This is a genomic window from Halorubrum sp. (genome assembly GCF_046498025.1).
Classification (GTDB): domain Archaea; phylum Halobacteriota; class Halobacteria; order Halobacteriales; family Haloferacaceae; genus Halorubrum.
This window is the reverse complement of the sequence record NZ_JAWOBM010000077.1, coordinates 1-42,567: the sequence shown is the minus strand read 5'-3', so window position 1 is coordinate 42,567 and position 42,567 is coordinate 1. Positions and strand designations below refer to the sequence as shown.

37 protein-coding genes and 1 rRNA gene are annotated in these 42,567 nt (G+C 64.7%); 20 read left to right on the top strand and 18 right to left on the bottom strand.

What is annotated here, in order from left to right:
- Positions 1–169: 169 nt before the first annotated feature.
- A 5S ribosomal RNA gene (gene rrf / locus R6U01_RS14040) occupies positions 170–291 on the top strand.
- Between the two features lie 249 nt (positions 292–540).
- On the top strand, positions 541–1,431 hold the full coding sequence (locus R6U01_RS14035) for a hypothetical protein (RefSeq protein WP_410287071.1): 891 nt from the start codon (positions 541–543) through the stop codon (positions 1,429–1,431).
- Positions 1,432–1,446: 15 nt separating this feature from the next.
- Here the strand turns inward: R6U01_RS14035 and R6U01_RS14030 are convergent, their stop codons facing one another.
- The gene (locus R6U01_RS14030; RefSeq protein WP_410287070.1) at positions 1,447–1,755 is read right to left on the bottom strand and encodes a hypothetical protein; all 309 of its coding nucleotides are present in this window, start codon (positions 1,753–1,755) and stop codon (positions 1,447–1,449) included.
- A gap of 107 nt (positions 1,756–1,862) precedes the next feature.
- Here R6U01_RS14030 and R6U01_RS14025 point away from each other — a divergent pair, with 107 nt between their 5' ends.
- On the top strand, positions 1,863–2,750 hold the full coding sequence (locus tag R6U01_RS14025) for a DMT family transporter (RefSeq protein WP_410287069.1): 888 nt from the start codon (positions 1,863–1,865) through the stop codon (positions 2,748–2,750).
- Positions 2,751–2,830: 80 nt separating this feature from the next.
- Here R6U01_RS14025 and R6U01_RS14020 read toward each other — a convergent pair whose 3' ends face one another.
- Positions 2,831–3,325 carry an SRPBCC family protein gene (locus R6U01_RS14020; RefSeq protein ID WP_410287068.1) on the bottom strand — a complete coding sequence of 165 codons (495 nt, stop codon included), beginning with the start codon at positions 3,323–3,325 and terminating at the stop codon, positions 2,831–2,833.
- 132 nt (positions 3,326–3,457) lie between these two features.
- Here R6U01_RS14020 and R6U01_RS14015 point away from each other — a divergent pair, with 132 nt between their 5' ends.
- Positions 3,458–4,384: a DNA-3-methyladenine glycosylase family protein gene (locus tag R6U01_RS14015; RefSeq protein WP_410287067.1), complete on the top strand. Its 927-nt coding sequence runs from the start codon at positions 3,458–3,460 to the stop codon at positions 4,382–4,384.
- Between the two features lie 90 nt (positions 4,385–4,474).
- Positions 4,475–4,867, top strand: a complete 393-nt coding sequence (locus tag R6U01_RS14010) for a DUF555 domain-containing protein (RefSeq protein ID WP_410287066.1) — start codon at positions 4,475–4,477, stop codon at positions 4,865–4,867.
- Positions 4,868–4,980: 113 nt separating this feature from the next.
- On the opposite strand, the gene R6U01_RS14005 is transcribed toward R6U01_RS14010, so the two are convergent.
- The 4 genes from R6U01_RS14005 to R6U01_RS13990 all read right to left on the bottom strand — a co-directional run bounded on the left by R6U01_RS14005 (position 4,981) and on the right by R6U01_RS13990 (position 8,531).
- Positions 4,981–5,214: a UPF0058 family protein gene (locus tag R6U01_RS14005; protein WP_123621853.1), complete on the bottom strand. Its 234-nt coding sequence runs from the start codon at positions 5,212–5,214 to the stop codon at positions 4,981–4,983.
- 338 nt (positions 5,215–5,552) lie between these two features.
- Positions 5,553–5,732, bottom strand: a complete 180-nt coding sequence (locus R6U01_RS14000; RefSeq protein ID WP_410287065.1) for a hypothetical protein — start codon at positions 5,730–5,732, stop codon at positions 5,553–5,555.
- Between the two features lie 146 nt (positions 5,733–5,878).
- Entirely contained in the window at positions 5,879–6,874 is a 996-nt protein-coding gene (locus tag R6U01_RS13995; protein WP_410287064.1) for a transcription initiation factor IIB, read from the bottom strand.
- Positions 6,875–7,262: 388 nt separating this feature from the next.
- A complete protein-coding gene (locus R6U01_RS13990; protein ID WP_410287063.1) occupies positions 7,263–8,531 on the bottom strand; it encodes a Zn-dependent hydrolase in 1,269 nt (422 codons plus the stop codon).
- Positions 8,532–8,646: 115 nt separating this feature from the next.
- On the opposite strand from R6U01_RS13990, the gene R6U01_RS13985 reads away from it, so the two are divergent.
- Complete coding sequence (locus R6U01_RS13985) at positions 8,647–8,859, top strand: PLDc N-terminal domain-containing protein (RefSeq protein ID WP_410287062.1); 213 nt, start codon at positions 8,647–8,649, stop codon at positions 8,857–8,859.
- Between the two features lie 6 nt (positions 8,860–8,865).
- On the opposite strand, the gene R6U01_RS13980 is transcribed toward R6U01_RS13985, so the two are convergent.
- The 4 genes from R6U01_RS13980 to malA form a co-directional block, all read right to left on the bottom strand.
- The gene (locus tag R6U01_RS13980) at positions 8,866–9,885 is read right to left on the bottom strand and encodes a sodium:calcium antiporter (protein WP_410287061.1); all 1,020 of its coding nucleotides are present in this window, start codon (positions 9,883–9,885) and stop codon (positions 8,866–8,868) included.
- A gap of 13 nt (positions 9,886–9,898) precedes the next feature.
- Positions 9,899–11,389, bottom strand: coding sequence for a 4-alpha-glucanotransferase (gene malQ / locus R6U01_RS13975; protein ID WP_410287060.1), 1,491 nt, complete (start codon positions 11,387–11,389; stop codon positions 9,899–9,901).
- Positions 11,390–11,466: 77 nt separating this feature from the next.
- The gene (gghA, locus tag R6U01_RS13970) at positions 11,467–14,145 is read right to left on the bottom strand and encodes a glucosylglycerol hydrolase (protein ID WP_410287059.1); all 2,679 of its coding nucleotides are present in this window, start codon (positions 14,143–14,145) and stop codon (positions 11,467–11,469) included.
- Complete coding sequence (malA, locus tag R6U01_RS13965) at positions 14,142–16,271, bottom strand: alpha-amylase MalA (protein ID WP_410287058.1); 2,130 nt, start codon at positions 16,269–16,271, stop codon at positions 14,142–14,144. The genes gghA and malA overlap by 4 nt, the downstream gene beginning before the upstream one ends.
- Positions 16,272–16,383: 112 nt before the next feature.
- Here malA and R6U01_RS13960 point away from each other — a divergent pair, with 112 nt between their 5' ends.
- A complete protein-coding gene (locus tag R6U01_RS13960; RefSeq protein WP_410287057.1) occupies positions 16,384–21,108 on the top strand; it encodes a glycoside hydrolase family 15 protein in 4,725 nt (1,574 codons plus the stop codon).
- A gap of 36 nt (positions 21,109–21,144) precedes the next feature.
- Here the strand turns inward: R6U01_RS13960 and R6U01_RS13955 are convergent, their stop codons facing one another.
- From R6U01_RS13955 to R6U01_RS13940, 4 genes are all read right to left on the bottom strand, one after another.
- On the bottom strand, positions 21,145–21,639 hold the full coding sequence (locus R6U01_RS13955; RefSeq protein WP_410287056.1) for a hypothetical protein: 495 nt from the start codon (positions 21,637–21,639) through the stop codon (positions 21,145–21,147).
- A complete protein-coding gene (locus R6U01_RS13950) occupies positions 21,632–23,392 on the bottom strand; it encodes a DNA mismatch repair protein (RefSeq protein ID WP_410287055.1) in 1,761 nt (586 codons plus the stop codon). The genes R6U01_RS13955 and R6U01_RS13950 overlap by 8 nt, the downstream gene beginning before the upstream one ends.
- Positions 23,393–23,460: 68 nt before the next feature.
- Entirely contained in the window at positions 23,461–23,700 is a 240-nt protein-coding gene (locus R6U01_RS13945) for a UPF0058 family protein (RefSeq protein WP_138006620.1), read from the bottom strand.
- A gap of 150 nt (positions 23,701–23,850) precedes the next feature.
- Positions 23,851–24,651: an N-acyl homoserine lactonase family protein gene (locus R6U01_RS13940; protein ID WP_410287054.1), complete on the bottom strand. Its 801-nt coding sequence runs from the start codon at positions 24,649–24,651 to the stop codon at positions 23,851–23,853.
- A 111-nt stretch (positions 24,652–24,762) separates the two neighbouring features.
- Between R6U01_RS13940 and R6U01_RS13935 the strand changes: the two genes are divergently transcribed.
- Positions 24,763–26,178, top strand: a complete 1,416-nt coding sequence (locus R6U01_RS13935; protein WP_410287053.1) for a serine/threonine protein kinase — start codon at positions 24,763–24,765, stop codon at positions 26,176–26,178.
- A 71-nt stretch (positions 26,179–26,249) separates the two neighbouring features.
- The gene (locus R6U01_RS13930) at positions 26,250–26,900 is read left to right on the top strand and encodes a hypothetical protein (RefSeq protein ID WP_410287052.1); all 651 of its coding nucleotides are present in this window, start codon (positions 26,250–26,252) and stop codon (positions 26,898–26,900) included.
- A 19-nt stretch (positions 26,901–26,919) separates the two neighbouring features.
- Here the strand turns inward: R6U01_RS13930 and R6U01_RS13925 are convergent, their stop codons facing one another.
- Entirely contained in the window at positions 26,920–28,068 is a 1,149-nt protein-coding gene (locus R6U01_RS13925) for an acyl-CoA dehydrogenase family protein (RefSeq protein ID WP_138006624.1), read from the bottom strand.
- A gap of 65 nt (positions 28,069–28,133) precedes the next feature.
- The gene (menE, locus tag R6U01_RS13920; protein WP_138006625.1) at positions 28,134–29,759 is read right to left on the bottom strand and encodes an o-succinylbenzoate--CoA ligase; all 1,626 of its coding nucleotides are present in this window, start codon (positions 29,757–29,759) and stop codon (positions 28,134–28,136) included.
- A gap of 308 nt (positions 29,760–30,067) precedes the next feature.
- Here menE and R6U01_RS13915 point away from each other — a divergent pair, with 308 nt between their 5' ends.
- The 6 genes from R6U01_RS13915 (at position 30,068) to R6U01_RS13890 (ending at position 34,973) form a co-directional block, all read left to right on the top strand.
- On the top strand, positions 30,068–31,045 hold the full coding sequence (locus tag R6U01_RS13915; protein WP_138006626.1) for a transcription initiation factor IIB: 978 nt from the start codon (positions 30,068–30,070) through the stop codon (positions 31,043–31,045).
- 67 nt (positions 31,046–31,112) lie between these two features.
- Complete coding sequence (locus R6U01_RS13910; RefSeq protein ID WP_138006627.1) at positions 31,113–31,292, top strand: hypothetical protein; 180 nt, start codon at positions 31,113–31,115, stop codon at positions 31,290–31,292.
- 133 nt (positions 31,293–31,425) lie between these two features.
- On the top strand, positions 31,426–32,052 hold the full coding sequence (locus tag R6U01_RS13905) for a hypothetical protein (protein WP_410287051.1): 627 nt from the start codon (positions 31,426–31,428) through the stop codon (positions 32,050–32,052).
- A gap of 57 nt (positions 32,053–32,109) precedes the next feature.
- Positions 32,110–32,340, top strand: coding sequence for a flagella cluster protein (locus R6U01_RS13900; RefSeq protein ID WP_138006629.1), 231 nt, complete (start codon positions 32,110–32,112; stop codon positions 32,338–32,340).
- A 111-nt stretch (positions 32,341–32,451) separates the two neighbouring features.
- Complete coding sequence (locus tag R6U01_RS13895; protein ID WP_410287050.1) at positions 32,452–33,222, top strand: DUF5821 family protein; 771 nt, start codon at positions 32,452–32,454, stop codon at positions 33,220–33,222.
- A 2-nt stretch (positions 33,223–33,224) separates the two neighbouring features.
- Positions 33,225–34,973 carry a YcaO-like family protein gene (locus tag R6U01_RS13890; RefSeq protein ID WP_410287049.1) on the top strand — a complete coding sequence of 583 codons (1,749 nt, stop codon included), beginning with the start codon at positions 33,225–33,227 and terminating at the stop codon, positions 34,971–34,973.
- Positions 34,974–35,016: 43 nt separating this feature from the next.
- Here the strand turns inward: R6U01_RS13890 and R6U01_RS13885 are convergent, their stop codons facing one another.
- Positions 35,017–36,012 carry a mechanosensitive ion channel family protein gene (locus R6U01_RS13885; protein ID WP_410287048.1) on the bottom strand — a complete coding sequence of 332 codons (996 nt, stop codon included), beginning with the start codon at positions 36,010–36,012 and terminating at the stop codon, positions 35,017–35,019.
- 122 nt (positions 36,013–36,134) lie between these two features.
- Between R6U01_RS13885 and R6U01_RS13880 the strand changes: the two genes are divergently transcribed.
- Entirely contained in the window at positions 36,135–36,878 is a 744-nt protein-coding gene (locus R6U01_RS13880) for a proteasome assembly chaperone family protein (RefSeq protein ID WP_410287047.1), read from the top strand.
- Positions 36,879–36,996: 118 nt separating this feature from the next.
- Positions 36,997–38,055, top strand: coding sequence for an HTH-type sugar sensing transcriptional regulator TrmB (gene trmB / locus R6U01_RS13875; RefSeq protein ID WP_410287046.1), 1,059 nt, complete (start codon positions 36,997–36,999; stop codon positions 38,053–38,055).
- Positions 38,056–38,073: 18 nt separating this feature from the next.
- On the opposite strand, the gene R6U01_RS13870 is transcribed toward trmB, so the two are convergent.
- Entirely contained in the window at positions 38,074–38,850 is a 777-nt protein-coding gene (locus tag R6U01_RS13870) for a hypothetical protein (RefSeq protein WP_240729997.1), read from the bottom strand.
- Positions 38,851–39,096: 246 nt separating this feature from the next.
- On the opposite strand from R6U01_RS13870, the gene R6U01_RS13865 reads away from it, so the two are divergent.
- The 3 genes from R6U01_RS13865 to R6U01_RS13855 form a co-directional block, all read left to right on the top strand.
- Complete coding sequence (locus tag R6U01_RS13865) at positions 39,097–40,590, top strand: extracellular solute-binding protein (RefSeq protein WP_138006635.1); 1,494 nt, start codon at positions 39,097–39,099, stop codon at positions 40,588–40,590.
- Positions 40,591–40,628: 38 nt separating this feature from the next.
- Positions 40,629–41,651, top strand: coding sequence for a carbohydrate ABC transporter permease (locus R6U01_RS13860; protein ID WP_138006636.1), 1,023 nt, complete (start codon positions 40,629–40,631; stop codon positions 41,649–41,651).
- On the top strand, positions 41,651–42,567 hold a 917-nt coding region (locus R6U01_RS13855; RefSeq protein WP_410287045.1), incomplete at its 3' end, for a carbohydrate ABC transporter permease. The genes R6U01_RS13860 and R6U01_RS13855, both read left to right, overlap by 1 nt.

The following is a 42,567-nucleotide window of genomic DNA, read 5'->3' as shown; positions in this document are numbered from 1 at the left end:
ACAGACCGAAGCCACAATCATACGGCACTGACACTACCACACTCGGTTGAGTTCAGGCGGTAACTGGATCGCACATATACACGGTCGGCCGATCGCGAGATCGGAACCACCGACACAGGCGTCTTCCACTACGGAGAGGAAGGCTCGGTTCGAATCCGAGCGTCGGCGTAAAGGCGGCCAGAGCGGTGGGGACACACCCGTACCCATTCCGAACACGGAAGTTAAGCCCACCAGCGTACCGGGAAGTACTGGAGTGAGCGATCCTCTGGGAACCGCGGTTCGCCGCCTGCCCATTCATCCGGGGCGATTGCCCCACACGTTTTCACCCGCAGAGCGGAGCGTCTGTGGACACGTTTACGGAGAATCGAGGAGAAAGCCTCGCGCTTCAGCGCGGGGAGGATGTCAAAGGTTTTGCGTGCAGCTTCGGCACTCCACCGCCATCCGGTCAACGTGTACGACGAGATCGATCGTAGCCAAATTTCAATATTGAGAGGTCTACCCATAAGTTTATGAATTTTGTCGCTGAAGCTAACGATATTGATGCCCGCTCCGACGGAGCCCGACCACGATGTCACGGTGCAACTGTCCGCGACGGGGCAGCCGCCGGTCCGTGACGGTGCGCCGCCGGATCGGGTGATATCCGTGCTGTTTGGAACCGGACTCGAGGAGTGGCGACGAGGCTGGCGCAGTTCGCCCGGCCCGGGGCCGTCCAGGGAAGCGATCGTCTCCGTGAGCGACACCACCCGCGGAGCGACCGCGACGACGCAGGTCGTTCCGGGACAGCGGCTCGCGTACACGATGCTCGACGCGTCCGCGACGCTCGATCAAGTAGCCGAGGCCGTTACGACGCACGTCGACGACGCTGAGGGACCAGCGCCCTCGATCATCGTCGATGATATTGCTCCGGTAGTGGCCGAGCGGGGAGTCCCCGCGACTCGGTCGTTCGTCGCAGCGCTGCGGGGCTTGGCCGAAGTCACTGACATCGTCGTCGGCTGTTCGTATCGTCCCGAGGTAGCAGCCGACGTCCGATCGCTCTTCGATCCCACGGAGGACGTCGGACGCGTCGACCACCCCGTCGCCGGTGCGTTCGACCGACTGCGACAGGACGATCCGACGACGTTCGGGTACGTCCGCCGACACTGGTCGGAGGCGCGTGACGGAGTAGAGCAGTGTACGCGGAACTATCCGCAGTCGCGACAAGTCCACGCTGCGCTTTCTGACCCGGAAACGACGCCGCGGACGCTGGGCGCGGCGCTGTCGGGGCTCGTACGGCTCGACGTGCTCGACACGTGGGGTGAGACCGTCGGCCCGACGCGGTACGATCTCACCGCGTACGATCCGGACCGGATGTGGCTGATCGGCGGCGTTCTCTCGGCGCCCGCTCCCGACGCGGACACGAACGAGCGGTCAACGGCGGACGGCGACGACTGAGGGGTCAGCGGGTTCTCACCGTCCGAATCCTTCCGTCCGATCGGCCGATTCCCCGCCCGGAGCGTCGAGCTCGTGCGACACCACCGTGCCGTCCGGCTCGAGTGTGACCGTCCCGAGTGTGACCGTCTCTCCCGTTTCGTACCGGTCGGCGACGGTCCCGAGAACCGCCTGCTGATCGAGCAGATCCCAGACGGTCTCGGCGAGGAGAGACTGAAACGCCTCGGGGTCGGTCCAGCCGGAGTCGATGTCCGATGGGACGTGGACGACGAACTCCAGTTCGTCGTCGGTGAGGTGAATGCCCACACCGAACGTGTCTGCGCACATGCGATGTCGTTCGTTCCGGTGCCGCAAATCACCGTCGGGACGGCGGCGAGTACGCCGCCCCGTCTCGAAAGCGGTAAGCGATGGGCACCGAAATCGGCGATGGAGAAATGTCGACCGAACCACGGGTTCCGCCGGCGGCTGCTCTCGCGACCGCAGTCGCAGCCGTGAGCGCCGGAGCGATTCTCGTCAGGCTCAGCGAGGCGCCGAGTTCGGTAGCCGCGTTCTACCGCGTCTTGTTCACGACGCTGCCGCTGCTTCCGGTCGCTCTCTGGCGGAATCGGGCTGAGTTCGCCCGCATCCGACACCGTGACCTCGTTTTCGCGGCGCTGTCGGGCGTCGCCCTCGCGCTTCACTTCGCCGCGTGGTTCGAGAGTCTGGAGTGGACGAGCGTCGCCGCGAGCGTCACGCTCGTCCAGGCCCAGCCGGTGTTCGTCGCACTCGGCGCGTGGCTGATCCTCCGCGAGCGTGTGACTCGTCGGATGGTCGCCGGCATCGCGATCGCCGTCACGGGGATGGTCGCGATGTCGGTCGGCGACTTCCTCGGCGGGGTGCTCGTCGGCCCCAGACCGCTCTACGGGAACGGACTGGCGCTGTTCGGCGCCGTGACGGCGGCCGGCTACGTCCTCGCCGGGCGGTCGCTCCGACAGCGCGTCTCGCTCGTCCCGTACGTGGTCGTCGTGTACGGGGTCTGTACCGCGACGCTCCTCGTCGTCGTCGTCGCGGAAGGACACGCCCTCGCCGGCTACCCGCCCCGCGAGTGGGTGCTCTTCGCGGGCCTGGCGCTCGGCCCCGGTCTGCTCGGACACACCGTGCTTAACTGGGCGCTCGCGCACGTCGAGTCGAGCGTGGCGTCCGTGTCCCTGCTGGGCGAGCCCGTCGGTGCGACGCTGCTCGCGTTGCTCTTCCTCGCGGAGGTGCCGACTCCCGTCACGCTCGTCGGCGGCGCCGTCGTCCTCGCCGGGATCGCGCTGACGGCGACGAGCTCGGCGAGCTGAGGGGTCACCGTCAGAGACGGGCGGAACCCGTCGTCCGAGTTCCGACACGCTGTCCTCACCGGGCTCCGGACCCGGACTCGCTACTCGAAGTGGGCGATCGTCCGCCGGTGTCGGTCGCGGAACATCCCCTCGAATCCCACCTTCGCGAACGGCCCGGCGAGGTCGCCGAGTGGCCCGAGCGGCAGCCGGTACGAGACGGTGTCGACCAGGAGCGTCTCCTCCCCGTCGGCGTAGAAGGCGTGGGTGTGCTCCCACCGCCGGAAGGGACCGCCGACCATGTCGTCGACGAAGCGCGCGCTCTCCTCGACCGGCGCGTCGCCGTCGGGCTCTCGCTCCACGATCCGGGAGACCCACCGCTGTCTGGGTCCGACGCCGAACGGCCGCATCGACATCCGTATTCGCGAGCCTTCGACGAGTACCTCCGGCTCCGGTGCCCCGTCAGGCCCCTCCACGCCGGCGATACGGAGGTTCATCCAGCCCGGCGTGAGCGCGCGGAGGCCGTCGATCGTGGAGTGAAACGCCCACACCTCGTCGATGGGAGCTGGCACGCGGGTCGTCCGGCGGTACGTCGACATACGTCTACTACGCGGCGACCGGGCAAAAACCCCGCTTCGCCTGCGGAGGTTGCCGGCGATCGGCCCGCCGTGTCGATCTCGCGTCGACTGGTACCGAAATCCGAATACGGCTGCGACCCCAGCTGATCGGTAATGGAACGAGGCGCGATCGATGTCGCGGATCTGGCCGGTCCGTTCGACCTACAGGCGACCGTCGAGAGCGGCCAGAGCTACCTCTGGAACCGCACCGACGGCGAGACCTACGGGAATTTACAGGCGCACGGCGGCGGCGAGTGGTACGAGACGGTCGTCGCCCCCATCCCCGGCGTCGTCGACGAGCGCGTCGCCCTCCGGGTCAGACACGAGGGCGGGGTCTACGACGGGACGCTCCACTGGGAGTCGTCGACCGACGCGGTGCCGCTCCTCGAACACCTGTTCCGGCTCGACGACGACCTCGACGCGATCCTCGATGCGACCCCGGACCTCTCCCTGCTCGAACGGGCGTACGACGCGTACGAGGGGATGCGGCTCACCCGGGATCCGGCGTTCCCCTGTCTGATTTCGTTCATCTGCTCGGCGCAGATGCGCGTCGCGCGGATCCACGGGATGCAGCGTCGCCTCCGAGAGACGTACGGCGACGTCGTCACGCTCGACGGGACGGGATACCACGCGTTCCCGACGCCCGAGCAGCTCGCCGCTCGGACGGAAGACGAACTGCGGGAGCTCTCCTTGGGGTATCGCGCGCCCTACGTCCAACGGACGGCCGAAATGGTCGCGTCGGGTGAAGCGGACCCGCTGGCGGCCGCGAAGCTCCCGTACGAAGAGGCGCGCGAGGAGCTGACGCGGTTCGTCGGCGTCGGCGACAAGGTCGCGGACTGCGTGCTCCTCTTCTCGCTCGGCTTCCTCGAGGCCGTGCCGCTCGACACGTGGATCCGGACGACGATAGAGGAGTATTACCCGGACTGCGAGCGGGGCAACTACGCCGAAACGTCCCGTGCGATCCGGGAGCGCTTCGGCGGCGAGTACGCCGGATACGCTCAGACGTACGTGTTCTACTACCTCCGTGCGGGCGGCGAGTGAGTCGCGTCGACCGCGTGCGCGGCCGTCGTTTCGACGTTTCGACCTGTCGGCCGAAGTTTCATACTGGCTCGTGTGGTACGTGTCATCGTGATGGACTGTCGAGTCGTCGTAGAGGCCGCCGTCCCCGTGTACGACGTTGGGACCGCCGACGAAGCCGTTCGCATCGCGATCTCGAAGACCGGTGAGATGCTGAATCCGGATCTCAGCTACGTCGAGATCGACACGGGAAGCCGCACCTCGCCCGCGGGCGAGGAGCTCCCACCGGCGTTCGTTGCCGCCGACGAGGCGCTCGTGGCCCTCGAGCTCCACATGGACGTGTTCAACGTCGAACGCACCGAGCATGCGACCCGGATCGCTCGAAAGGAGATCGGACAGCGCCTCCAGAACATCCCGTTGAAAGTGCTCGACGTCGAGGAGATCGAGACGGCTGACGGACGCGAGAACGACGGCGAATCCGACTCGCTACCGGACGAAGACCCGTAGCACGCCGGCGAAAACCGGGATGCCGACGAACCGCCGCGGGTGCGATCGAGACAGCGACAGGTGCGCGGTCGTCACTAGACGGGCGACGAACGGTCGGCAGCGAAAGCGAAGTTTCAGTCTGCGGTCGGGGCCAGCGGCTCCGACTCGGACTCGTCCATCGGTTCGGTGATTCCCTCAGTCAGCTTGAAAACGGCCGCTTTGTGGTCGGTTTTCGACTTGTGGATCGATGTCGGCTTGACACCCAGTTCTTCGTAGGCTTCGAGGTCGATGTCCTCGTTCCAGAACTCGCACTGTTTTCGTACCTCTGCGAGAAGGCCGTGAAGATGGATGAGCTCCTGCTTCTTCATGAGTAACAGCCCTTTGCTACCGGAGGTTTATATTATTATCTTGAGTCACGTTACCATGGGTACCCCGCGTATTCGGCGCTCTCGGGGCGCAAGCGGCCTTTCTGGGTTAACAATCGGGAAGGATCTCTCGCTCCGAGCTCGCGGAGCGACCTCCGAGACGAACTCGCACGGTGTCGCGTTCGGTGTCGCGATGCCGTTCGGTGTCGCGGCGCGCTGAGTGTCGCGCTGATTTCACCCCTCTCGAAGCCGTTTCAAACCGGACCGTCTCGGGGGCAAACGTCCACGAACGCGGCCGACCCTTCCGCAGAGACGGCCCGCATCGTCTCCGGCGACGCGACTTACTGGAACTGCTTGACGGCTTCGAGGTCGCGTTCGGTCCGCATGAACTCCGTCAGCCGGCGGGTCGCGTGACACTCGGGACAGCTGAAGTTCGAGCGGAGGTCTTGGAGGTCAGCGGGGTTGTCCTGCCACTCTTTGCTGCACTCCGGACAGACGAGTCTGACGAACGCGTCAACCATGGCCGGGGGTACACGCGGCCAACGTAAAAACGTGCGTGGCGACTCCGGAGGTCGTCGACGGAGGACGGGAACAGAAACGCGACGTGAAGAGAAGAACCAGAAGGAGGCGTTCGACTCGACGCGGGAGCTGGCGCCGATCGGCGCTCTCAGGCCGTCAGCCCTTCGCTCGCCTCGAGGAGCTCCTTGTACCGGTTCCGAATGGTGACCTCGCTGATGTCGGCGACCTCGGAGACCTGGCTCTGCGTCACCTTCTCGTTCGAGAGGAGCGCGGCCGCGTACACCGCGGACGCGGCGAGCCCGACCGGGGACTTCCCGCTCGTGATGCCGGTCTCCTTCGCGGCGTCGAGGAGCTCGCGGGCCAGCCGCTGGGTCTCCTCAGAGAGCTCCAGCCGCGAGATGAACCGCGGGACGTAGCTCTCGGGATCGGCCGGCTGGACGCGCAGGCCCAGCTCGCGGATCACGTACCGGTACGTCCGCGTGAGCTCCATCTTGTCGACGCGGGAGACGGCGGTGAACTCGTCGAGGCTCCGCGGGTTCCCGGCCTGCCGGGCGGCCGCGTACAGCGACGCGGTCGCGACGCCCTCGATGGAGCGCCCGGGCAGGAGGTTCTCGCTCAGCGCGCGGCGGTAGATGACCGACGCGGTCTCGCGGACGTTCTCCGGGAGGCCGAGCGCCGAGGCCATGCGGTCGATCTCGCCGAGCGCCTGCTTCAGGTTCCGCTCCTTGGAGTCGCGGGTGCGGAACCGCTCGTTCCAGGTGCGGAGCCGCTGCATCTTCTGGCGCTGGCGGCTCGACAGCGACTTGCCGTAGGCGTCCTTGTCCTGCCAGCCGATGTTCGTCGAGAGCCCCTTGTCGTGCATCATGTTCGTCGTCGGGGCGCCGACCCGGGACTTGCTGTCCCGCTCACCGGAGTTGAACGCGCGCCACTCCGGCCCGCGGTCGACCGAGTCCTGCTCGACGACGAGCCCGCAGTCGTCACACACCGTCTCGCCGTGCTCCGTGTCGGTGATGAGGCTACCGCCGCACTCGGGACAGGTCGTGGTCCGCTCCGCTACCGACGACTCCGACTCGGTCTCCGCCGTCTCTTTTCGGCTCGTTCGTTCTGTCTCTCCGCCGTAGTCTCGTGTGCGTGTTTCTGTCATGGGTTCTCTCCAATCGAACTCCCGGCAGAAATACTGGTGCCGCGAGCGCCGATTCGTTAACCAATAGTAAGTGTTCAGAGTATATAAATCCACCGTGTATTTAGTTACCGTGTGACTCGATAAAACCCCTCTGAAGCCGCGATAACGACCGCTTTCCACTCATTGACCCCATCGTGTGCGTTCCGTTTTTCCGACGGAGTTACGCTTCACGATATATAAATCATGTAGGAATGACACCCGCTCCCGCTCGGAGGCGACACGCTCGCCGTTGCGCTGCCGGTTCCGGTCCGTCGAGACTACCGGTTCCGGCTCCCCGGGAACGCGACCCGAACCGGTGCGCCGCGATTCCCTCGGTCCTAGTGTACGCGCGGCGCTTATTCGTCGACCGCTACTCGCCGTCGACCGCGATACGCGCCAGGGCGCCCGCCAGCACCTCGGTCGCGGCCGCGCAGTCCTCCCAGTCGGTCCACTCGCGGGGATTGTGCGAGATCCCGTCGCGCGAGGGCGCGAAGAGGAGGGACGCGTCGGTGACGCGGGCGACGCGCATCGCGTCGTGCGCCGCGCCGGAGTGGAGGTCGATCGCGGTCCGCCCGGCGTCGGTCGCGGCGGCGTGGGCGGCGTCCCGGAGGCGGTCGCTCATCGGCGTGGGCGCCACGTCGAAGGGACGCTCGAACGCCGTGTCGACGCCGCGCTCCCGCTCAAGACGGGCGAGCGACTCGCGCGCGGCCGCGACGATCGTCTCCATCGACTCGGCCTCGACGTCGCGCACGTCGACGCCGGCCTCGACGAGCCCCGGAACGACGTTCGTCGCGTTCGGCGAGACGGCGAGCGACCCGACGGTGCCGACCGCGGAGGCGCTCGACTCGTCGACGACCGCGTTCGCGGCCGCCTCCACGTCGAGGACGAACTCGCTCGCGGCCGCGAGCGCGTCGGTCCGGTCGCCCATCGCGGTCGCACCGGCGTGGTTCGCCTCCCCCTCGATCCGCGCCTCGCAGTGGGTGATCCCCGTGATAGTCGTCACCACGCCGGCGTCCGCGTCCGCGTCCTCCAAGACGGTGTCTTGCTCCACGTGGAGCTCGTAGAACGCCGCCCACGTCGCCGGGTCGATCGCGTCGTCGCCGCGGTAGCCGATCCGATCGAGCGCCTCCCCGAGCGTCTCTCCGGCGTCGTCTTCGAAGGCGAGCGCGTCCTCGGCGCTCGCCTGGCCCGTCGCCACCGACGAGCCGAGCAGGCCGTCGCCGAAGGTCCCGCCCTCCTCCTCGGTGAAGCTGACGACGCCGACCGGGCGCGCCGGCTCGACGTTCGCCTCTCGCATCGCCCGCACGCCCTCCAGGGCGGCGTACACCCCGAGCGGACCGTCGAAGATCCCACCCTCGGGGACGCTGTCGAGGTGACTCCCGCTCACGACGGGGGCGGCCGCGGGGTCCGCGGCGTCCGGGGTCCACGTCCCGAGGACGTTCCCGACCTCGTCGACGACGGCGTCGAGGCCGGCGTCTTCCAGTCGGTCCACCAGTCGGTCGCGGGCGGCCCGGTTCGCCTCGCTCCCGGTCCGGTTCGTTCGACCGCGTTTCTCCGGGTCGTCGTACTCGACTCGACCGAACGCCGCGTTCGCCTCCAGGTCCGCGCGGAGGCGGTCGGCGTCGACTCGTAGGTCCATGTCCGAACCGGAGCGCCGCCGGACCAAAACGGTTCGTGGTCGCGACTGCCTCCGACTTCGAGACCGCGAGTCGTCTCCCAAAGACACTTAGCCCGCCCGGGAGTGGACACCGCTGATGTCCCCGATACTGCTTCAGGGCGGTGCGGCCGCCGCGATCAGCCTCCTGTTCGGGCTGTTCGCCCTGATCGTTCACCTCGCCATCATCGTCTGGATCTACTCGGACGCCCAAGGGCGCAGCGACCAGCCCGCGTTCCTGTGGGCGATCGTCGCCTTCCTCGCGCCGCTGCTCGGTCTCGTGTTGTACTTCATCATCGGTCGGAACCGATAGCAGCGGTCAGACGCCTCGCAGCAGCCCCGTCGCGCCGACCGTCTCGGCGACGACCCACGCGATGAAAAGCGCGTACGCCGCGAGCAGGACGAACGACTCGCGACTCGTGAGCGACAGGTCGGTCCTGAGCACCGTGAACAGCAGGACCGTCGCCGCCGTGAGCACGCCGAACATCGGGACGGCCGTCGAGAAGTTGACTTCGACGCGCCCGACGATGAGCACCCCGAGCGGAATGGCGACGAGGAGGTCGAACGTGTTCGACCCGAGCACGTTTCCGAGGCTCGTCGCTCCGCGACCCGCCTGTGCCGTCCGGAGGCTCACCAGCGTGTCCGGGAGGCTCGTCGCCGCCGCGACGACCGTGACCCCCGCGAGGAACTCCGGGACGCCGAAGGTCGCGCCGAGCGACTCGACCGACGCGACCAGCCGCTCGACGGTCACCACGATGACGAGTAGCCCGACGGCGAGCTTCCCCCACTTCCGGCGAATGTCGACCCCCTCGCGGACCGTCTCGATGTCGGCGTCGCCGACGTCCTGGTACTGGATGAACAGGTAGAGCGCGTACAGCGCCAGCGGGATGAGCGCGAGCGGTCGGGTCAGCTCCCCCGCGATCGTCTCCGCGGGGACCGGGACGTAGATGACCGCGAGCGAGAAGGTGACGACGAGCGTCGCGACGGCGATCATGTAGAACTGCGCCTCCTTGTACACGATCGTCCGGCTGGACTCCAGGGGACCGTCGGCGCCGAAGCCCGAGACGGCGGGGACGACGAGCACGTTGAAGATTGCGGAGCCGACGAGCGCGCCAACCCCCATGTCGAACACGCCGACGACCGCGGTGACGACCACGGACACCAGTTCGGGAAAGCTCGACCCGACCGCGACGACGACCGACCCTTGGACGACCGCCGGCAGCCCGTAGTACGCGGAGAGCGTCTCCGCCGCCTCCTCGAGCCAGCCGCTCCCGATCCAGATGGCCGCGGTGGCCGCGAGGATCACGGCGACCTGGACGACCGGGGCGTCCGGAAGCATCCCGGCCTCCGACTTACCGCACGTGTCTCCCGGCGAACTCCCAGAGCCGGTCGGCGACCTCGTCGTCGAGGTCGTCCCGGGTCAGCCGCCACTCCCAGTTGCCCTCGACGGTTCCCGGTTCGTTGAACCGCGCCTCGCTGCCGAGCCCGAGCAGGTCCTGAACCGTCGTCATCGCGAGCACCGCCTCGGAGCGCCACACCTCCTCGATGATCTCCCACTCGGTGCCGCGGTCGCCCTCGGCGCCGACGTTGTACCGGAAGCAGTCGCGCTGGCGCTCGGGGAGGTCCTCGAAGTAGCCGACCCACGTGTTCGTGTCGTGGGTGGAGGTGTAGCCGACGACGCCCTCGGGGTAGTGCATCGGCTGGTACGGGTTCCCCTCCTGACACCAGTCGGCGTACTGCGGGACGCGCATGCCCGGGAACCCGAACTCGGCCATCAGACCGTCCATCGCCGGCTCCTCGAACCCGAGGTCCTCGGCGATGAACGGCGCCTGTCCCAGCTCGCGCTCCACCGTCTCGAACAGGTCGCGACCCGGCCCGTCGCGCCACTCGCCGGCGGCCGGGTCGTCGCGGTCGGCCGGGATCGCCCAGTACTTCACGAACCCGAGGAAGTGGTCGAGGCGCGCCACGTCGGCGAGGTCGAACAGCCGCCGGAACCGCGCGATCCACCAGTCGTAGTCGCGCTCGGCGAGTCGCTCCCAGTCGTAGACGGGGTTCCCCCAGCGCTGTCCGTCGTCGCCGGGGTTCGGCGGGACGCCCGCGACCGCCGAGGGGCGATTCGCCTCGTCGAGCCGGAACGCCTCCGGGTTCGCCCACACGTCGGCCGAGTCGAGCGCGACGTAGATCGGCACGTCGCCGACGATCGATATCCCCTCCTCGGCCGCGACCTCCCGGAGTTCGCGCCACTGCCTGTCGAACGTCCACTGGACGAACTCGCGGAACCGGATCTCCGTCGCGTGTCGCTCCCGCGCCTCGGCGAGCGCCTCGGGGTCGCGCGTCCGGAGCGGCTCCGGCCACTCGACCCACGTCCCCTCGGAACGGGCCTCGGAGAGCGCCCGGAACAGGGCGTACTCCGCGAGCCACGGCTCGCGCTCGCGGAACTCGTCGAGGGCTACAGCGGCCTCGTCTCCCGCTTCCTCGTCGAACCGCTCGAACGCGCGGCGCAACAGCGGGAGCTTGTACACCCGGACAGCCCCGTAGTCGACCCGGTCGTCCGGGAAGTCGGGGACGGGTCCGAGGTCCGCCTCCTCGAGCCAGCCGTCGGCGACCAGCCCGTCGAGGTCGATGAGGAGGGGGTTCCCGGCGAACGCCGACGGCGACTGGTACGGCGACTCCTTGCCGGCGTCCGTCGTCGGGCCGATCGGACAGATCTGCCAGTGGTCGACGTCGGCGTCGCCGAGGAACGAGAGGAACGCCGCGGCGCCGTCGCCGAGATCGCCGATCCCGTGTCGGCCCGGCAGCGAGGTCACGTGGCAGAACACGCCGTCGGAGCGATCGAGTCGCATAGGTCCCTCTGTGACCCCCACCGACTCAAGCGTTGTGTCCGAGCGACAGTTTCGGGCGACCCGTCCGCGGAGCCGACTCAGTCGTCGCCGGGGCTCGCCCGCCACACGATCGCGTCCGCGGTCTCGAGCGTGACCGGCTCCGCGTCGTCTCCGACATCGGAGGGCAGGTCGGGCGCCGCGAGCGCGACGGTCCAGTCGGTCGCCCCGTCGAGCTCACTACCGACGTCGCGCCCGCCGTCGACGCCGAGGTCCTCGAGGACGCCCGTCGGCGACACCTCAACCGGCGTTCCCTCCACGTTGCAGGCGACGAGGAGCGCCTCGTCGCCGTCGGGGTCGCGCCTGACCGCCTGGTACGCCACCGTCCCCTCCGTGGGGTGCCGGTAGCCGAACGCCTCGCCGCGGTCCGGGTCGACGTCGCCGCGGAGCCACGGCCGCGACTGGCGGAACTCGCGGACCCGGCGGTCGAACGCGGTCCGCGCGTCGCCCTGTTCAGCCTCCCAGCGGTCCAGGACGAGGTACTCGGCCACGTCGGCGCTCCACGCGAACGAGAACGCCTGGAGATCGGTGGCAGCGAGCTCGCCGTCGCCCGGCTCGTCGCCGTCACCGGGAGCGACCCCTCGAAACGGCGTGCCCTTGACCGACAGCAGCTCCGCGATCAGGTGGAGATCGTAGTCGGTCGCGTCGATCAGGGCCGCGAGCGTCGTGACGAACTCCTTCAGTTCGGCGCGCGTCTCGAATCCGAGCTCTTTCAGCCGCGGGAACGCGTCGCGCTCGCCGTACGCCCCCTCCGGGACGTGCCAGTCGATCCACGGCGCCTCCTCGGCGACGACCTTCACGTTCCACGAGGGGTCGGTGTCGCGGACGAACCCCCACGGCGCCCGGTAGTTGGCGTGGAGGAAGTCCATCGGGACGCCCGGCATCGCGACGTGGAACCAAACGAGCGCGGCGGGGCTGTCGTACGCCTCGCGGATGGTCTCGGGCGGCGAGTCGGCGAGGTACGGGTTGATAAGCGCGCCGCCCCAGTCGTCGGTCACCTCGACCTGCGACCCGCGCCGGAGCGTGTCGTGGTTCGCGACGCCGGTGATCCACTGGCTTCCGAACTCGGCGACCTCGCGCATCCGCCACCACTTCGTCGCCCAGAAGGTGAGCAGCGCGGGCTTGTTGTGCGCGAACGTCACGGGCGACCACTGGAACGCGTGCGGGTGCTGGTCGATCAGCGTCCGGTAGGTCGAGGCCAACTCCCAGTCCTCCCGCGGCCACGGCCGCCCGTCCTCGTAGATCATCCACGGCCGGTACTCGGTCCCCGCGACCACGTGTGTCACCCGGTCCATCTCGGCGAGGAACGCGTCGTCGTGGACCTGCTCGTCGGTCTCCTCGTCGTGGTAGGTGAAGTCCTGCGCGCCGTCGATGCGGATCCCGTCGGCGCCGAAGTTCGCCTTCCGACGCTGTAACTCGAGGACGATCGCCCGAACGACGGGCTGGCGGTAATCCAGGTGGAGCCCGTACATCCCCGGTCCCTCGAAGAAGGGGTCCGGGAGCAGCTCCGCCGCGCCCTCGTCCGCGTGCCCGAGCGCGACGTCGAAGACGACCCGAATCGGGTCGGGCATCGCGTGGCAGGCGGCGATGAACTCGACGAGCTCGTCGGGCCGCCCCGTCTCCAGTATCGCCGGGTTCGCGGCCGAGAACGCGCTCACCACGACGTCGTACCCCCAGTTGGTCTGGTCCGGGCGCTGGACGCCGACCGTCACGCGCTCCGCGTCGCGCTCTCGGTCGAACGCCGACGCGGGATCGACTGGCTCGCCGCCCCGAGAGGCGGCGTCGGCGTTCGCGCCCGCCTCCCCCGCCTCGCCCGCTTCACCGGGCTCGTGCGTTCCGCCGGGGCGCCAGTACCACTGCCGCCCGTACGCCTGCGTGAGCGGCTCGACGGGCATGAGCTGGATCGCGTCGTACCCGACGTAGTTGCGCTCGTGGGGAGCGAGCGGCTCGTCGGCGCGGAGCTTTTTTCCGATTTCCTCGAACCGATCCGCGAGGGCCGCCAGCGACCCCGCCTCGGTCGACGTCCCGGGGTGGATCTCCACCATGCTCGTCGCGGGATCGACCCGCGGGAGCCCGTCGTCCGCCGTCGTCGGCAGCGCCTCGTCGTCGGTCCCGAGCGAGGCGAAGTGGTCGCGGTCGGGCCGCGTCGCGTCCAGGCGCGGCCAGTCGTACGCCTCGGCGGGCGCGAACGCCCCGAACGGAACCGAGTACGCGAGCGGATCCCTGGCCGTCTCCCACTCGTCGTCTCCCTCTGGCGTCCGGTACGCGAGCTGGTAGAGCGCGCCGAGCCGATCCGCCGTCCCCACGGGGATCCCCTCGACGGCGACCCAGTGGAACTCGCCGTCGCGCTCGACCGAGAGCCGGTCGACGCGGAACGCGACCTCGCGGAGGTCCTCGCGGCCGGGATCGACCGACGTCTCCTCGGCCCCGTCGCCCGACGCGGGCGTGAACAGCTCGAGTCGTACGTCCTCGACGGGGACCCCGGCGTCGACGAGGTCGGGGGTCCAGAAGCCGAAGGCGACGCCTGTCGGGGAATCGATCGCCGGATCCGCACCGTCCGGTCGGATCGGGTGTGCGCCGAGACGCTCGGCGATCGACCGGGCCGCCTCGAATCGATCGTCCGCCTCGTCGCGGTCCGACCGCGCACGAGCGACGAGTGCCGCGGTCCGGTCCGGAAGGACCGCGGGTCCCGCGTCCTCGGAACCGCTCCCGTCGCTCATTCTGACGTCTCCCGGACGACCGCCACCTCGTCGACGCTGATCCGCTCGGTCCCCTCGCCGTCGACCACGACGCAGGCCTCGTCGGTGAGGAGGTCGCGCTCCGCGTGGTCCGTGGCGACCGCGACGCTCGCCGTCTCGGGAGCGAAGTTGAGGACGACGATGAGCGACTCCTCATGATTCGTCCGGCGGAACGCGACCACGTCGTCCGGATGGATGTTCCCGCTGGCGACGATGGGTCGCTCGTCGAGGTCGCCGCTGGCGACGTGGTAGCCGACGCGTTCGAGGCCGCCCTCGGGGCCGAGCGCCGGGTGGTCCGAACGGGTCGCGACCAGGCGTTCGTAGCGCTCGCGGACCGCGTCTCGCGCGTGGCCCCAGGCGATCGCGTCGCGTCGACCCCGCTGGCCGATCTCCTGGCCGGCGTACACCATCGGCACGCCGGGCAACGTGAACGTCGCGGCGCCGGCGGCGGCCGCGGCGGCGTCCCCGCACTCGACGCGGTAGCGCGTCTCGTCGTGGTTCTCGATGTACTGGAGGAAGCCCGCGTGGTCGGGGAAGCCGATCTCCGTGCGTCGGTCGATCGCGTCAAGCAGCGACGAGGCGGGCTCCGCGCCGCGCCCCACCTGGCGGAGCTGGAAGTACAGCGTCGCGTCGAAGTGGACGTCGAACATCCCCTCGTGGAACCCGGGGATGTACGGGATGGTCTCGTCCATCAGCAGGAACTCGCGGTCCTTCGCCTTCACCCGATCGCGGAGTTCGCGCCAGAACGAGTCCGGGACGGCCCACGCCATGTCGCAGCGGAACCCGTCCACGAGCGGCGCCCACTCGTCGATCACGTCGAGCAGGAACCGACGCACGTCGAGGTTCGCGTGGTTCAGATTCGCGATGAGTTCCCAGTCGAAGTACGTCCCGGGCTCGCCGGACTCCTGCCACTCGAAGCGGTCGCGGAACGGGGAGTCCGGGTTCCGGTAGGCGTCCTGGAACCACTCGTGGTCGCGCGCGGTGTGGTTCGCGACGAAGTCGAACAGCACCCGCATCCCATGGTCGTGAGCCGTCTCGACGAGCGCCTCGTAGTCGTCGCGGTCGCCGAGGTCGTCGGCCACGTCGAAGAAGTCAACGATGTTGTACCCGTGGGGCTTGCCGTCGTGCTGGAGGACGGGCGTGAGCCACAGCGTGTCGACGCCGAGCGCCGCGATCCGCGGGATCCGCTCCGCGATCGCCGAGAACGCCTCGCCCTCGTCGGCGTCGGCGAACGTCCTGACGAACACCTCGTAGACGGTCGCGTCCGTCGTCCACTCCGGCGGCTGGTTGAGCCGGATCGTCTCGAACACGGGACCGTCGGCGCCGACGGGGGCCGTCAGGTCCGGGTCGGTGGGCTCGGTCTCGTCCGCCTCCGCGATCTGGCTCCGGTCGACGCGCTCGACCGCGACCGCGTCGGCGACGCTCACCCGTTGCTCGCGGCCGGGCTCGCGGGCGATGGCGACCCCGTGGACGCGCAGTCGGTCCGGCACGGTGTCTGCCGGGATCCGGAGCGTGCGCCCGTCGTCAGTCGTCCGGAGCCCGTCCCGGGGATTCCGTCGCCCCTCCGCCACCGCCTGCTCGACGTCCCGGTCGTCGACGACGAGGGTGACCGCGAGGTCCGACGCCTCGAGCGCGGAGTCCGGGTTCGGGGACGGCGTCGCCCGGACGACGATTTCGGCGCGCTCGTCGCCGCTCGCCTCGCCCTCTTCGTCTCTCGCGGTCCGCTCGACGGACGCGTCCAGTCGAACGCGCGGGCGACCCACGCCCTCGAGGGCGCGCTCGGCGCCGTAGTCGATCGCGGCGTGATCGGTGTCGCGGTCGCGGATCGCCGTGCCGCTCCCACCGGCGACGTCGACGCCCTCGTAGCTCGCCGCGAACGCCCGGACCGTCAGCAGGTGGTCGCCGTCCGGCGCGTCGAGGCCGAGCCGGTACCGGCCGGGAACGTCCGGCGTGAACGTCGTCACGGGCTCTTCGCCGACGGTCGCTTCGCTGTCCGGCGGCGCGTCGGCGATCCGCCACTCGTACGTCGCTTCCGGGTCCGGATCCCGCGGAGCCAACTGCGTCGTCTCCCCCGTCGACAGGAATCGAGGGGGTCCAGGATGGTGCATGAGGCCCTCATCGAAGCCCGGGGTCTTTGTTATTGCTCTTCCGACGATAAGAGACGCGCCGAGCAGTCGCCTCGTTCGTCAAGGCTTTTACCCCGGCAATCACAGGGCGACTATGCGACTGCGAACCGCTCTCACGGAGCACGAACGTCGGCGCGGCGAGCGCTATCCGGCGGAGCGTCCCACGACCGCCGGAGCGTTCACGGGCGACGACGGCCGTCTGGTCCACGTCGGACCCAACGGCAGCCTCCACGACTGTTCGTACTCCCTGTCGGGAGTCGGCGGAGCCGACCGGCTCCGGATGGGCATCACCGCCGGACGCGGCGTCCGCTGGTTCGACGAGCTTACGACGACGCGCCAGCGCTACGACGACGACACCCCCCTCGTCGAGACGGAATACGACGCGGGGCGATACTCGATCCACCAGTTCGACCTGGTCGTCGGCGACACGCACCTCACGCACGTCGAGCTGCGCGGCTCGCCGCCGACGAACGCCGAATTGGTCGCCGCCTGCGCGTTCTCGCCGGACATGGTCGAGGGCCGCGTCGGCAACCTCGTCCACGAGAAGGCGGGGCCGAACGACGGGAGCGTCGTCGAGGTGTACCACCGGACCGAACACGACTTCCTCACGGCGTCGACGGGGCTCTCGGCGGCGCACGGCCAGCGGCTCCGCACGATCACGGAGCTGCTCGGCGAAGACGAGAACGGGTTCCCCCACCGCGGAGAGATCGACCAGCGCGAGGACTCGCGACTCACCCCGGACGTCGTCGTGCGGGCGCCCTTCGAGCGCGACGGGCGAACCGAGCGCGTCACGCTGGCGAGCCGGGCGATCGTCGATCGGCGGGAGACGCGCGAGACGGGCGACGACGCGAAGGACGCGATCTCCGACGGCCCTGACCGCCAACGGCGGATCGAGGAGCTCTCGCGTATCGCCACGGCGTACCCCGACGCGAGCGACCTCCGCGAGGCAGCCGCGGGCCGGGGACCGACCGTCCCCGAGGACGTTCCGCGGCGGAGCGTGATCGCGAGCGACCTCCGCGCGCTCGATCTGCTGACCGCCGAGTCCGGCGCCCGCATCGCGGCCCCCGAGTTCGACCCCTTCTACTCGACCTCCGGCGGGTACGGCTACACCTGGTTCCGCGACGAGGCGGAGACCGCGACGGCGATCTTGAGCGCGAGCGAGGAGCTCGGCCTCGAGGCCGACGAGGAGCTCCTGGCGGCCGCGTCGTTCTTCTGTCGCACGCAGGACGCGGACGGCTCGTGGCCGCACCGCGTCTGGGCCGACTCCGGAAAGGTCGCCCCGGGCTGGGCGAACGCCCGGATCGAGGGCGCGAACGGCACCGTCGGACCGAACGACCAGCTCGACCAGCCCGCCTCCGTGGTCGCGTTCCTCGCTCGGCTCCGCCGGACGACCGACCTCCCCGAGGAGTGGCGCGAGCGGATCGACGCGACGATCGCCGACGCCGTCGCCTTCCTCCGCGAGACGACCGAGGACGACGGGCTCCCCCGCCGGTGTCAGAACTGCTGGGAGAACGCGCTCGGTCGGTTCACGCACACCGGCGCGTCGTATCTCCGCGCGTTCGCCGCGGTCGCCCGCGCACCCGTAGACGACGAGACGCGCGTCGCGGCGGCCGCGGCGGCCGACGAGGCGCTCGCCGGTCTCGACGATCGGTGGGATCCCGACACCGAGCGGTTCCCGCAGCGCGCGAGCGCGGAGAGCCGCGACGAGCGCGCGGACTCCAGCACCTTCGCGCTCGCGAGCGCGGTCGTCGAGTACGCCGCGCTGCGCGACGAGCGCGCGGGGGTCGACGGCGCGGTCACGGACGGCTCCGGCGCGACGGTCGCCGCGACCGACTTCGAAGCGTTCCTCGATCACGTGCGAACCCACGTTCTGAACTCGATCGAGGCGCTCCGCCGCGAGACGGCGGACGTCGAGGGGCTCGTCAGGTTCACCGGCGACGACTGGCGCACGGCCGAGCAGGGCGCCGCGAAGGTGTGGTCCGTTTCGACGTTGTGGGGCGCGACGGCCGCCGCCTCGCTCGCCGGGCTCGTCCGCGAGCGGGACGGCGACGCGAGTCGACTGTTCGACGCCGCCCGCGAGCTGTACGCGCTCTGCGAGCCCGACGGTCCGTTCGTCAACGACGCCGGCCTCTTCGCGGAGCAGGCCTTCGACGACGGTGACCTCGACAGCGCGACGCCGCTCGGGTGGTCGCACGCGCTCCGCATCGACGCGACGGTGACGCTCGCGAAGCACGGCGCGCTCCCGGTCCCGCACGACACGCCGACCGGACCGGACGAGGCTCCCCACTGGACCACGGGCCGGAAGTTCGGCGTCGGCACCCCGGCAGACCACAAGGCCGACGACCCGGTCCCGGTCTGGTTCACGCTGACCGAGGGGGCGCTCACCGAGGCGCGGTTCCCCCGGATCGACGTGATGAACGTCCGGACCTTCGACTTCCTCGTCGCCGACCCGGAGACGGGGCACACGGTCCGGACCTTCGACGAGACGAGCCACGTGTCCACCACGGAGACCGTCGAGCGCCGCACGGAGCCGACGACCGACGACGCCCTGGCGTACACGCAGACGATCCGCGAGACCGGCGACGGCCACGGACACGAGTGGACGCTGACCGTCGAGTACGCGGTCGACACCCGGGGCGACGCGATCCTCGCGGACGTCGAGTTCGAGGGCGGACGCGAGTACGACGTGTACGCCCTCGTCGACACGACGATCACGAACGTCGGGACCAACGACCGGGGCGACCGCGTGGCGGGGTCCGACGGCTACCACCTGCTCGCGCGCAACGACGACGCGGACGAGCGGCACACGGGCAAGCTCGTCGACGACGACGGCGACTCCTTCGAGGTCGCGCTCGCGCTCGCGAGCGCGAGTCAGTTCGAGTGGGCGAGCACGCTGTTGGCCGGCGGCCACGAGGCCGAGAGCCTGTTCACCGAGGGCGAGCGCGGCCCCGGGCTGACGGAGGCCAACGGCAACGTCACCCTCGCCGGACTCGTCGGCAGCGGAACGGCGGTCTCGGAGACGCTCGCGCTCGGCTTCGCCGAGGAGGCGGACACCGAGTCTGCGCTCGCCGAGGCGACAAACGCCCTCTCTCGCGGGTTCGCGGACGTCGCCGACTCGTACGTCGAGACGTGGCGCGACTGGCTCTCGGGCCGCGAGTTCCCGGTCTCGGTGACCGGCGACGCCGACATGGAGACGCAGTACCGCTTCGCGCTGATGACGCTCGCGGCCGTCGAGGACAAGCGTCAAGACGGCGCGGGGATCGCCAGCCCGTCGGTGCCGTGGGGCGAGACGGAGTACGCCGCGGAGGACCGCGGCTACGGCTACAACTTCGTCTGGTCGCGCGACCTCTATCAGGTGTTCACCGCGCTCATCGAGGTCGGCGAGGTCGAGCGCGGCGCCGACGCGCTCGCGTACCTCTACAACACCCAGCAGGACGAGGACGGCTTCCTGCCGCAGAACACCTACATCGACGGCCGCACCCGGTGGGGCGGCGAACAGATGGACAACATCGCGTTCCCCTCGGTGATGGCGTGGCAGCTGTACGAGCACGGCGTCGTCCCCGAGGAGGCAGATTACACCTACGAACAGGTCCGTCGTTCGCTCGACTACATCGCAGCAAACGGCCCCGAGACGGCCCAGGAGCGCTGGGAAGAGGAGGCCGGCTTCTCGCCGTCGAGCATCGCCGCCGAGATCGCCGGGCTCGTCTGCGGCGCCGCGCTCGCGCTCGCGGAGGCCGATCGGCTCGCGGACCGCGGCGCGACCGGCGGCTCGAAGCGGGCCGACCCCGACGCGCTCCGTGCCGACGCGCTCGCGTGGCTCGGGCTCGCGGACGACTGGACCGCGCGCGTCGAGGAGTGGTGCGCGACGTCGACGGGGACCGATCGCCACGCCGAGACGCCGTACTACGTGCGGATCACGGCCGACGGCAACCCGGAGTCCGGCCGTCCCCGAACGATCGCCAACGACGGTCCGACCTACGACGAGCGGGAGATCGTCGACGGCGGCTTCCTGGAGCTCGTCCGGCTCGGCGTGAAGCCGGCGGACGACGAAGCGGTCCGGAACTCCGTTTCCGTCGTCGACGACTCGATCCGCGTCGACACGCCGCACGGCCCCGCGTGGTACCGCTACGTCGGCGACGCGTACGGCGAGATCGCCGCCGGCGACCCGGGCGCCCCGTGGGCCGGCACGGGCGACGGCCGCGGGCGGCTGTGGCCGATCTTCACGGGCGAGCGCGGCGAGTACGAACTCCGCGCGCGCGCCGACGGCCCCGACGGCTTCGGCGGCACCGACGAGGACGCGCTCGAACCCGACGCCTTACTGGAGACGATGGCCGGCTTCGGCAACTCCGGACGGATGCTCCCCGAGCAGGTGTGGGACCGCGAGTACCCGACCGACTACGGCTGGGAGTTCGGCGCGGGCACCGGGGGGGCGACCCCGCTCGCGTGGACGATGGCCGGCTACATCCGCCTCGCCCACGGCGTCGACGCCGGCGAACCGGTCGAGACGCCGACCGTCGTCCGGGAGCGGTACGTCGATCGTGACCGCCCCGCGGGTCCCGATCTCACCGCCGCCGTCAAGCACGCGGGCAAGGACCTCGTCGTCTCGGGCAAGACCGACGGTGACGCGGTCGCGGTGTACGCCGCGGGCGGCTCCACGCTGGTAGAGCCCGAGGACGGCGCGTACGAGGTCCGACTCGACGCCGACCGCGACGACGACACCGTCGTCGTCGCCGCGGCGACCGCCGACGGCGACGATCCGGACGCCGCTCTCGCCGGCTTCGGCGGCGCCGGCACGTCTGTCAAGCGTCTCTGGCTGTAACGAACTCGCGACCGCTTTTAAAAGGGACGGTCGGGTTCACCCGAGCGCGGTCACGTCGACCTCGTGGGTACCCCCGTTCCTCTCGTCGCCGTCGTCCTGAGCGTGCGCGTCGATCCGAACCGAGTCGACGACCGACGCCCGGACGCGCTCGCGCCACGACTCGACGGCCCGGGCGTGGAGTCCGCGGCGCGCCTCGACGTCGGCGTCGGGATGTGCCGCCGCGGTGTCGTCGACCTCCGGATAGGGCGGAATCTCCCCGACGAGGTCCCGCGGGTCGACGTGGACCGGCGCGGGGGGACCGTCGCTCTCGTCCGTGTCGCCGCCGGGCGCGTCCGCGTCGAGGGCGTGCAATCGCGCGCGCATCCGCCCGGAGTACGGCGGGGTCACCCGGAGGACGACCTCACGGTCGGTCCGGAGCGTCGCCTCCAGGGCGTTCGCGACGTCGTCGCGGTGGACCGCGATCGACCGGATCCGCTCCGGGCCGGGTCCGCGGGGGTCCGACTCGCGGTCGCCGTCCGGCTCCTCAGTCATCGTCACCCGCCCACTCCGCGTCCGAGAGGGTACGCTGGACGGCCTCCTCGCCGACGGCGCCGGCCAGGTGTTCGAAGCCGGCGCGGACCCCGCGGTCGCTCGCGTTCGCGACGAGCCGCGAGACGATGAACTCCGGCGTCGATTTGCCAATGGTCCCGAATCGTGGCTGGTAGTCGACCCGCAGTTCAAGGTCTTGGGTGAGCCCTTCCGCGAAGATCCCGTCGATTCTGGCGGTGTCCGGAAGCGGACTGAGATCTTCGGCCAGATGCGTGACGTACACGCCGAGTGCGCCCTTTTCAACAGTGAGCTCGACGAGGCCGTTGAGCAGGTCTGCGGCCCGGCCGGGTTCGGTGATCGCCTCGAACTCGTCGACGAGCATGAGCGTGTTGCCGTCAGTCGTCAGCGGTGGCACGATCGACTTCAGGGTCGACTCGAGCACGCCAGCGTTGAACGAGGCGTGTCTGCGGTGAAAGACGATCGTCTCGAAGCGGCCGATCTCCGCGGCTGCTGCAGGGACGGGAAGCCCCATCGACGCGAGCAGCGCGACCTGACACAGCGTCTCTAAGAGCGTCGTCTTCCCCCCGGAGTTCGCGCCAGTCAACACCGCAACCCGATCCCCGGACGGCGGTGTCAACGAATTGTCGTCGATCGAGTGGGTCCCGACCCCATACGTCACTGGCTGCACTGTCTCATCCAATAGCAGATTCCGAGCCTGCCGCACTGCGAGCCCGTCCTCGACGAACGTCGGCCGTGTGAGATCATATTCGACGGCGAATCGGCCCAATGAAAGCTCAAAAGCGATGTCTGACACCGCATCAATCACGACATCCACGTCGCCCGCGGCGTCATCGATCGTTGACTGAAGCTCCCCGACGACTGTCTCTCGTCGATCGGCGACAGCGTCGTCGAGTTCAGTTGTTAGCGATCGAAGTGTGGTACTCACAAAGTCTGCAGCGTCTGCGGGATCGTCCGCGGCAGCGCTGCGGATTCGTTCGCGGTCAATCCCGGTTTCGGCGGCGACGTGGCGAATGACTCCATTTTTGAACGATTCGAGGTCTCGCGCACCTTCAGATCGAACCGTCTCGATTACGTCGAACGCCGCGTTTTCAATCGACTCGGCTGCGGCGTACTGTTCGCGAAGTCGATCGAGCTCGGCATCTGCCCCCGGTTCGACGCGGACGCCCTCGTCGGTCTCTCTGAGTTTGCCCAGCGCCGCCGCGGCCGTCTCGAGTGTCTCAGTGTCGGTCGACGAGAGCACCTCGAACGTCTCTCCGGATAATCCGACAGTCACGAGCGCGATCGCGGTCTCGACGGCGGCACGGTCAGATCCCCCAGCTGCGTCGTACGCGTCGAACGCCTCGATGACCGTCGCACGATCCTTCGCGGACAGCGCCGCCCATGCGGTCTTCGCCGCGAGCACACGATCCAACCGCTGTTCGCGGGCGGTTTGCTCCGATCGGGGCGTCAGCACGCGAATACGATCTGCCGCATGCGCGGTGAGTGCGTGTTCGCTCGCAAGCGTGAGCAGATCGTCGTATACGTGTCGAGTATCCGCAGTGCCGAGCACAGCCATCCCCTCGCCACCGGTTGCTCGCCGGAGAATCCGAACTGCCCGGCCACGCGGAATCCCCGCGTCAGTAAGCGTCCGAACGGAGCCGGCCTCGATCGCCGCTATTGCCTCGGCCTCACCGATCGAGCCGCGGAGCTGTTCGGCCGTCTTCGGACCAACCCCCCAAAACTCCTGCAGTCGCATACAGGGTAGTCATCGAGGAGCTGCTTAGCGTTTTATGTCCGGAAAAGCGCTGATTCGAGCTGCTTCTGTTACTGCGCGCTAACTGTCTCGCGTTCGTCCGTCTCTTCATCGATCGCCGATACGACGAGCGATGCGAGAAGTAACACCGCCTCCTCGTGGCGATCGCGCCGGACGCGGAAGTCCACCGGCGACACCTCAAGCTCGCGATAGGCGTCGAAGTGGGAGGGATCGACCACGCCGCGATCGAGGAGGTCCTCGACGACCTGGACCAAGAGCGCGTGGACGTGCATCAGTTCGTTCTTTTTCACATAAACGTATACGCCGTGGAACGGCCTAAAACCACCGCCGAACGGATTTTCCGGCGTTCACCGCGTTTTCGCTGAACTGCCGTAGAAGAGTTCTACGACGACAACTTTGTGTCGATCCGACCTAAGACGACAATTCGGCGTCGATCCGACTTAGGACGATAACTCGGCGTCGATCGATTGGAACACAGACAGATCGTGGCCGTACAACACCATCGCGTCTGTCTGTCGATCGATCTCTCGGAGGCGCTCACGACTTGTACGCCACGCGCAGCTATCCCACAACAGCCCTGGTCCCAGCGGCACGCCGTCGGTATAGTTTGCCTCGACGTACGCCTCGTCGCCGGCGATAAGGAGCGTTTCTTCATCAGGGAGAGACACTTGTAGCCCCATCAACCCCGGCGTGTGGCCGGGGAGGTGCAACAGTCGTACAGACGGATCGAGCGTGTGGGTCTCGCCGTGGACCAATTGCCAGTTGTATCCCCCATCGAAGTCGGCGGCGAGGTAGGCGATCGATCCCTCATTGGTGTGTGCGCTCATGAATGCGAACGGCAGTTCGTCCTCGTGGACGTAGATCGGAACGTCAGTTCCCTCGAAGACCGACAGCTCGCCGGCGTGGTCCAGATGTAGATGCGTCATCACGACAGCGTCGATGTCATCGATCGCATATCCGACCGCGTCCAGATCCGACTGGAGGAATCGGTCGGCAGCGTCGTACGCCTCAAAAGCATTGTATAACGGATCGGGCCAGTACGATTCGGCGTTCGATGAAGGGCCAGTGTCAACGAGCACGGTCTGGCTGTCAGTTTCGATCACGGCGGCCCAGACGACGAAGTCGCCGATTTCGTGGTCGGGATTCGGCTCCGCTGCACCGCCCATTGTGTAGCCGCTCAGTACGTATCCCATGTCGGCGCGGACCCGGCCGCGATCGACGAGCGTGACTCTCGTGCTCATGGGGTGTGTACGCAATCGAGCGTGTTAATGACACCGCTGGGCACACAGTATCATTTGTGATTCTTTCAACCGTACGCTATTTGTGCACGCCTCCTGAAGCGTACCCAAGCGATGGATCGGAGTTCGGACACCCGGACGGCCGAGGAACTTTTGGCCGATGCGATCAATCGGCCAGAGTCGTACGGCCAACCCGAGACTCGTCGGCTGATTAGACTACTGCGAAGCCGTGATCCAAAGGCTCGTCTGAGCGCGTCGTGGGCAATCGGACTGGCTGTCGAGCATAATCCGGCCCTTGTCGATTCAAATATTCGACGGCTGGCGCGGAGTGTCGAGTCTGAAATTGCAGAAACCGACGCAATCCGAACGATCGCGTATATAGCCGAACACCGGCCAGACGTGGTGGAAAAAGTGCTGTCGCTCGCGAACGTCGATCGCGAGCAGGCTGTCGAACTTGCCCCCCAGATTGTGCGGATCTACCGCGACACCGACCGTGGTCCAGCGTCGGTCGTCGGTGACCACCAATCGCAACTTGGGCGCAAGCACATGTCACACCGCGCTGAGGAGACCGCAAACGAATCCGATGACGAGGTAGATCCAGACGACCCTGATGACCCGAAAGATCGATCGCGATCGGTGGCGGCCACCGGCGATCGACCACCGAAATCGCCACCGGAACCACCACCGCCACGATCGCTCCGCTACAGCGAGTTTGTCGTTGAGGGACCGATGCTATCACAGGGACCGATTGAGGCGATGAAAGCCAAATATCAGGCAGAGGGACGTCAGTATCCAGTCACGCTCAAACGTCTTAGAAACCGTCTGTCGCCAACTGATACCCGCCGAATTGCCGAGGAACTGTCGGACTGGGACAGCGTGGGCACTCACCCAGCAGCCGTCTCTGTTGTTGGGTGGGGGATCGCTCCCGGTGGGTGGATCGCCCACCAGTACATCGACGGCGGGACCGTTGCGGATCGTCGCGGCCCCGTTCCACCACGGGAGGCCTACTGGATAGTTGAGCGGGTTAGCGATGCCCTCCGGTACGCCCACGGCCAAGGCCTTGTCCACGGCTGTTTGTCCCCGTCCTCGGTAGGATTCGGCGTAAGCTTCGGTGTGTCCAAAACCGGAGACCCCTGGAATTACCCGTTTGTGATGGACTGGGGCTGTCTGCGACTGTACGATGTGGATGTCGCGACGGCAATTGGACATCCAGTAAAGTACGCCGCTCCCGAGCAGATCGCCCCCGATCGGTTCGGTCGCGTCGATGCACTGACCGACGTGTACCAGTTAGGTGCACTCGCCTACCGGCTATTCACCGGACGCGCCCCGTATCAGTCAACGGGCCCGACAGCCGTGACTGAGGTGATTGGCCGCCAGCCACCGCCACCGAGTGGGGTTCATCATGCGGTACCAGAAGCACTCGATCCGATTCTCCAGACCTGTTTGGCGTCGTCGAAGCTCGATCGGTACGAAACTGTCGAGGCGTTTCGCCGGGAACTCGCCGCTGTTCGCTCGGAGGTTGGCCTGTGAGTGCCGTTGCACCCGCCTCAGGGTTACTGGCCCGGTTTATTGGATGGGTCTTACTGGCTCTTTCGTGCTTTGTGACTTCCTACTACGCTTGGACAACCGCCGAACGCTTCGAGAGCGATCGGCTGGTGTGGCGATATCTCGCCGTCGCGACCGGTGTCGGGGGTGTGTTTGGGTTCGTGGCGATCGCGTCGTTGCTATCTCCACGATCGACGCTGTGGGCAGCGCTCACCGGGGCAGTGGGGCTGTTTTTTGTGATTTTGTTGTCGCTGTCAATCCGCGAACTGTACTTCGAGTCGGCGGCAGCCGATCGACACGATGAGTGGATCTCGCTTGCGACCGCCAGACGAATCGAGACCGCATTTATGCTCGTCATTCTCCTCGAACTCGCCGTGCTCGTCAGCACTGGATTCGTGTGGGTTACAGACTTCGTGCAGGTCATCGGTGCCATTGCCTTCGCCAGCTACGGCGTGTCCTTCGCCTACTATGTCCGCGTCACGACGGCCGCTCGAGGCACCGTCATGGACTCTGTGTTGACCTACGCCGTTGCCGTGCTCTTGACGATCAGTGTTGCGTTAGCAATTGAACCGACGACGCGCTTCGGTGTCTACCCAGCGCTGAGCGACAGCGTGGTCACCGTGTTGGTTGTCATGAGCGCGAGTTTTCTGATCGTGCTCATAGTTCGATTCCGCCAGACGGCCGCTGCTGGTGCGGCTGGGCGATGAATACCGCCGATGGATTTTTTTACCGACTCTGCCGGTAGATTAGGTTTCGCTGGACCTCGTTTGCGCCCTCGTAGATCACCGGGATCCGCACGTCGCGGTACACTCGTGAGATCCGGCGCTCGTTGAGGATCGATCGGCCGCCGTGCAGTTGCATCCCACGCTCGGCGCAGTCAGTTGCCACCTCGGTGGCCTTCGTCTTCGCCAGCGCGGCCCAGTAGCCGGCGTTCTCACCGTTTGCAACCTTCTCGGCCGCACGCCAGGTGAGCGCACGAGCAGATTCGAACTCCAATCGCATGTCGGCGATCGAGTGTTGCACTGCCTGGAACTCAGAGATCGATCGGCCAAACGCCTCGCGCTCGGCGACAAACGCCTCGGCCTCTTCGATCGCCGCAGCGGCGAGTCCGAGCCCGTGGCCGCCGACGATTATCCGCCCGTGGTTGAAAAAGTCCGCGAGCATGTAGAAGCCCCCACCCTCCGTGCCGACCAAGTTCTCCTCGGGGACAAAACACTCGTCTAGGACAATGTGGCCCTGTTTCGAGGCGCGCATGCCGATCTTCTCGGGGATGTGTTCGGCCTCGTATCCTTCGGAGTCGGTTTCGACAATAAACATCGAATAGTTGCTGTAGCGATCCTCGCTGTCGCCGGTCTTCGCGTAGAGGGTGAGCCAGTCGGCCTCGACCGCGTTGCCAACCCAGTACTTCTCGCCCGTAATCTCGTAGCCTCCCTCGACTTTCTCGGCGGTCGTGTCCATGCCGGCCAGGTCCGATCCAGTCTCTGGCTCTGATACCGCAAGTCCCGAGATTTGTTCGTTCTCGGCAACCGGCCGGAGGTACTGTTCTTTCTGTTCGTCGCTGCCGTACGTTTCGACCAGCTCACAGCCGAAGCTGGCGAGCTGCAGCGTCAGGGCGATCCCGGCGTCTGCGCGGTAGAACTCCTCGGCGATCGCCAAAATTTGGGTCAAATCGAGCCCTTTGCCGCCGTACTCCTCACCGATATCTTGAGCGATCAACCCGGCGTCCATCCCCGCCTCAAGCACTTCCCAGGGATACTCGCCGTTGTCGTAGTACGCTTCAGCGTTCGGGGCGATATGCTCGTTCGCGAACGTGCGTGCGTCCGCCTTGATCGCTCGTGCGTGTTCCGGGACGATGCTGTCATCAAGTAGCTCCATACCTCATTTCAGGAGGCAGGAGGCAAAACATCGATGGAATCACAAACAACCAGTTTACGATTTATTTACGACGCTTTTTTGTCATCTGGCTGAGATTGCGGATTGGTTTCCTGGTCTCTCGACTCAGGGTGTTCGTCCCCGGCAATGAGATCTTCGGGCACGAGTACGTCCTCGGTTTCGGCGTCGGGAATGCCGTGTGCCTCACGGGCACGATCGGCGAATGCTGCAAGTCGATCGCGGACCGCCTCCCGGTCGATCGTTCCTGACACGGTCCGTGGAATTTCGGTGGCAAACACCAGAAATCGCGGGATCTTGTAGCCGGCGAGCCGCTCGCGACAGTAGGAATCCACCGCTTCGGCAGTCAACGAGTCGTCGTTTCTCACAACAAGGGCGGCGACCCGTTGGCCCCACGTTTCGTCGTCGATGCCGACAACTGCTGCGTCCTCGATTTTCGGTTCAGCGCACAGTACTTCGGCTACTTCGCCGGGATCGACGTTTTCCCCGCCGGTAATGATCCGATCGTCGATCCGGTTTGAGACGAATAAGTAGCCCGTGTCATCGACGTAGCCGATATCACCAGTTCGGAGGCCATAATCGGAAAATGCTCCGGGGACAGCTTCGCCGTAGTATCCGGGCGTAACAGTCGGGCCAGAAACGTGGATTTCTCCGGGCGTTCCGGGCTCGGCGACTGTGCCATCGTCACTGACAATTGTCACGTCTGTCCACATGAGTGGTTGCCCGACAGTGTCAGGCCGCTCAAACGCCTGTTCAGGGGTTGCAGTTGCGATCTGTGAGGATGTTTCGGTCATGCCGTATGTCGGATAGACTGGAATCGAGTAGTTCCGACAGCGATCGATGAGCTTCGCCGAGGCGGGCGCACCGCCGAGTAACACCGCTCGCAGGGATTCAGAGAGCGTACCACGGCTGTCAAGCATTTCAGTCAACATCGTCGGAACAAGTGACACAACAGTGATCCCGTAGCGATCGATATCGTCGGCCGCACCACCTGGATCGAAGGACGGTCGGATAACTACCGTTGTTCCGTACAGGACCGATCTAAACAGCGGTGCGATACCACCCATGTGCGAAAGCGGGAGCGTGACGAGCCAACGGTCATCGGGATCAATGCCGAGTTTGAACCCCGAAGCTACTGCGCTGGCAAGGAGGTTTCCCATCGTGATTGGAACGAGCTTCGGCGCTCCCGTTGATCCAGATGTCGACAACAAGAGCTGGGTGTCTTTTCGGGACCACTCGTAATCGTCACCCGCTTCGGGATCGATCTCGGGCAGACATGCAACACTCTCCCACTGTGGGTCCCCGGTCGTTGTCACAGGAATGTCTCCAGCTGCTTCGATCGCCACCGATTCGGTTTCCTCACTGCAGATGAGGATCATCGCATCGCTCCGCTCGAGACGTTCGTGTAATTCACGAGGAGTAAGCCGCGTACCGAGCGGGACAACAACCGCGCCGATTCGCATACTCGCGTGAAATAATCCGACCATGGTGACCGACGGTTCGAGGAGCAACGCGACGTGATCGCCGGAACGAACGCCCAGCGCCCGGAGCCGTCCTGCAGCCTCCTCAACCGCCCGATCGAGCCCAGCGTACGTCCACGCTTTATCGCCATCTGCGGCCACGATCGCGCTCGCGTCGGGCGTCGATCGAGCGCGGTGGGTCAGCCAGTCGCGCATTGCCCGTACTTTCGTCGGAGAGTACAATTTTCTTTCCCCCGCGGCGATCGACACGACCATGGGCCCAATTTTGATCCAATAGCGCACGCAGTGTGGGTCGGTTCTAACCGTCACGTTTATTATTGAACGATGTGTCGAACGTTGCGGTTCGGTCTGGGTATCAAATTCAGCAATACCGACGACGTATGTGTGTTTTGTGATTCCTAACAGTAGGTAGATTTAAATAGTTTAGGCGCATTACTTATTGTAAGGACAAATCCCCGCGATCGTCTGTTTTCTCCTCTCCGTGGGATGTCCAAAAGACAACTATGAGCGAAAGCGAATCCACCATACGAACGTACACCCGCGAGGACGAATCGGAGACCTCGCGATCGCAACGAGAATCGAGTACCGTCTGCCCCGAATGCAGCGGCCAGCTGTTGACCGACGAAGAACACGGCGAGACCGTCTGCAGTGACTGTGGACTCGTCGTCGAAGACGACGCCGTCGATCGCGGCCCCGAGTGGCGTGCGTTCGACAGCGCCGAGCGAGACTCGAAGTCACGGGTCGGTGCACCGACGACGAAGATGATGCACGACAAGGGCCTGTCGACCAACATCGGCTGGCAGAACAAAGACGCCTACGGCAAGTCACTCTCGTCGAGACAGCGCCAGCAGATGCAGCGACTTCGCACGTGGAACGAGCGGTTCCGCACCCGCGATTCGAAAGAGCGCAACCTCAAACAGGCCCTCGGCGAGATCGATCGCATGGCCTCCGCACTGGGGCTCCCCAAGACAGTCCGTGAGACCGCGTCGGTGATCTACCGTCGCGCGCTGGGTGAGAACCTCTTGCCCGGCCGATCGATCGAGGGCGTTGCCACCGCGGCGCTGTACGCAGCAGCCCGTCAGGCAGGCAATCCGCGCAGCCTCGATGAGTTCACCGCCGTGTCGCGCGTCGACAAGATGGAACTTACTCGGACGTATCGCTACATCGTTCGAGAGCTGAAACTGGAGATTCAGCCGGCCGACCCAGAGAGCTACGTCCCACGATTCGTTTCGCGACTCGAGCTGTCCGACGAGGTCGAACGAGAAGCCCGAAAGCTCCTCCGCGGGGCAAAAGACACCGGACTCACGAGCGGGAAGTCTCCGGTTGGACTTGCGGCTGCGGCGGTCTATGCTGCAGCGCTTTTGTCTAACGAGAAGGTCACCCAAAGCCAGGTCGGCGACGTCGCCGACATCTCTGAGGTGACGATCCGGAACCGATACAAAGAACTGCTCGAGATCGATCACACCGGCGTGTTCAACTAGGACGGAAATCTGTAGTGTGTCATCACTACACAAGATTTTACTCCACGGGGGTTCTCACTCACGGCGTATGGTTGAAGCGTTTGTACGGCTGTTGTGCCCTGAATGTGGGAAAGAGTGGCAGGAAACCCCGACTGAGCTGCCAGCGGTTCGGAAGAACTTCTCCTGTCCAGCGTGTCACGCAACGCGACGATTGACAGAATTCATGCGGACTGAGCGGGATCTCGAGGCTGTAAAACAGTTCCAGTGAAGCCTTTTATTAGCGTGAACAAGAGAGACACATGAAAATCCGTGGCAAGCGCGAGTGTCAATCCTGCGGAGAGTCGTGGTCATATTACGACACCGGCAGCGTCGCCTGTCCGGGGTGTGGGAGTCTCAAAAGTGTGGGCACAGACGACACTCGAACGCTGCACACCGACACGCCTGCCACACTCGATCTGACGCCGATCGTCGCACAGCTTGCCGAGGACGATGTCCAGATTAAAGAGTGTCACGAGGAGCTGTCAGATCGCCTGCGCGAGTACACCAGAAAGCGTGGGTTCATTCGCGGCGGCGAGCTCCAAGAGCTTGACGAGCAGTACCTTGGCGCGCGAGAGCTCCTACACGCGGTCGACATCTTCACACGACAACGAGATCCATCCGACCGTGAGCGGTTGTACATTCTCGATCTACTCCGCACGGTCGCTACCGGCGACCGACTCGCCGATACAGAGCCGCCGGAGGCGCTCCTCGGAGCTCGCGGGGCAGGCGTCGCCGATGCGGTCGGCGCGTACCACCGTGACCTCCGATCGTGGTTCGACGAACATCCCTACCCCGAAGCAGAGCGCACGCTCTCGGCGCTTCGTGATCGAGTCAAGCGTGCCGAAGCACTCAACGGAGCGATCGAAAGCGACGAAGCGAAAGCACTGGTCGCTGTTGCCCGGTCGCTCGGAGCGGCCGCCCGTGAAGGACAACAGGAGAGTGACAAACGGCTCATACATGCTCGTGATCGCCTCGGCGAACTGAGCTGAGCGATCGCCTGGAGTCGCGTTTGCAACGCTTTTGTCTCCGGATTCATCAATATGTGTATGACCGACACGTTCGAGATCCACGATCACAGACACGAACTCAAACAGCTCCGCGACAGCGGCGACACAAAGCTGTTTGAAAACCGCGATGGGCTGTCCTGTCCGGTCTGTGGAACGGCGTTTCGTCGGCTCCTCATGACGGCGAACCAAGCGGTACAGTTTCCGGAAAACGACGGGTCACGGTTTTGTATCCTCCGACAGCCTACCGAAATCGTCGTGTTTCGGCATTGAGTCGTCTCCCAGACTATATTTATTGTGAGATGAGAAAAATTAAGTATACATTGTCTCTTGTTTCAACATATAATGTGTGCGAATTTACTTGACGACTCGGTTCAGGCGGTGATGCAGTCGGCACTCGCAACTGCTGAGACAGACGTGCTCGCAGTCGCGCCATCCGAACAGATGCTTCGAGCAATTGTCGATGTAGTCACAACAGCCGATCGGACCCTACCGCCGGTGGCTGTGCTCGTTTCTGAGCGAGTGCTCAAATTAGTTACCGACGACTTTCTCGCCGCGAGCCGCATGGCCGATTTGGTCGACGACGGGGCGCTCTCGCTGTCATCGCTGTCTGTGCCCGCGGACAACTCACTTCTCGTCTGGCCGGATGGCGTCTACGCGATCGTCTCGGCCGGTGATCAGGTGGCTGCGCTTGCAGCGGATGACGAATCGTTCATTAACGCGATTAATACGACCTACCGGACGACGCTGGAGGGGACTGCAGCCGTCTCACTGCGGACGCCACCCCTTTCGGCCGTCGAAGAGGCGCTCATTGAGGATATCAGCGAGCAGTGTCACGACGACTTTATTTCAATTCTCACAGCGGCCGAATCAATTGGCGCGATGGACAAGGTCGACGAGGTTGTCACGTCGCTTCTCGCCGCCGCACGAAACGACGTACTGCTGTATGACATCTCGCGGTGGGGCGAGGATGTCGGTGTTGCGAGCAAAGCGACCTTCTCGCGGGCGAAAAGCCGCCTCGAAAATGCCGAACTGATCCGCACAGAGAAAGTACCGATCGACGTTGGGCGGCCCCGACTGCGGCTCACGCTCCCGGAGGAGTATGACTCTCTCGACGACAGTGCACTCGTCACAGCGGTTGCGGAATCGTTGTGACGATGCAGATTGGGCTGATTGGGGGCGGGCCAGCGATGGCGGCAGTCGAAGCGGCGATCGGGGATCTCGACGTTTCGACCGTATCGCTGTCGTCAGAAGCTCTTACCGAGAGCACGGACGCCGCAGACGTCCCACCCGTGGGAGTCATCGTCCAGCCGGCCGGGCACCGTTCTTTTCTCGCTGGAAGCGACGCGTTCGTCCGGTGGGTCGCCGTCGAGGTTGGTGGGATCGGTGGAATCGCATTTGATGCACTCGACGCCAGCGTGAGCACATACACCGCCAAATCAGGGTGTTATCGCTGTCTGTCGGCACGAGTCGCTGCAGCCACAGAGGGTACGGTGGGATCTGGCAACGCTCGTGGGGACCGATCAGCGGTTCGGTTTGCCGGTGCGGTAGCCGGCCGAAACCTTGTGGCACTGTTGACCGGAGACCGCGACGGCGGGCGGGTCACGGAGATCGACGGTCCCGACCGATTGTTTCTCCCAGTGCCGGGGTGTGCCTGTTCGCAGTCTGACGATCGCGATCGATTTGCTCTCGATGAAGACGAAAACAGCGTGCGAACACTCGATGATTCGATTGCCCGCGCAGAACGAGCCGTCGACACACGGGTTGGGCTCCTCGGAGAGGTCGGCGAACGAGAGTCATTCCCCGTCCCGTATTATATTACGACGACGCGAGATACGACAGGCTTCAGCGACGCCCGTGCGGCCGAATACGCTGCGGGCGCAGACCTCGACTGGGATCGTGCTTACATGAAAGCCCTCGGCGAAGGGCTCGAACGATATGCCGCAGGAGTCTATCGCGAGTTGGCGTTTACACGTGCGCCGGTGTCAAACCGTTCAAATGCGGTATCGCCCGCACGGTTTGTCCGCCCAGACTCTCACGACTCGTTCGAAACGCCGAATCCAGAGACGCCGATCAGGTGGGTTCCAGGAACCGATCTTGCGAGCGGTGATCGGGTGTCGTTGCCCGCTGAATTCGTCGTGTATCCACCGCCAGAACGGCGCTACAAGCCGGCAATCACGACCGGACTCGGGCTTGGAAACACCGCAGCCGAGGCAATTTTGTCAGGGCTTTATGAAGTCATCGAACGCGATGCAACGATGATCGGCTGGTATTCGACCGCAGACCCCGTTGGGCTCGCCGTCTCGGACGACCGCTTCGCCGAGCTCCGCAAGCGGGCCCGAGCAGAATCACTCGAGGTTACCGCGCTCCTTTCGACACAGGATATCGACGTCCCCGTCGTCTCCGTCGCAGTTCACCGCGACGGTGGCGAGTGGCCAGCGTTCGCGATGGGGTCGGGCGCATCACTCGATCCGAACGAGGCGGCTGTCTCGGCGCTATCGGAAGCGCTGCAAAACTGGATGGAGCTGCGAGCGATGGGCAACGCGGAGGCAGCAAAGCAGGGCGCAGCGATCGGCGAGTACGCCTCGTTTCCACCGGCTGCCCAGCACTTTGTCGACGTCGACACCACGGTCCCCGCGGACTCGATCGGTGAGGCCTCCCTGGATGGCACGGCGGAACTTACCGCAGTCGTCGAACGGCTGGGTGCGGTCGGTCTCGACGCGTACGCTGCCCGGACGACGACCCGGGATGTCGAGGCGCTCGGATTCGAGGCAGCGAGGGCGATCGTCCCGACCGCCCAGCCGCTTTTCACCGGCGAGCCGTTCTTCGGCGATCGGGCCCGCAGCGTTCCCGAATCGATGGGATTCGAGCCGCGGCTCGACGGACCATATCACCCGTATCCGTGAACCGATCGCCGACTGGTCGAGCGGAGGTCGAAATTGTAACCAGCTACGTGTCTGTCGTCTCGTCAGTATTGGTATCAGTAATTGCCTCCGCGTGGTCTGATCGATTGGTATCGATGCAGATTTGCGCCTGACCGCTCGTGTCGTCGAAGACGTGGTGTTGATGTGGGTACGCCATCTCGACGGGGGCATCGGCGTACAGTTCGCTGATCCTGGCGCGGACGTTCGACTGGATCGTTCCAACCTTGTACGGCTGTTTGATCCAGTACCGAAGCCGAAGTAAGACTCCGTTGTCCGCGTGACTCTGGATTAGACACGACGGTCCAGCCGGATACCGAGCGGTTCCGACCCTGATGTCTGGACCGCCTTTAATTACCGGATCGATATCACGCGCGGCCCGTTCGGCGAGGCTTCTGGCAGTCTGGAGATCTGATTCGTAGGTAACGAGTACGTCGAGCGAGATTCGGGTTCGTTCATCCTCTGCGGAGAAGTTCGTCACGTCTCGCTCGCGGATGTTTCCGTTCGGGACGACGAGAAACGTGTTGTCCAGTGTGAGTATCTTTGTGTACCTGATCGTGATGTCGTCAACGAAGCCCCGAGTCCCGTCGTCGAGTTCGATCATGTCACCAATCTCGAAGGGCTGATCCGCGAGAACAAACACGCCGTTAATGACGTTCCCGACGATCGGCGCGAGAATGATACCCACGACGGCCGAAAACACCGCTAAGTTCAACAAAATATCGCCGAATCCGAGCCCAAGAATCGAACCGGCCAAAAGCACCGACAGCGCGATCGTTGCACCACGAATCCCGCCGATGATCGTCTGGGCAACACTCTGGCGGACGAACCGTTGGGCGATCGGTCGCCCCAAGAGCCGGACCAAAAGCTTCGAGATCCATACACCGAGGACAACAATTGCGATCGCAAGAAGCAGCCGGAATCCGGTGATATCAAGCAGTTCGCCAAACACCGACTCGACCGTTCGTGTTGTGGCTTCACCGGCACCAATCACGAGGACAAACCGCCAGCCGACACCAACCATACAGACCTGTCTCGGTCCCGGTGAAAAAGCGTTGCTGTCGGTGAGACCGTTCGACGCCACGGCACCTCCAACCGATCCGCAGTGGCAGTATTGCTATATATTTCGGGTGAGTAGCCAGTCGTATGTTTGGGACTCGCCTTCGACCACCGACAGATTTCACTGTCAACCACCAAGATGGCCCGAGTACTATCCTCCTTTGTGGATTCTCGGCGTACGGCCTCGCGGGATTGACAGCAGTCGACTACCTCGTCGATCATCTCGATCTCGAAGAGTACGGCTACATCCGTGCTGAGGGACTGCCGTCGATCACGCCCTTCGAGGCTGGGAAGCCGAGACATCCGATTCGATTGTTTTCTCGAAATGACCTTGATATTACTGTACTTGTTGGTGAGTTGTTCGTTCCTGTTTCACTCGGCGAACAGTTCGCGACCGATATTCTCTCGTGGACGACCGAAGAAGGGGTCAAGGAGATTGCGATCGCTGCGGGAATTCCCGTTCCACACGGCCCAGACGGCCATCAGACGTACTACGTGGCCACCGAGGATTTCCGTGAACGCCGGCTCCCAGCGGGTTCGGTCCAGCCAATGGGCAGCGGCTTCCTCGATGGAACGAACGCCGCACTGATCGAGCGGGGTATGGACACTTCACTCGGCGTCGGATTGTTCGTGACGCCAGTACACGCGATGGCCCCGGATGTCGAAGCCGCCATTCGGCTCGTCGAGACGATCACGACGGTGTACGATCTCGATGTCGATGCCACGCCGCTTCGTGCGTTTGCCGACGAGGTGACCCAGTATTACAACGAACTCGCACAACGGATCGAAGAGCGAGAAATCGACGTTCCCGAAGATCGAATGTACATGTAATCGGCTGGAGACTGTACTCGCTGAGTGAACATCTAGCCACCTTACATAACTTTATTCTATAATTTTGTGCTACTCGAGAGGTAGTAAATTTATTATCCGGGGCGATCGAACGCTCGGTATGGTAGACGAACTCCGACAGACCCTCGAACACGTCGGCGAACGGTTCAATCTTGGCGAGTACGAGATCGACGCGTATCTCGCGGTCCTCGAACATGGGGAACTGACGGCCAGCGAGATTGCGGACTCGACAGATATCCCGCAGCCTCGCGTGTACGACACAGTCCGAAGCCTCGCGGATCGCGGGTTGGTTGAGCTTCGGGAATCTCGCCCGATGAAGATCGTCGCAGTGAACCCAGAAGATTCATTTGGTGATATCCAAGCGTCATTCGCCGAGATGGTAAGCGAACTTGAAGCGCGCTATACCGCGCCAACCCGCGACACAGAGGCGGTGTCGCTCGTTAAATCCCGCTCAACAATTCTCCGGTACATTGAGGAGATTATTACGACTGCCGAGTATGAGATTGCACTCTCGTTGACCCCCGATCTCTTGCGCCGGTTCGCTCCGCAGCTCCGTGAGAAGATCGCCGATGGCGTCACGATCGAGCTATTGGTCACGCCGGCGAGTCGCGCGCCCGATCCAGCGGAGTTCGACTATCTGTCGGTCGCGACAATCGCCCGTGCACGTCGCGGTATCACGACCCCTGTGCTTGCGGTTGCCGACGGCGAGTACTCGATCTACGCAACGCAGGACGCGCTGCGAGATGATCAGGATCGATACGGCGTGATCTTCAACCGATCGGCGCTTGGCTTTCTCGTCTCCGGGTTCTTCGGAACAGTCCTCTGGACCACCGCCGAAACGCTTGCCGCAGACGGCAGAGATCGTCCGTTCCCGCGGCGATACGCGTCGATCCGGCGGGCGGTAAAAGACATCCGTGAGTTAGGCGGAGAGTTCTACGCGACCGTCGAGGGGCGTAATATCGAGACCGGCAACTCGATCGTCATTCAGGGTAAGGTCGTCGACGTGGCGTTCGAAGATACAGAGGAAGTTGCCTCGTTCACGGTGGAAACACCCGACGGTCCAGTTGAGATCGGTGGACTGGTTGCCGCCCTCGAAGACATCGAAAGCCGCGAGATACGGATCGGGCGCAACGAGCCGCCAGGACAGATCGATAACTGAGATCGACTATACCGACGATCATTCGTCGAATTCGAACAACAGCGCACCACATGCTTGACAGGCGAGAACACTCCGTTCTGGATGACCGTACACGCCTCGTGTCCCACCACAACAGTTTTGATATGTTGTCTCTGCGAGCGGGCCCGCACACGAGGGACACTGGTACAGAAAGGTTCGCAGCGGATGCGTTGCTTTTGCTGCGGTCTCCCGATCGACACCCCACTTGACGAGTGCCTCCAGCGCGGCAGTCTCGGCGATCGCCACTGGTCGTGTTAGCCACAGATCGTGTGGGCCGGCGACCAGTAGCCGATTACCCTGCACACCGCTTTCTGCGTCGAATGGAACCGCAGCCGCCGCATTGGCTGCCAACGCTGCATCGTCGAGGTCACGAAGATCGGCCATCCGATCGTTCCACGCCGTCTCGAACGCCTCGGCCAAGAAGAGATCGCCGTCCTCGACGAGTACACCCGCCTCGAACAGCGCGGTGAGTACTGCCTCGGGGTCGGTGTCGCCGCCGATCGAGTCAGATGGGTCGGCGTCGTTAGGACCGTGACCGAACGCGATTGGCAGGCGATCGGCGATCTGTGGCCCAAACTGTGGGGTGTACGGAATGACGTAGCCGCGGAGCCAGATGAGTGCTCCAGCAACTAACGCCACCGCGACTGCCCCAAAGCGAGATCGTCGAGCCACGAGGAAAGAAACAAGTGCAACGCCAACTGCGTTCACCACGGTACACGGGTAACACCGATTGTCACCTGTGTGTTCAGGGCGGACGATCGAATCGAGCACTGACATGTACCCCGCTATCATGCCGATCGGTTTGAGCCTTACCGATTGGGTACGGTCCATTCGGCAAATGTAGAACGTGAATTGATCGTCTGTCCACCATGCGTAAAGAACCCTACTCGAACATGTCGATAATCATATAACGAATATTCGTACGTTCTGTTGTCTGTCAATATCTTGCATTCAAATTAACTACAACAGGTGTAGTAAGTCATCCAAAGTTATATAGTGGTGTGAACTAACACGATAATTGTAATGGTCGATACTGACTCACCTAACAGACGGCGACGGACTGGCGTGTCCCGACGGCGATTTGTCCAAGCAGCGGGCGCATCCGGCATTACAGTCGGACTCGCCGGCTGTCTCGGGGGCAACGGAAACGGTGGCAACGGAAACGGTGGTAACGGAAATGGTGGCAACGGAAACGGTGGCGACGACGAGGCGGTTGTCATCACCGCCGATCAGAATTTCCAAGATATCGAAGACGAGATCCAAGAGGCGCTGTGGGACGCCGGGTTGGACAACGACATCGAGATAACGGTACAGGCAGGGGATTTCGAGACCGACAGCCGGCGTGACGCGTACACGTCTGCACTCGATGCGGGCCGATCGGACCCCGACATCTTCATGATGGACAGCGGCTGGACGATCCCGTTCATCGTCCAGGATCAGCTACTCAACCTCCAAGAGAACCTTTCGAGCGACGTGCTCGATCGCGTCGAAAACGACTACCTACCGTCAACGGTCGATACGGCCGTAGATCCAGATAGCGGTGACCTGTACGCACTGCCGTTTTTCCCAGACTATCCGGTCATGCAGTACCGCAAGGATCTGGTCGAAGACGCTGGCTACGATACTGAGGACTGGCAGACGACCCCAGTGTCCTGGGAAGAGTTCTCACAGATTGCCGCTGACGTCCAAGAACAGAACTCCGAGGAGATCGAGTACGCGTTCACGACGCAGGCAGCGCCATACGAGGGACTCGCGTGCTGTACGTTCAACGAGACAATGTCGAGCTTTGGCGGGGCATTCTTCGGCGGCCGGGAGAACCTCTTCGGCCCGATCGGTGATCGGCCGATTACCGTCGAAGAAGAACCAGTGATCGAGACGCTCCGCGCGATGCGGACGATGATTCACGGCCAAGACGACGAGTACGCCCTCGAAGGGTATGAGCAGATCGCACCGGAAGCGATCCTCCAGTGGACCGAAGAGGACGCCCGTGGCCCCTTTACCGATGGCAATGCGGTGTTTCACCGCAACTGGCCGTACGCGGTCATCATCAACGGCGCGGACGATGCATTCGGCGAGGACCTGGGAACGATGCCGCTGCCGTACGGCGTCGAAGAGAGCGAATCCGACTACGAGGGCCTCGGCGGCAGTCGCGCGGCCCTCGGTGGCTGGCACCTCGCAATCAACCCCAACAGCGAGGACATCGAGGATTCGGTTGCAGTGCTCGAGGCGTTCTCCGATCGGAGTGTCATGCAGCGGGTCTTCGAACTCGGCGGCAACATTCCGCCGATTCTCGACGTAATGAACGACGCCGATCGCGACGAACTCGGGACGATCGGTCGCTATATCGACTCACTACAGTACACTGGCGAGCGGACGGTTCCGCGGCCGGTCACCGAGGTGTGGCCGACCCAGGCGCCGTTCATTTACCAGGAGGTTAACGACGCGTACTCACAGACGACTGCTCCAGACGAAGCGATGTCGAACCTCGCCAACCAGCTCGAGCAGTCCGAACAGTAAAGTAATAAAAAAATCATTATCTTTTGGTACACGTAGACATGGCAACAGATCAAGACACTGCTGCGGTCGACAGCGACACCGCAACCGGGGGACTCCTTCGGCCCATCACCACATGGATGGAAAACCTCAGTGAGGAGGCGTACGCGTACCTCCTTCTCGCTCCGGCGTTTTTCTTTTTGTTCCTCGTTGCGTTTTATCCGCTCCTCGATACGCTTCGGCTCTCGTTTCTGGTCCAGGAGGGTCGGACCGCCGAGCCGTTCTACGGGATCGGAAACTACGTCGACCTGCTCACCGGTGAGGCACTGATACGAAGACAAGTACTCGATATCGCGTTTACGAGTTCCTTCCCGTTCATCGAAATGGGTGCACCGTTCTTTAGACAGGCGCTTTTTGTTACGATTACGTTCGCCGTCGTCAGTGTCGTGTTGGAGACGCTGATCGGATTTGGCCAGGCGTTGATTCTGGATAAGGAATTCCGTGGTCGGCGCTGGGTTCGCGTGGCAATCATCATCCCATGGGCGATCCCAGTCGTCATCCAGGCGATGATCTTCTACCTGTTCTTCCAGCCGACTGTTGGCTTCGGAACAGATCTGATGCAGGCGCTCGGAATATTCGGATCCACGCCGCTGAACACGAGCCGCGATTCGTTCATCATCGTCTTGGTGGCCGACGTGTGGAAGACCTCAGCGTTCATGGCGCTTTTGATACTCGCAGGGCTCCAGAGCGTCGATCGCAGTCTCTACGACGTTGCAGAAGTGTCGGGGGCGTCGACCTGGCAACGCTTCAAGATGATCACGCTTCCACTCGTGCTGCCAGCACTCATCGTCGCCATGTTGTTCCGAACGATGGACGCGATGCGGATCTACGGCGTCATCGACGCGACTGCCGGGTGTTCGACTGTCCCGTCATTGACCTGTGTCGTGGTCGACACGATCTTCCTGCCGCAGTCAGGCGTGATCGGTCTTGCGGCCGCTGCGGCGTTCTTCACTGCCGTCATTATCGGCGTGTTCATCAGTGTTTACCTGCTGTTTTTCGCTGATTCAGAAGGAGGGTACTTCTAATGGCAGCCGAATCACACTCAGACACGGAATACGGGCGAAGCGGCGAAGAAGAGCCAGACCTCGATCGCGGCCCGATCGAAGCGTGGGCCGCACGATCGATCAAAAACCCCGATCGCGTATACAAGGGGCTGTTCTACACCGCGATGATCGCGTTTCTGTTTACGACGCTGTTCCCATTCTACTGGCTGTTCATGGTTGCGTTGACCCCGTCGGGCAGCCTGCAGAACATCATCCTCGCGCCGTCGACGTTCGACCCCACGTTGCTCGCACAAGGTGACCTGACGATGGGAACGAACCCAGGCGCATTCGTCGAGATCTTCGAACGACTCCCGTTCCACCGCTACATGTTCAACAGCTTCGTGATCGCCACGATCACGACCGTTATTGTGTTGATCGTCTCCAGTCTCGCGGGGTACATCTTCGGACGGCTTCGGTTCCGGGGCAAGAGCCCGCTGATGTTGTTGGTGCTTTTGGTGTCGTTCTTCCCACCAGCAGCGTTCTTCCTGCCGCTCAACCGACTGTTTAACCGAAATATCGGGGTTCTTGAACCCATTCTCAGCGACGGAAGCCTCTACAACACGCCGTATGCGATGATCATCCCGTTCAGCGCGCTGTTCATGCCGCTGTCCATTTTCATCCTTACGACGTTCTACTCGCAAATTCCTGATGGACTGGAAGACGCCGCACGGATCGAAGGGACGACACGGCTCGGCGCGTTGTTCCGCGTCATCGTTCCGCTGTCGGCACCCGGCGTTGCGACCGCAGGGGTACTCACGTTCATCGCAGTGTACAACGAGTACTTCTTCTCGCGGCTGATGACCGATCCGGGCGCAGACAACTGGGCCCCGATCGTCCGCGGGATTCTCGGCTACCAAGGCCAATACGAGACACTATTTAATCTCATGGCTGCTGCGAG

Excerpts from the sequence above, each read along its gene's own strand:
- R6U01_RS13890 (WP_410287049.1), top strand. The coding sequence starts at position 33,225 with ATGCAGATTGGGCTGATTGGGGGCGGGCCAGCGATGGCGGCAGTCGAA.
- R6U01_RS13885 (WP_410287048.1), bottom strand. The coding sequence starts at position 36,012 with ATGGTTGGTGTCGGCTGGCGGTTTGTCCTCGTGATTGGTGCCGGTGAA.
- R6U01_RS14035 (WP_410287071.1), top strand. The coding sequence starts at position 541 with ATGCCCGCTCCGACGGAGCCCGACCACGATGTCACGGTGCAACTGTCC.
- R6U01_RS14030 (WP_410287070.1), bottom strand. The coding sequence starts at position 1,755 with ATGTGCGCAGACACGTTCGGTGTGGGCATTCACCTCACCGACGACGAA.
- R6U01_RS13895 (WP_410287050.1), top strand. The coding sequence starts at position 32,452 with ATGCAGTCGGCACTCGCAACTGCTGAGACAGACGTGCTCGCAGTCGCG.
- R6U01_RS13990 (WP_410287063.1), bottom strand. The coding sequence starts at position 8,531 with ATGGACCTACGAGTCGACGCCGACCGCCTCCGCGCGGACCTGGAGGCG.
- R6U01_RS13935 (WP_410287053.1), top strand. The coding sequence starts at position 24,763 with ATGGATCGGAGTTCGGACACCCGGACGGCCGAGGAACTTTTGGCCGAT.
- malA (WP_410287058.1), bottom strand. The coding sequence starts at position 16,271 with ATGCACCATCCTGGACCCCCTCGATTCCTGTCGACGGGGGAGACGACG.
- R6U01_RS13860 (WP_138006636.1), top strand. The coding sequence starts at position 40,629 with ATGGCAACAGATCAAGACACTGCTGCGGTCGACAGCGACACCGCAACC.
- R6U01_RS13870 (WP_240729997.1), bottom strand. The coding sequence starts at position 38,850 with ATGTCAGTGCTCGATTCGATCGTCCGCCCTGAACACACAGGTGACAAT.
- R6U01_RS13955 (WP_410287056.1), bottom strand. The coding sequence starts at position 21,639 with ATGACTGAGGAGCCGGACGGCGACCGCGAGTCGGACCCCCGCGGACCC.
- R6U01_RS13950 (WP_410287055.1), bottom strand. The coding sequence starts at position 23,392 with ATGCGACTGCAGGAGTTTTGGGGGGTTGGTCCGAAGACGGCCGAACAG.
- R6U01_RS13985 (WP_410287062.1), top strand. The coding sequence starts at position 8,647 with ATGTCCCCGATACTGCTTCAGGGCGGTGCGGCCGCCGCGATCAGCCTC.
- R6U01_RS13940 (WP_410287054.1), bottom strand. The coding sequence starts at position 24,651 with ATGAGCACGAGAGTCACGCTCGTCGATCGCGGCCGGGTCCGCGCCGAC.
- R6U01_RS14025 (WP_410287069.1), top strand. The coding sequence starts at position 1,863 with ATGTCGACCGAACCACGGGTTCCGCCGGCGGCTGCTCTCGCGACCGCA.
- R6U01_RS13865 (WP_138006635.1), top strand. The coding sequence starts at position 39,097 with ATGGTCGATACTGACTCACCTAACAGACGGCGACGGACTGGCGTGTCC.
- R6U01_RS14000 (WP_410287065.1), bottom strand. The coding sequence starts at position 5,732 with ATGGTTGACGCGTTCGTCAGACTCGTCTGTCCGGAGTGCAGCAAAGAG.
- R6U01_RS13900 (WP_138006629.1), top strand. The coding sequence starts at position 32,110 with ATGACCGACACGTTCGAGATCCACGATCACAGACACGAACTCAAACAG.
- gghA (WP_410287059.1), bottom strand. The coding sequence starts at position 14,145 with ATGAGCGACGGGAGCGGTTCCGAGGACGCGGGACCCGCGGTCCTTCCG.
- R6U01_RS14010 (WP_410287066.1), top strand. The coding sequence starts at position 4,475 with ATGGACTGTCGAGTCGTCGTAGAGGCCGCCGTCCCCGTGTACGACGTT.
- R6U01_RS13960 (WP_410287057.1), top strand. The coding sequence starts at position 16,384 with ATGCGACTGCGAACCGCTCTCACGGAGCACGAACGTCGGCGCGGCGAG.
- menE (WP_138006625.1), bottom strand. The coding sequence starts at position 29,759 with ATGCGCGACTGGCTGACCCACCGCGCTCGATCGACGCCCGACGCGAGC.
- R6U01_RS13995 (WP_410287064.1), bottom strand. The coding sequence starts at position 6,874 with ATGACAGAAACACGCACACGAGACTACGGCGGAGAGACAGAACGAACG.
- trmB (WP_410287046.1), top strand. The coding sequence starts at position 36,997 with ATGGTAGACGAACTCCGACAGACCCTCGAACACGTCGGCGAACGGTTC.
- R6U01_RS14005 (WP_123621853.1), bottom strand. The coding sequence starts at position 5,214 with ATGAAGAAGCAGGAGCTCATCCATCTTCACGGCCTTCTCGCAGAGGTA.
- R6U01_RS13880 (WP_410287047.1), top strand. The coding sequence starts at position 36,135 with ATGTTTGGGACTCGCCTTCGACCACCGACAGATTTCACTGTCAACCAC.
- R6U01_RS14015 (WP_410287067.1), top strand. The coding sequence starts at position 3,458 with ATGGAACGAGGCGCGATCGATGTCGCGGATCTGGCCGGTCCGTTCGAC.
- R6U01_RS13910 (WP_138006627.1), top strand. The coding sequence starts at position 31,113 with ATGGTTGAAGCGTTTGTACGGCTGTTGTGCCCTGAATGTGGGAAAGAG.
- R6U01_RS13925 (WP_138006624.1), bottom strand. The coding sequence starts at position 28,068 with ATGGAGCTACTTGATGACAGCATCGTCCCGGAACACGCACGAGCGATC.
- R6U01_RS13980 (WP_410287061.1), bottom strand. The coding sequence starts at position 9,885 with ATGCTTCCGGACGCCCCGGTCGTCCAGGTCGCCGTGATCCTCGCGGCC.
- malQ (WP_410287060.1), bottom strand. The coding sequence starts at position 11,389 with ATGCGACTCGATCGCTCCGACGGCGTGTTCTGCCACGTGACCTCGCTG.
- R6U01_RS14020 (WP_410287068.1), bottom strand. The coding sequence starts at position 3,325 with ATGTCGACGTACCGCCGGACGACCCGCGTGCCAGCTCCCATCGACGAG.
- R6U01_RS13915 (WP_138006626.1), top strand. The coding sequence starts at position 30,068 with ATGAGCGAAAGCGAATCCACCATACGAACGTACACCCGCGAGGACGAA.